At 71.0% G+C, this 57,055-nt stretch carries 48 protein-coding genes and 3 pseudogenes (1 of these 51 cut by a window edge); 32 read left to right on the top strand and 19 right to left on the bottom strand.

Annotated features, from left to right (window positions below; genetic code table 11):
* Positions 1-481 carry the 5' end (the start) of an acyl-CoA carboxylase subunit beta gene (locus ACZ7OI_RS41585; RefSeq protein WP_470269623.1) on the bottom strand. 1,049 nt of this gene lie to the left of the window's left edge, so 481 of the gene's 1,530 nt are visible here — the first part of the coding sequence; it begins with the start codon at positions 479-481; its stop codon lies beyond the left edge, outside the window.
* A gap of 19 nt (positions 482-500) precedes the next feature.
* Positions 501-2,675 carry an acetate--CoA ligase family protein gene (locus ACZ7OI_RS41580; protein ID WP_470269622.1) on the bottom strand — a complete coding sequence of 725 codons (2,175 nt, stop codon included), beginning with the start codon at positions 2,673-2,675 and terminating at the stop codon, positions 501-503.
* Positions 2,676-2,942: 267 nt separating this feature from the next.
* On the opposite strand from ACZ7OI_RS41580, the gene ACZ7OI_RS41575 reads away from it, so the two are divergent.
* Positions 2,943-4,199 (top strand): cytochrome P450, encoded by a 1,257-nt coding sequence (locus ACZ7OI_RS41575; protein ID WP_470269621.1) that lies wholly within the window; start codon positions 2,943-2,945, stop codon positions 4,197-4,199.
* A gap of 48 nt (positions 4,200-4,247) precedes the next feature.
* On the opposite strand, the gene ACZ7OI_RS41570 is transcribed toward ACZ7OI_RS41575, so the two are convergent.
* The 3 genes from ACZ7OI_RS41570 to ACZ7OI_RS41560 are packed head-to-tail and all read right to left on the bottom strand — an operon-like array spanning position 4,248 to position 6,625.
* Positions 4,248-4,934, bottom strand: a complete 687-nt coding sequence (locus ACZ7OI_RS41570) for an SDR family NAD(P)-dependent oxidoreductase (RefSeq protein ID WP_470269620.1) — start codon at positions 4,932-4,934, stop codon at positions 4,248-4,250.
* Positions 4,931-5,770, bottom strand: coding sequence for an ABC transporter permease (locus ACZ7OI_RS41565; protein WP_470269619.1), 840 nt, complete (start codon positions 5,768-5,770; stop codon positions 4,931-4,933). Before ACZ7OI_RS41565 ends, ACZ7OI_RS41570 begins: the two co-directional genes overlap by 4 nt.
* Positions 5,771-5,794: 24 nt before the next feature.
* Positions 5,795-6,625: an SDR family NAD(P)-dependent oxidoreductase gene (locus tag ACZ7OI_RS41560; protein ID WP_470269618.1), complete on the bottom strand. Its 831-nt coding sequence runs from the start codon at positions 6,623-6,625 to the stop codon at positions 5,795-5,797.
* Positions 6,626-6,791: 166 nt separating this feature from the next.
* On the opposite strand from ACZ7OI_RS41560, the gene ACZ7OI_RS41555 reads away from it, so the two are divergent.
* The 7 genes from ACZ7OI_RS41555 (at position 6,792) to ACZ7OI_RS41525 (ending at position 14,055) form a co-directional block, all read left to right on the top strand.
* Positions 6,792-7,667, top strand: coding sequence for an ABC transporter ATP-binding protein (locus tag ACZ7OI_RS41555; RefSeq protein ID WP_470269617.1), 876 nt, complete (start codon positions 6,792-6,794; stop codon positions 7,665-7,667).
* A complete protein-coding gene (locus ACZ7OI_RS41550; RefSeq protein WP_470269616.1) occupies positions 7,664-8,461 on the top strand; it encodes an alpha/beta fold hydrolase in 798 nt (265 codons plus the stop codon). Before ACZ7OI_RS41555 ends, ACZ7OI_RS41550 begins: the two co-directional genes overlap by 4 nt.
* A complete protein-coding gene (locus ACZ7OI_RS41545) occupies positions 8,454-10,352 on the top strand; it encodes a flavin-containing monooxygenase (protein WP_470269615.1) in 1,899 nt (632 codons plus the stop codon). Before ACZ7OI_RS41550 ends, ACZ7OI_RS41545 begins: the two co-directional genes overlap by 8 nt.
* Positions 10,353-10,381: 29 nt before the next feature.
* On the top strand, positions 10,382-11,209 hold the full coding sequence (locus ACZ7OI_RS41540; protein ID WP_470269614.1) for an alpha/beta fold hydrolase: 828 nt from the start codon (positions 10,382-10,384) through the stop codon (positions 11,207-11,209).
* A 4-nt stretch (positions 11,210-11,213) separates the two neighbouring features.
* Complete coding sequence (locus tag ACZ7OI_RS41535) at positions 11,214-12,026, top strand: SDR family NAD(P)-dependent oxidoreductase (RefSeq protein WP_470269613.1); 813 nt, start codon at positions 11,214-11,216, stop codon at positions 12,024-12,026.
* Between the two features lie 82 nt (positions 12,027-12,108).
* Positions 12,109-13,032 carry a LysR family transcriptional regulator gene (locus ACZ7OI_RS41530; RefSeq protein WP_470269612.1) on the top strand — a complete coding sequence of 308 codons (924 nt, stop codon included), beginning with the start codon at positions 12,109-12,111 and terminating at the stop codon, positions 13,030-13,032.
* A gap of 48 nt (positions 13,033-13,080) precedes the next feature.
* On the top strand, positions 13,081-14,055 hold the full coding sequence (locus tag ACZ7OI_RS41525; RefSeq protein ID WP_470269611.1) for an NADPH:quinone oxidoreductase family protein: 975 nt from the start codon (positions 13,081-13,083) through the stop codon (positions 14,053-14,055).
* 542 nt (positions 14,056-14,597) lie between these two features.
* Here the strand turns inward: ACZ7OI_RS41525 and ACZ7OI_RS41520 are convergent.
* The gene (locus tag ACZ7OI_RS41520) at positions 14,598-14,792 is read right to left on the bottom strand and encodes an RGCVC family protein (RefSeq protein ID WP_470269610.1); all 195 of its coding nucleotides are present in this window, start codon (positions 14,790-14,792) and stop codon (positions 14,598-14,600) included.
* 868 nt (positions 14,793-15,660) lie between these two features.
* On the opposite strand from ACZ7OI_RS41520, the gene ACZ7OI_RS41515 reads away from it, so the two are divergent.
* Positions 15,661-16,848 (top strand): CaiB/BaiF CoA transferase family protein, encoded by a 1,188-nt coding sequence (locus ACZ7OI_RS41515; RefSeq protein WP_470269609.1) that lies wholly within the window; start codon positions 15,661-15,663, stop codon positions 16,846-16,848.
* Between the two features lie 118 nt (positions 16,849-16,966).
* Here ACZ7OI_RS41515 and ACZ7OI_RS41510 read toward each other — a convergent pair whose 3' ends face one another.
* A complete protein-coding gene (locus ACZ7OI_RS41510; protein ID WP_470269608.1) occupies positions 16,967-17,641 on the bottom strand; it encodes a hypothetical protein in 675 nt (224 codons plus the stop codon).
* A 263-nt stretch (positions 17,642-17,904) separates the two neighbouring features.
* Between ACZ7OI_RS41510 and ACZ7OI_RS41505 the strand changes: the two genes are divergently transcribed.
* The 8 genes from ACZ7OI_RS41505 to ACZ7OI_RS41470 are packed head-to-tail and all read left to right on the top strand — an operon-like array spanning position 17,905 to position 27,702.
* Entirely contained in the window at positions 17,905-19,500 is a 1,596-nt protein-coding gene (locus ACZ7OI_RS41505; protein WP_470269607.1) for a long-chain-fatty-acid--CoA ligase, read from the top strand.
* A gap of 58 nt (positions 19,501-19,558) precedes the next feature.
* Positions 19,559-21,856 (top strand): CaiB/BaiF CoA-transferase family protein, encoded by a 2,298-nt coding sequence (locus ACZ7OI_RS41500; protein ID WP_470269606.1) that lies wholly within the window; start codon positions 19,559-19,561, stop codon positions 21,854-21,856.
* On the top strand, positions 21,853-23,514 hold the full coding sequence (locus ACZ7OI_RS41495) for a long-chain fatty acid--CoA ligase (protein ID WP_470269605.1): 1,662 nt from the start codon (positions 21,853-21,855) through the stop codon (positions 23,512-23,514). The genes ACZ7OI_RS41500 and ACZ7OI_RS41495 overlap by 4 nt, the downstream gene beginning before the upstream one ends.
* 55 nt (positions 23,515-23,569) lie before the next feature.
* Positions 23,570-23,890: a hypothetical protein gene (locus tag ACZ7OI_RS41490; RefSeq protein WP_470233538.1), complete on the top strand. Its 321-nt coding sequence runs from the start codon at positions 23,570-23,572 to the stop codon at positions 23,888-23,890.
* Entirely contained in the window at positions 23,877-24,947 is a 1,071-nt protein-coding gene (locus tag ACZ7OI_RS41485) for an alpha/beta fold hydrolase (RefSeq protein ID WP_470233539.1), read from the top strand. The genes ACZ7OI_RS41490 and ACZ7OI_RS41485 overlap by 14 nt, the downstream gene beginning before the upstream one ends.
* A gap of 45 nt (positions 24,948-24,992) precedes the next feature.
* The gene (locus ACZ7OI_RS41480) at positions 24,993-26,546 is read left to right on the top strand and encodes an AMP-binding protein (RefSeq protein WP_470233540.1); all 1,554 of its coding nucleotides are present in this window, start codon (positions 24,993-24,995) and stop codon (positions 26,544-26,546) included.
* A 53-nt stretch (positions 26,547-26,599) separates the two neighbouring features.
* The gene (locus tag ACZ7OI_RS41475; RefSeq protein ID WP_470233541.1) at positions 26,600-26,899 is read left to right on the top strand and encodes a hypothetical protein; all 300 of its coding nucleotides are present in this window, start codon (positions 26,600-26,602) and stop codon (positions 26,897-26,899) included.
* Positions 26,896-27,702 (top strand): alpha/beta fold hydrolase, encoded by an 807-nt coding sequence (locus ACZ7OI_RS41470; protein WP_470233542.1) that lies wholly within the window; start codon positions 26,896-26,898, stop codon positions 27,700-27,702. The genes ACZ7OI_RS41475 and ACZ7OI_RS41470 overlap by 4 nt, the downstream gene beginning before the upstream one ends.
* On the opposite strand, the gene ACZ7OI_RS41465 is transcribed toward ACZ7OI_RS41470, so the two are convergent.
* Positions 27,653-28,324, bottom strand: a complete 672-nt coding sequence (locus ACZ7OI_RS41465) for a TetR/AcrR family transcriptional regulator (RefSeq protein ID WP_470269604.1) — start codon at positions 28,322-28,324, stop codon at positions 27,653-27,655. The genes ACZ7OI_RS41470 and ACZ7OI_RS41465 overlap by 50 nt on opposite strands.
* Before the next feature lie 149 nt (positions 28,325-28,473).
* Here ACZ7OI_RS41465 and ACZ7OI_RS41460 point away from each other — a divergent pair, with 149 nt between their 5' ends.
* On the top strand, positions 28,474-29,283 hold the full coding sequence (locus tag ACZ7OI_RS41460) for an enoyl-CoA hydratase/isomerase family protein (protein ID WP_470269603.1): 810 nt from the start codon (positions 28,474-28,476) through the stop codon (positions 29,281-29,283).
* 13 nt (positions 29,284-29,296) lie between these two features.
* Here the strand turns inward: ACZ7OI_RS41460 and ACZ7OI_RS41455 are convergent, their stop codons facing one another.
* Positions 29,297-29,932 (bottom strand): TetR/AcrR family transcriptional regulator, encoded by a 636-nt coding sequence (locus ACZ7OI_RS41455; protein WP_470269602.1) that lies wholly within the window; start codon positions 29,930-29,932, stop codon positions 29,297-29,299.
* Between the two features lie 150 nt (positions 29,933-30,082).
* Here ACZ7OI_RS41455 and ACZ7OI_RS41450 point away from each other — a divergent pair, with 150 nt between their 5' ends.
* Complete coding sequence (locus ACZ7OI_RS41450; RefSeq protein WP_470233546.1) at positions 30,083-30,841, top strand: SDR family NAD(P)-dependent oxidoreductase; 759 nt, start codon at positions 30,083-30,085, stop codon at positions 30,839-30,841.
* 313 nt (positions 30,842-31,154) lie between these two features.
* Here ACZ7OI_RS41450 and ACZ7OI_RS41445 read toward each other — a convergent pair whose 3' ends face one another.
* Entirely contained in the window at positions 31,155-31,916 is a 762-nt protein-coding gene (locus ACZ7OI_RS41445) for an SDR family NAD(P)-dependent oxidoreductase (RefSeq protein WP_470269601.1), read from the bottom strand.
* Positions 31,917-32,057: 141 nt separating this feature from the next.
* Between ACZ7OI_RS41445 and ACZ7OI_RS41440 the strand changes: the two genes are divergently transcribed.
* Genes ACZ7OI_RS41440 through ACZ7OI_RS41405 form a run of 8 tightly spaced genes read left to right on the top strand, consistent with a single transcriptional unit; the run spans position 32,058 to position 40,194 of the window.
* On the top strand, positions 32,058-33,233 hold the full coding sequence (locus ACZ7OI_RS41440) for a thiolase family protein (protein WP_470269600.1): 1,176 nt from the start codon (positions 32,058-32,060) through the stop codon (positions 33,231-33,233).
* Position 33,234: 1 nt separating this feature from the next.
* Positions 33,235-34,413: an acyl-CoA dehydrogenase family protein gene (locus ACZ7OI_RS41435; protein WP_470269599.1), complete on the top strand. Its 1,179-nt coding sequence runs from the start codon at positions 33,235-33,237 to the stop codon at positions 34,411-34,413.
* Entirely contained in the window at positions 34,410-35,213 is an 804-nt protein-coding gene (locus ACZ7OI_RS41430; RefSeq protein ID WP_470233550.1) for a crotonase/enoyl-CoA hydratase family protein, read from the top strand. The genes ACZ7OI_RS41435 and ACZ7OI_RS41430 overlap by 4 nt, the downstream gene beginning before the upstream one ends.
* Positions 35,210-36,370 carry a thiolase family protein gene (locus tag ACZ7OI_RS41425; RefSeq protein WP_470269598.1) on the top strand — a complete coding sequence of 387 codons (1,161 nt, stop codon included), beginning with the start codon at positions 35,210-35,212 and terminating at the stop codon, positions 36,368-36,370. Before ACZ7OI_RS41430 ends, ACZ7OI_RS41425 begins: the two co-directional genes overlap by 4 nt.
* The gene (locus tag ACZ7OI_RS41420; RefSeq protein WP_470269597.1) at positions 36,367-36,783 is read left to right on the top strand and encodes a Zn-ribbon domain-containing OB-fold protein; all 417 of its coding nucleotides are present in this window, start codon (positions 36,367-36,369) and stop codon (positions 36,781-36,783) included. The genes ACZ7OI_RS41425 and ACZ7OI_RS41420 overlap by 4 nt, the downstream gene beginning before the upstream one ends.
* Positions 36,780-37,958, top strand: coding sequence for a CaiB/BaiF CoA transferase family protein (locus ACZ7OI_RS41415; RefSeq protein WP_470269596.1), 1,179 nt, complete (start codon positions 36,780-36,782; stop codon positions 37,956-37,958). The genes ACZ7OI_RS41420 and ACZ7OI_RS41415 overlap by 4 nt, the downstream gene beginning before the upstream one ends.
* A gap of 5 nt (positions 37,959-37,963) precedes the next feature.
* Positions 37,964-39,145, top strand: a complete 1,182-nt coding sequence (locus ACZ7OI_RS41410) for an acyl-CoA dehydrogenase family protein (RefSeq protein WP_470269595.1) — start codon at positions 37,964-37,966, stop codon at positions 39,143-39,145.
* Positions 39,142-40,194 carry a phosphotransferase family protein gene (locus tag ACZ7OI_RS41405; protein WP_470269594.1) on the top strand — a complete coding sequence of 351 codons (1,053 nt, stop codon included), beginning with the start codon at positions 39,142-39,144 and terminating at the stop codon, positions 40,192-40,194. Before ACZ7OI_RS41410 ends, ACZ7OI_RS41405 begins: the two co-directional genes overlap by 4 nt.
* On the opposite strand, the gene ACZ7OI_RS41400 is transcribed toward ACZ7OI_RS41405, so the two are convergent.
* The 3 genes from ACZ7OI_RS41400 to ACZ7OI_RS41390 form a co-directional block, all read right to left on the bottom strand.
* A complete protein-coding gene (locus ACZ7OI_RS41400) occupies positions 40,191-40,406 on the bottom strand; it encodes a hypothetical protein (RefSeq protein WP_470269593.1) in 216 nt (71 codons plus the stop codon). The genes ACZ7OI_RS41405 and ACZ7OI_RS41400 overlap by 4 nt on opposite strands.
* A 308-nt stretch (positions 40,407-40,714) precedes the next feature.
* Positions 40,715-41,437, bottom strand: a complete 723-nt coding sequence (locus ACZ7OI_RS41395) for an enoyl-CoA hydratase/isomerase family protein (protein ID WP_470269592.1) — start codon at positions 41,435-41,437, stop codon at positions 40,715-40,717.
* Positions 41,438-41,535: 98 nt separating this feature from the next.
* Positions 41,536-42,390, bottom strand: coding sequence for an SMP-30/gluconolactonase/LRE family protein (locus ACZ7OI_RS41390; RefSeq protein WP_470269591.1), 855 nt, complete (start codon positions 42,388-42,390; stop codon positions 41,536-41,538).
* Between the two features lie 1,279 nt (positions 42,391-43,669).
* On the opposite strand from ACZ7OI_RS41390, the gene ACZ7OI_RS41385 reads away from it, so the two are divergent.
* Positions 43,670-43,903, top strand: coding sequence for a hypothetical protein (locus tag ACZ7OI_RS41385; RefSeq protein WP_470269590.1), 234 nt, complete (start codon positions 43,670-43,672; stop codon positions 43,901-43,903).
* Positions 43,904-44,027: 124 nt separating this feature from the next.
* Here ACZ7OI_RS41385 and ACZ7OI_RS41380 read toward each other — a convergent pair.
* The 3 genes and pseudogenes from ACZ7OI_RS41380 to ACZ7OI_RS41370 all read right to left on the bottom strand — a co-directional run.
* A pseudogene (locus ACZ7OI_RS41380) lies at positions 44,028-45,122 on the bottom strand (APC family permease); the annotation flags it as partial.
* 199 nt (positions 45,123-45,321) lie between these two features.
* Positions 45,322-46,290, bottom strand: a complete 969-nt coding sequence (locus ACZ7OI_RS41375; RefSeq protein ID WP_470269589.1) for a cutinase family protein — start codon at positions 46,288-46,290, stop codon at positions 45,322-45,324.
* 162 nt (positions 46,291-46,452) lie between these two features.
* Positions 46,453-49,284: an AfsR/SARP family transcriptional regulator gene (locus ACZ7OI_RS41370; protein ID WP_470269588.1), complete on the bottom strand. Its 2,832-nt coding sequence runs from the start codon at positions 49,282-49,284 to the stop codon at positions 46,453-46,455.
* A 1,017-nt stretch (positions 49,285-50,301) separates the two neighbouring features.
* On the opposite strand from ACZ7OI_RS41370, the pseudogene ACZ7OI_RS41365 reads away from it, so the two are divergent.
* Positions 50,302-50,739 (top strand): annotated as a pseudogene (locus tag ACZ7OI_RS41365) (AMP-binding protein); the annotation flags it as partial.
* A 94-nt stretch (positions 50,740-50,833) separates the two neighbouring features.
* Here ACZ7OI_RS41365 and ACZ7OI_RS41360 read toward each other — a convergent pair.
* The 3 genes from ACZ7OI_RS41360 to ACZ7OI_RS41350 all read right to left on the bottom strand — a co-directional run bounded on the left by ACZ7OI_RS41360 (position 50,834) and on the right by ACZ7OI_RS41350 (position 54,309).
* Positions 50,834-51,109: a hypothetical protein gene (locus ACZ7OI_RS41360; protein WP_470269768.1), complete on the bottom strand. Its 276-nt coding sequence runs from the start codon at positions 51,107-51,109 to the stop codon at positions 50,834-50,836.
* Positions 51,110-51,649: 540 nt separating this feature from the next.
* On the bottom strand, positions 51,650-53,092 hold the full coding sequence (locus ACZ7OI_RS41355) for an MFS transporter (protein WP_470269587.1): 1,443 nt from the start codon (positions 53,090-53,092) through the stop codon (positions 51,650-51,652).
* Positions 53,093-53,103: 11 nt separating this feature from the next.
* Positions 53,104-54,309 (bottom strand): M20 metallopeptidase family protein, encoded by a 1,206-nt coding sequence (locus ACZ7OI_RS41350; RefSeq protein WP_470269586.1) that lies wholly within the window; start codon positions 54,307-54,309, stop codon positions 53,104-53,106.
* 98 nt (positions 54,310-54,407) lie between these two features.
* On the opposite strand from ACZ7OI_RS41350, the gene ACZ7OI_RS41345 reads away from it, so the two are divergent.
* From ACZ7OI_RS41345 to ACZ7OI_RS41335, 3 genes and pseudogenes are all read left to right on the top strand, one after another.
* Entirely contained in the window at positions 54,408-55,448 is a 1,041-nt protein-coding gene (locus tag ACZ7OI_RS41345; protein WP_470269585.1) for an Lrp/AsnC family transcriptional regulator, read from the top strand.
* A 581-nt stretch (positions 55,449-56,029) separates the two neighbouring features.
* A complete protein-coding gene (locus ACZ7OI_RS41340; RefSeq protein WP_470269584.1) occupies positions 56,030-56,218 on the top strand; it encodes a hypothetical protein in 189 nt (62 codons plus the stop codon).
* Positions 56,205-56,714, top strand: a pseudogene (locus tag ACZ7OI_RS41335) (superoxide dismutase). The gene ACZ7OI_RS41340 and the pseudogene ACZ7OI_RS41335 overlap by 14 nt, the downstream one beginning before the upstream one ends.
* Positions 56,715-57,055: the final 341 nt, after the last annotated feature.

Raw genomic sequence — 57,055 nt, 5'->3', positions numbered from 1 at the left:
CGGCCGACACCCAGGGGTTGGTGCGGCGGCGGAGAAACCGGGTGCGGTCGTTGGCGTTGCCGAGCCCGGTGCCGCCCATGACGTCCGGCATCCGCACGCCGGTGGACTCGGCGAGGTAGACCAGCGGGATCCCGGTCCGCGCGGTGAGATCCTTGAGGTGGCCCATTTTCTTGTTGCTGACCGCGCCGGAGGACGCGCCCTTCACGGTGAAGTCGTAGGCGATGACGCCGGCCCGGCGGCCGTCGACGCGGCCGGTCCCGGTGACCTTGCCGTCGGCGGGAGTCGAGTGCTGGTCGGCATCGACGTTCGAGGTCGCGAACAAACCCGTCTCGCGGAAGGAGTCCTCGTCGAAGAGCCGGGAGACCCGTTCGCGGGCGTTGAGTTCGCCCCGTTCGGCGCGGGCGGCAAGCTTGCGTTCCCCGCCCATCCCGAGGGCGTGCGCGCGCCGCTCTTTGTGGCGGAGTTCGTGGTCGATGGTCATGGCTGGCCCTTCCGGTCGTTCACGCGGTGGCGACAGGCGCGGCCCGTCGTTGCTGGAAGTCGAGCAGCGAGCGCGCGACCCGGCCCGCCTCGTCGACCGTGCCGAACACGGGCAGGCCGAGCCGGTGCGCCTGGCGGGTGTAGCCGGCGATCGCGTCGGCCATGTCCGCGCGGCCGTCGCCCTTGAGCACGAGGAACTGCTGGGTGCCGGCGCCGGTGCGCGCGCCGGCGATGCTGCGGATGATCGTTCCGGTGACGTCGCCGTGGCTGTGCGCGAGATTCCGCTGGATGATGCCGACGTTGAGATGCGTGATGAGAACGGCGGGCGGCGCCGATTCCAGGACCAGGGACAGCAGGTCCCCGGCGATCTCGCCGCCGCCCACCGCGAGCGTGCCCGCCGGGGTGTCGATCGGGTTGGCCAGCCCGTTGCCGGGCGGCAGGCCGAGCGCTTCGATCCGCGCGACGGTGCGGTCCGGCAAGGGCGGAACGGAGAATCCGTAGCGGGCCAGCGCGTCCGTCGCCAGCACGCTCGCCCCGCCGCCGTTGCCGAACAGGACCGCGTCGCGGGTCGCCGGCGGCGGCCCGTCCAGCCGGACGGTGTCGAAAGCCAGCAGTACGTCGAGGAATTCCTCGAGCGAGTCGGCCAGTGCGATCCCAGCCTGACGGCACAGCGCGGGCCAGAGCCGGTGGTTTCCGGTGAGCGCGCCGGTGTGGCTGGTCGCCGCGCGCGAGCCGGCTGCGGTGCGGCCTCCGGCGAGCAGCACGATCGGCTTGCCGATTCCGCGCCGCACCAGCAGATCCAGGACTTCCCGGCCCGCCGCGAGCGATTCCAAATACAGGCCGACGACGTCGACGTCCGGCTCGTCCAGCAGGTGCTCGAGCAGTTCCGCGGCGTCCACATCGGACGAATTGCCGATGCTGGTCACGCTGTGGAAGGCGAGGTCGCGCGCCGCGCCGAGACGGAGGATGTCGACGCTCAGCCCGCCGCTTTGCGACACCACCGCGATTCCGCCGGGGCACAGCGGCGGTTCCGGGATGAAGCTGATCCGCGCGGCGGAGCTGTGCATGCCGAGACAGTTCGGGCCGAGCAGCCGGGTGCCCTGCGCGGCCATCCGGGCGACGAGGTCGCGTTCGAGCTCGACGCCGTCGGGGACCTCGCCGAACCCGCTGCTGACGACCTGCGCGAACGCGAGGGCGCCGGGTTCGGCGGCGAGCGCGTCGGGGACGATCTTCGCCGGGAGCGCCACGAAGGCGTAGTCGACCGTCTGGCCGGTTTCCCGAAGCGACGGATACGCGGGCAGGCCCTCGATCTCGGCGGCGGACGGGTGGATCGGGAGCACGGTGCCGTCGAAGCCGGAACGCCGCAGGCCGGTGAGGTACCGGTTGGCGAGATTCGAGCCCGTCGCGCTCGCGCCCAGCACGGCGATCGTGCGCGGACGGAACAGCCGTCCGAAGTCGGTGCGCGCCTCGCGAGCAGAGGCGGCCGGCTCCTCGTCCACTGTGGACAGGACCAGCCGGGCATCGACGGCGACTGCTTGCTCAGCGGTCACGATGACCGGGTTGAGATCGACCTCGACGACCTCCGGCGGCAGCGAGGCGAGCAAACCGTTCTCGCCGCCGACGCGCAGGACCAGCGTGACGAGCGCGTCGATGTCGGCGGAGGTTCCGCCGCGAGCCCCACGCAACAACGCCGCGCCTTTCAGTTCGGACAGCATCGCCCGGACGTCCGCTGCGCTCAGCGGGGCGATGCCGAAAGCGACGTCGGCGAAGACCTCGACGAAAATGCCGCCGAGACCGAGCATCACCGCCCAGCCGACCCCGGGCGTCCGCACCGCGCCGACGATGACCTCGTGGCCAGGCGCGGCTTTCTCCTCGACCAGGAACCGGTCGATCCGGTGGCCGTGGGCGCCCAGCGCCGCCGTCATCGCGGCGGCGTCGGCGGCCAGGCCGCCGCGGGTGACGCCGACCCGGACCCCGCCCGCGTCGGACTTGTGCACCAGCGTCGGGGAGACCGCCTTCAGGACCAGATCGCCCTCCAGCCCCTGCGCGGCGATCAACGGGTCCGCGTGCGCGCCGCCCCGCGGCACGGCGATTCCGGCGCTGCGCAGCAGGTCCTTGGCCTCGGGCTCCGGGACGACCGGAGCGCCGGCGGCGGTCAGCCCGGCGATCGCGGTCCGGGTCGCGTTCTCGGTCAAGCGTCTTCCCTTCGTCTGTGCCCGGCGGCCGGGTCGGGAGCACGGCTCGTGGTCCGGCGAGTGTGGCCGGTCGCGGCAGGTCCCGGGAATGCCGCGAACCGTGGACCGGTGATGGCGGATCGCTATCGCGCCTGCCCGAGGTGCGATAGCCGGTCCCGATCAGTGCGCCAGCACGCGAAGCCTTTCGCGGGCGGGCACCGCGACGGATGATGGCCGGAACCGCGCGCGCCGTCGCCGAGTCCTGCACCGAAGCAGCAAGGAGATCCCGTGGAAGAGCGCACTTCCGTCGAATCCGATGCCCGTCCGGAGGAGGGCTGCCCGCACCTGCGGGAGCTGTCATTGGATCCGGCGCCGGAGCGGCCGCTGGACGATCCGCCGTACTTCGGCGACCTCCGGTCGGGCTGCCCGGTCAGCGAGGTCGACCTCGGCGGCGGGAAGACGTCCTGGCTCGCCACGAAGTTCGACGACGTGAAGGCGATCCTGTCCGACACCCGGTTCAGCGCCAACCCGCACACCCCGGGCTTCCCGGTGCGCGGACTGCCCGGGTCGGACCATCCGCTGGTGGCAGACAGCATGATCCGGCAGGACCCGCCGCTGCACACCACGCTGCGCCGGTGCGTGGTCAAGTACTTCACGCCGCGCGCGGTCGAGAGCTACCGCCCGCAGGTCGAGGGCATCGTCGACAGCCATCTCGACGCGCTCGCCGCGCGGCCCGGCCCGGCGGACCTGGTGTCCCAGTTCGCCCTGTCCATCCCGACCACGGTGATCACCCGGATGCTGGGCATCCCGATCGAGGACGCCCCGCGATTCTTCGACCTCACCGAACGGCAGACGACGCTCTCGCTGTCCAAAGAGGAGATGTACCGGACAGTAGAGGAGTTCCGCGCGCTCGGGCTCGAATACGCGGCGCTGAAGGAGGCGAACCCGGCCGACGACCTGCTCAGCCACATCATCCGCGAGCAGTACGAGGCGGGCGGGATCACCCGCGACCAGCTCGCCGCGCTGATCACGATCCTGATCATCGGCGGACACGACACGACCGCCGGGATGATCGGGCTGTCGATCTTCACCCTGCTCCGCCGCCCGGACCAGCTGGCGCTGCTGAGGTCCGGGGAACGCGAGTGGGACGTCGCGATCGAGGAGCTGCTGCGCGTGCACTCGGTGGCCAGGATGGGCCCGCGCCGCGCCGCCACCGAGGACATCACGATCGGCGAGCACACCTTCCGCAAGGGCGAGGGCGTCGTCGCGTCGATCTGGTCGGCGAACCACGACGAGAGCAAATACGCGCGCACGACGTGGGAGGACTTCGAGATCCCGGTCGAACGGCCGCAGCACCTGGCGTTCAGCTTCGGCCCGCACCAGTGCGTCGGGCAGAATCTCGCCCGGATGGAGCTGCGCGTGGTGCTGCCGCGGATCTTCGCGCGGTTCCCGGAGATGAAGCTGGTCGACCCCGAGGTCACGCATCTGTCCTATCGGGACGACCGGGCGTTCTTCAGCCTGAAGGAACTGAACGTGACGCTGTGAACACGGAAAGCCCGCTCCCTTGATCGGGGAGCGGGCTTTCTTGTGGTTTCAGTGCTTGTACGCGCCGCCGTCGACCACGATGGTCTGGCCGGTCATGAAGGCGGCCCCGTCGGACAGGAGAAACCGCACCGGCTCGACGTAATCGTCCACAGTGGACGCACGCCGGATCGCCCTGGCGGCGATAGCGGCCGGTTCGGCGGGCAGGAGGTCTTCGGACAACGCGGTGGCGACCAGTCCGGGTGCGATGACGTTCACGGTGATGCCGCGCTCGCCGAGTTCGGCGGCCATTGACCGGGCGAAGCCGATCACTCCGGCCTTGGCCGCCGCGTAAGCCGCCACGCCGGCCGGTCCCTTGAACGCGGTGCCCGAGGAGAAGAGCACGATCCGCCCGCCGTCGGCGATCGACCGGGCGCTGGCCTGCACGGCCGCGAGCGTGCCGTGCAGATTGACTTCCAGCACCCGGGCCCAGTCGCGGGCGGGCATGTCCAGGAACGGGCCGGTCCGGCAGATTCCGGCGCAGTGCACGAGACCGGCCAGCGGTGCGCCGAGATCCGCGATCGCCGCCGAAAGCCCGTCCTGGTCGGTGACGTCGGCGGCGACGTAGCGCACGCCCGGCACCGGCGCGGCGGGTTCGGCCGGGTCGAGCACGACGACCGGCCGGTCCGCCGCGAGCGACGAGACCAGCCGGGCGCCGATCCCTGCGGACCCTCCGGTGACCAGCAGCGGCGCGGTCACCGGGACCGGCTCGCGACCAGGTGTTCCAGGCCCTTGATCGCGTAGTCGAGCACCATCGACATGACTCCCATGAACAGGAGCACGGCGAACGATTCGGCGACCTTGAAGTTGCCGGTGAGCACGACCAGCCGCTGGCCGAGGCCGTAGTACGCGCCGACCATTTCGGACAGGACCGCGCCGAGCACCGCGTACACCGCGCCGAGCCGCAGCGCGCCCACGATGCTCGGCAGCGCGGACGGCAGTTCGATCTTCAGGAACCGCTGGACCGGCGACATGGACAGGGACCGGGTCAGTTGCAGCACGTCGTGGTCGATCCCGCGCAGCGCGGCGAGCGTCGACGTGAGCAGGACGAAGTACACGACGCTGCCGGCGACGAGCGCTTTCGGCCCGAAGCCGAGGCCGAACCACAGGATGAAGATCGGCGCGAGCGCGGGGCGGGGCAGGCTGTTGGCGAGCGTCAGGAACGGCGTCGCCGCGCGTTCGAGGACTTCGGAGCGCGAGAACACGACCCCGGTCACGATGCCGAGCAGCCCTCCCGCCGCGAGCCCGACCAGCGCGCCGCTGAACGTCGCGGACACGTCGGTCCAGAACGCTCCCTCGCCGAGCTGGGCTACGAGTCCCTTCGCGACCTCGTCGGGCGAGGACACGAAGAGCGGGTTGACGAGGCCCTTGTGCGCGGCGAAGTACCAGCCGCCGATCACCGCGGCCGCGACGACGATCCGGATCGTCCACACCTGCAGCCGGACTCGCGAGCGGCGTTTGCGCCGTTCGGAGAACACGGCGTGTTCCATGGCCGTGAGGTCCGCGGTTTCGTCCGCGACCATCGATCGGGTCATTGTTCCTCCCGGGTTCGGGCGGCGCTACTCCGCCGCCGGAGCGCGCACCAGGTCGATGTCGGCGGGGGTGGCGGTGTGCGGCCCGCCGTTGACGGTCACGGTCTGGCCGGTCAGATACGCCGCGCCGGCCGAGCACAGGAAAAGGCACACCGACGCGATGTCCTCGGGGCGGCCGAGCCGGTTCATCGCGACGAACCGGGCGACCCTGGCCTCGACGTCTCCGGCCGCGAACCGCGACGCGGCGGTGACCACCGCACCGGGTTCGAGACAGTTGACGCGGACGTTCGCGTCCGCCCATTCCCACGCCATCGTGCGGGTGAGCGACGCGAGACCGGCTTTCGCCGCCGCGTAGGGGCCGCGCAGCGGATGCGCGTGTCCGGCGGAGGCCGAGCCGATGTTGACCACCGCGCCGCCGCCTTGGCGCCGGAACGCCGGCAGGCACGCCTTCGCGAGGTGGAACGCTCCGCTGAGGTTCGCTTCGAGCATCGCGTTCCACGCGTTGACCGACAGTTCTTCGAGCCGGGCGCCGAAGTTGCCGCCCGCGTTGTTGACCAGAAGGTCCACCCGGCCGAAGCGTTCTTCGGCCGCGGCGGCGATCTCGGCGGCCGTGTGCGGGTCGCGGATGTTGCCGATGACGGCGACCGCGTCCCGGCCCTGCGCGCGGACCCTCGCCACGACGTCGTCGAGCACGTCGGCGCGCCGCCCGTGCACCACCAGGTTCGCGCCCGCCTCGGCGAACCGGTCGACGACCGCGCCGCCGATCCCGCCGGTCGCTCCGGTGACGACCGCGACCCGGCCGTCAAAGTCGAACTGCACGCCGCCGAACGGCGAAACCTCTTGCTGGGCCGGTGTCATCGCACTCCTCCGAAGGTCCGGTTCGGACTCAGGCTCGCCACCGGGCTCCGCTGTGGCAACGGTTCGCGGGCTATCGGCGCGATAGCCCGCGGCGGCGCTGGTTCGTATTGACACCCGCGGCCGGAAACGCGGAGCATCACGGTTCTCTCGACCAAGCGGAGTTGCAATGAGGCAGACCAGCATGGTGCGTCCGGGGCCGGAATCCACGCAGCACAAGGACGAGCGCCCGGGCCAGGCAGGCGCGCCGATCAGTTTCGGCCACGTCAGCCACAACTTCATCCACGGCAAGCGAGCGGTGCTCGTCCTGGAGGACTTCGACCTGGACATCGCGGCGTCGGAGTTCGTGAGCATCGTCGGCCCGTCCGGATGCGGCAAGACCACGGCGTTGTCCATGGCGGGCGGGCTGGAACGGCCGCGCGCCGGGAGCGTCCTGCTCGACGGCGAACCGGTCGACGGGACGTCGGACGACGTGGCGTTCATGTTCGCCCGCGACGCGCTGCTGCCGTGGCGGCGGGTGCGGCGCAATGTCGAACTGGGCATGGAAGTCCGGCGCGTCCCGGCCGCGCAACGGCGGCAGCGGGCGGACGAATGGCTGCGCCGCGTCCGGCTGGAGGAATTCGCCGAGTCGGACGTCCTGCATCTGTCGCAGGGCATGCGGCAACGGGTCGCGATCGCGCGCACCCTCGTGCAGAGCCCGCGCGCGGTGCTGATGGACGAGCCGTTCGCCGCGCTGGACGCGCAGACCCGGGCGAACCAGCAGCAGGAGTTCGTCCGGCTCTGGGAGGCCGAACGGCCCACCGTCGTGTTCGTGACGCACGACCTGGAGGAAGCGATCCTGCTCAGCGACCGGGTCGTGCTGATGGCCGCCCGGCCCGGCCGGATCGTGGCCGACCTCCGGATCGACCTGCCGCGGCCGCGCACGCAGGAGATGCGCACGTCCTCGCCGGAATTCGCGCGATACCTGGAAACCCTGTCCGCGCAGCTGCGCGACGAGGTCGCGGCCGCCGAGGAACGCCGTCAGGCGGAGGAGGATCGCGCATGACCGAACGGATCGAGGCCGCGGACGGCACCGGGCTGTCCTTCCGGAGCGCGGGCCACGGCTCGCGCCCGGTGGTTCTGGTGCATTCGCTCGCGCTCGACGGTTCGTGGTTCGCGCCGTTCGCCGCCGAACTGGGCGACACTTTCCGTTGTGTGCTCCCGGATCTTCGCGGGCACGGCGCCAGCGGCGGCGACCCGGACGCGATTTCCCTTGCCGCGCTGGCCGACGATCTCGCCCTTCTCGCCGGGTGCCTGCGCATCGACCGTTTCGCCGCGGTCGGGATCTCCCTCGGCGGGATGGTCGTGCAGGCTTTGGCGCACCGGCATCCGGATCTGGTCGACGCTGCCGTGCTCATCGCGACCACCGGCGGCTACGACGACGCTGCCCGAGCCGGTGCGCGCACCAGGGCGGAGGCGGCCCGCGCGCCGGGCGGGCTGGCCGCGCTCGCCGACGCGACCATGACCCGCTGGTTCGGCGACCAGCCGAACCCGCTGCGCGCCCAGGCCCGCGAGCAGTTCCTGAGCGGCGCCCCCGCCGTCCACGCCGCTTACCTCGAAGCCATGACCGGAGTCGGCGGCTTTTCCGTGCCGCCGTCGGTGCCGACCCTGGTTGTCGGCGGCGAGGACGACGTCAGCACGCCGCGCCCGGTGCTCGAGAACCTGCACGCGTCGATCCCGCACTCTCGGCTGCGCTTCGTGCCGGGCGGGCACCTCGCGGCGTTCACCCACCCCGTGCCCGCGGCCGCGCTGGTGAAGGAATTCCTGGCCGATACCCCGAAGGGTGCCCGAGTTGCCTGAATCCAAGCTGTCTCCGGAGGCGGTGCGCGACCGCCTGCGGGCCGCGGAGACCCCCGCGTTGCTGATGCTCGTCGCGCACCTGACCGACGACCCGGCCGTGCTGCGCCCGCGGTGGCGGCCGAACCCGGACCTGCTGCCCGCTGCCGGCCTCGACTCCGAGACCGACGCCGAGGCGCGGGAGTTCTGCTTCGCGGCGCTGGAGCCGTACGCGGCGGACGTCGCTGCCTGGCCGTCCGAGCCGTCCGCCGCGGTCCTGGAAGCGATCACCGCGTGGGCGCTCGACCGTTCTGCCGGCGAGGACGCCGATTTGGTGCGCGTCGCGTTCGTCCCGCCGGGAACCGACCCGCGCGCTCCGAAGTGGACGAAGGCCGACCTCGACCCCGCGCGGCCGATGCGGGCGGCGATCGTCGGGGCCGGGCTGTCCGGCCTGATGGCCGGGCTGCGGATGAAACAGGCCGGAGTGGACTTCACGATCTTCGAGAAGAACGCGGACGTCGGCGGGACCTGGTACGAGAACAGCTACCCCGACTGCCGGATCGACGTGCACAGCCACATCTACACGTATTCGTTCTTCCCGCACGACTGGCCGTCTTACTTCTGCCGCCAAGACGTCATTCATTCCTACCTCCGCGGATTCGCGGAGGAGAACGGGCTGCTGGAGCACATCCGCTTCGGCACCGAGGTCGCGTCGGCGGCCTGGGACGACGAACGCCAGCACTGGGCCGTCGCGACCGCCGGTCCGGAAGAGCGCGAGGGGACCGAGGAGTTCTCCGTCCTCGTGTCCGCGGTCGGCCAGCTGAACCGGCCGATGATCCCGCGCATCGACGGCCTGGACTCCTTCGACGGCCCGGTGTTCCACACCGCGCAGTGGGACCACAGCGTCGGCCTCGCCGGGAAACGCGTGGCGATCATCGGCACCGGCGCGACCGGCGTCCAGGTGGCCCCGGCGATCGCCAGGGAAGCGGAGTCGCTGACGGTCTTCCAGCGCAGCGCGCCGTATCTGCAGCCGACCCCGGAACTGCGCCGGGAAATCCCCGAAACCGAACGGGCGCTGCTGCGCGATCTTCCGTTGTACCGCGCCTATTACCGGTTCTCGATCTTCCTTCCGCGCGCCATCGGACGGCTGGCCGCGGCGACCGTCGACCCGGCCTATCCGCCCACCGAGCGGGCGGTATCCGCGGCCAACGAACAGCTGCGCCAGCTGCTCACCGGCTACCTGCTGAACCAGGTCGCGGACCGGCCGGACCTCGCCGCGAAGATCGTCCCGGACTACCCGCCGGGCGCGAAGCGGATCATCCGGGACGACGGGACCTGGATCGCCACGCTCAAACAGGACCACGTCGAACTCGTCACCGAACGCATCGCGCGCGTGGACGGCAGCGGCATCCACACCGAGGACGGCCACTACGTGCCGGTGGACGTCATCGTCTTCGGGACCGGCTTCAACGGCTCGGATTTCCTGATGCCGATGAGGGTCACCGGCAGGGGCGGGGTCGACCTGCACGAGTCGTGGGGCGTCGACGCGTGCGCGTACCTGGGATTGACCGTTCCGGATTTCCCGAACCTGTTCTGCCTCTACGGTCCCAACACGAATCTGTTGCTGCACGGCAATCTCGTGCTGTTCATGGAATGCCAGTCGGTGTATCTGCTCAGCGCCCTCGAACAGCTGCTGTCCACCGGAAAGTCCTCGCTTTCGCTGCGGCACGACGTTTTCGACAAGTACCGCGACGAGGTCACCGAGGCGAGCGCACTGCGCGTGTGGGGCTGGTCGAAGACGCACAGCTGGTACCAGAACGCGGAAGGCCGCTCGACCATCATGTGGCCGCTGTCCGCGCACCGCTACATCAGCGCCACCCAGGCCGTCGATCCCGAGCAGTACGAGTTCCGGTGACCGGCCCCGTCCCGAGGAGAGTCCACGCCGTGATCGCTGAACACACTACGGTCGTCAATGACCTCGAAACCCGTTATCTGACAGGGGGAGAGAACCACGAGTCCACTGTGGTCTTCCTCCACGACGGAGCCTGGGGCGCGTCCGCTGACGTCGCTTGGGGCGCGCTGGCCCCGCTCGCGGCCCGCACGCACCGGGTCGTCGCACCGGATCTGCTCGGTTTCGGCGGTTCGGCCAAAGCCGTCCGGCTGGACCAGTCGCCGTTCGGGTTCCGGCTGCGCCACGTCTACGCGCTGCTCGGCCGGCTCGGCATCGCTGGCCCGGTCCATCTGGTCGGCAACTCGTTCGGCGGTTCGATCGCGTTGCGCGGCTTGCTGGATCCGGGCCTGCGCGACCGGATCGCTTCGGTGACCTCGATCAGCGGTACCGGCGGCCCGTGGCGCAGCGCCGCGAGCGCCGAACTCGCCGGCTACGACGGCACGCGCGAGGACATGACCCGGCTGGTGCGGCTGCTCTGCGACGACTACCCGGGGATCGAGGACCACATCGACGCGCGGATGCGGTGGGCGGCGACGCCCGGCCACTACGCCGGGATGCTCGCGCCGCACGCGACGCCGCCGGAGCCGCTGCGCTTCGCCCGGCCCGCCGATCCGTACCCGGCCCCGTTCGCCGACGTCACGACCCCGGTCCTGCTGTTCGACTGCGCGGGCGATCCGCTGGTCGAACGGGGCTGGGCGAAGCACCTGGCGGATCTCACCGCGGCGGTGACCGTCGCGCCGGTGCCGTACCGGCACGCGCCGAACATCAGCCACCCCGAGCAGACTTGGCGTGTCATCGCCGATTTCGTGAACGGAGTCTGACACTATGTTCGACGATCCCCACGCCGCCGTCGCCGCCCCGGACGTCCCGCACGACCGGCTGTTCCGCCTCGACGGCAAGCGCTTCGCCGTCTTGGGCGGTGCGGCGGGCATCGGCGAGCACGTGGCCCGTACCCTCGGCTCGCTCGGCGCGGACCTGCTCCTGGTCGACGTGGACCGGGAAGCGCTGGAGAAGCTGGCCGCCGAACTCGGCGCGGACCGGTTCGCCGCCGATATGTCCACTGAGGACGGTGCGCGGGCGCTGGCCGGACACGCCGAGGGAAGGCCGTTGCACGGGTTCGTGGACGTCATCGGCCAGATGACGCGGAAACCGTTGCCGGACTTCACGCTCGCCGAGTGGGAAAAGGACTTCCGGGTCAACCTGACGCACGCCTTCCTCGCCGCGCAGCACCTGGTTCCGCTGCTGGCCCGGCCGGATTCGGCGATCGTGTACGTCTCCAGCATCAACGGCAGCCGTGCCGGGAGCTACGCCGCCGGGTACGGCCCGGCGAAGGCCGCGCTCGAAGGCTGGGTGCGGCAGCTGGCCGACGAGTACGGACCGGCGGGGATCCGGGTCAACGCCGTCGCGCCCGGGCTGTTCCTGTCGCCGAGGTTCCTCGCCGGCGAGCACGCCCGGACGATGACCGAGCAGTTCAGCGGCAAGACGATGCTGCGGCGGCTGGGCCAGCCCTACGAGGTCGCCGCGGCCATCGCGTTCCTGCTGACCCCGGCCTCGGGCTACGTCACCGGCGCGACGCTCGCGCTCGACGGCGGGGCACGCGCGGTCGACGCGACCGGGCTCGACGCCCTCGAGCGCTGAGCGTCGCGGAGCGCCCGGCCATACGATGGCCCGGAGGCCGGCGGCAGCGGCGCCGCGGACCCGGCGTGAGTAGGGGCCGAGCGTGAGATTCGAGCAGTTGCGCTACCTCGAGGCGGCACTGCGCACCGGATCCTTCCGGCAGGCGGCGCACGAACTGGGAGTGTCCCAGCCGACGATCACCAACCAGGTGCAGCGGCTCGAGGAAGACCTCGGCGTCGTGCTCGTCATGCGCGGCGCGCACGGCGTCCGGCCGACCGACGCGGCGGATCGGATCCTGCCGCACGTGAAGTCCGCGATCCGGTCCGAGGATCTGCTCCGGCAGGAGGCCAGCGCGATCGACGGCCTGAAGATCGGCACGGTGAGCATGGGCACCGTCGCGATCGGCAGCATGCGCGTGCTGCCGCACCTGGTGCGAGAAATGCACGAAGGACACCCGAACATCCGGTTCGAGGTGACCGAGGGCGGCACCTACTTCGTGCGCGACGGCGTGCTGGACGGGACGTTCGACCTCGGCCTGATCACTCGCGTCCCGCTGCCCGGCGAACCGCCCGACGACGAGCGGCTGCACTACGTCGACCTGATGACCGGCAGGCTGGTGCTGTGCGTGCCGGACAGCCACCCGGTGGCCCGAGCCGAGACGTTCGACGTCGAGGACCTCTCCGGCGAGCCACTGATCTTCTTCCGCGAGGGCAGCATCCTTCGTCGCGCGTTCGAGGAGCTGACCAGCGGAATCGACGCGCGCATCGTGTACACCACCGACGGCGCCGAGACCGCTCAGCGGATGGTGCGGGCCGGGGTGGGGATCGCCATCGCGAACACCCTCGCGCCGTCGACGACGAGCGGGAACGGCGTCACGCTCATCCCGATCAACAAACCGTGGGCGCAGACGACGCTGTCGGCGATCGTCCGGACCGGCGAACTGCGCGGCCGCATCGTGGAGACGCTGCTGCGGCAGATCCGTTCGTCCAAGGGCACGGCCGCGCCTGATCGGCTGCCGGGGCGATAGCCGCCGGCTTCTTCTCCGCACCGTCTTTCGCTCACTACAGTCCGCGGCATGAAAGCACTGCACATCAAGGACTTCGGCGGTCCGTCGACCGTCGCCCTCGTCGACGTCGAGCCTCCTGTCCGCGAAGGCGACGAGGTGCTCGTCGATGTCCACGCCGCCGGCGTCGCCTTCCCCGAAGTCCTGCAGACGCGCGGGCAGTACCAGGTGCGCCCGGAGCTTCCGTTCGTCCCGGGCGCCGAAGTGGCCGGGATCGTCGCGGATGCGCCCGCGGGATCCGCCGTGCGCGTCGGCGACCGGGTCGCCGCGCTCCCCTTCCTCGGCGGGTTCGCGGAGCAGGCGGCGTGTCCGCTGGACGCGACGTTCCCGATCCCGGACTCGGTGTCCTTCGAACAGGCCGCGGCGGTCCCGTTCAACTACCTGACGGCCCACTTCGCGCTGTGCCGGCGCGGCCGGATGGCTGTGGGGGAGACGGTGCTGGTGCACGGCGCCGCGGGCGGCGTGGGCACGGCGGTGATCCAGGTGGCGAAGGCGTTCGGCGCGGGCATGGTGCTCGGCGTGGTGTCGACGCCGGAGAAGGGCGACATCGCGGTCGCCGCCGGAGCGGACGCCTATGTCCTGGCGGCCGGCTTCAAGGAGGCGGTGAAGGAAGCGACGGCCGGCCGCGGCGTCGATCTCGTCGCGGACGTGGTCGGCGGCGGCCGGTTCACCGACTCGCTGCGCTGCCTCGCCGCGGACGGCCGGATGCTGGTCATCGGCTTCACGGCCGGTTCCATCCCCGAGGTGAAGGTCAACCGGCTGCTGCTGAACAACTTGGACGTGGTGGGCGTCGGATGGGGCGCGTACGCGAAAGCTCGTCCGGGCTATCTCCGCGGCCAATGGGCGGAACTGCTGCCGAAGCTGGAGGCAGGCGCGATCGTGCCTCAGATCGGCGGGACGTACGCGTTGAGCGATGTCCGGACCGCGCTGGCGGCCATCGACAACAGGAGCGCCGTGGGCAAGCTGGTTGTGCGGCTGCGGGACTGATCCGCCGGCTACTGGACAGTCCGGCGTCGGCCGCGTTGTCCGGCAACGCATTCAGCATGTTCGCGCGCGACGGCCGGACGTGTGCCGGAGGCTGCCTCCCGGATTGCGCGTTCGCTCAATCGGTCCTGGCTCGGTTGTGGCGGCTGGGCCGGTGATCAGGGCGCTGAACTCCGCGACGGGTTCTCGCTCCGCGGCCACCAGCCGCCGTCGGAGCATCGTTTTCCGCGCCCGGCGGCTTCACCCGGAGCCCGCGGTCCACGGCCGGGGAGGCCAGCACGGTGCCCGCGGTGCCGACAGCGCGGCAGCCGGGGCGAATTTCACGGCCAGGGTTCCTTTCCTGCCAGCGTTTTCGGGAATCTGCGGGTGGAGCCGGGCGCGGTGCCGGGCGGCGGGCCGACAGCGCGGCCCGGGGCGGCGGAAAAGCATCGCGGGTGAAGCGGTGGCGTGCCGGGGTTTTCGCCGCGCCGTTCCGGGAATGGGGTCCATGGTGCGCGGCGACTCGACCCGCAAGTCATATCCGGCCGCGAAAGCGCATCCGGGGGTCAGGATTCCTCCTTCGCCGGTTCGCCGGGCCCGCCGACGCAGACGCATCCGCGGGTGAATCCGCCCGCCACGGTGGCCGTGCAGTACCGGCGTGCGATCACGTCGTGCGAATCCGGCGAATGCGGGCACGCCCCGCACGAAACTCCCGCCGTGCCGCCGCTCTCCAAGCCGACGTCACCCGATTGTGTGCCCATTGCTGTCATCTCGGCTTCTTCCGTTGTCGATCGCGGACCAAGCGCGCGGCACACCCGGCGGAGCGGTAAATCCCGGAAATCGCCCCTATTTCCGGCGTCGCGTTTCGCATTCGCCACCAAGGCCGAAGTCCCGATATCCGGCTCGGCTGCGCGCCGCCGCGGCCTTGGGTGCTTTTCGTATCGCCGCGGTCCGGAGCGATGTCTCTACCGTACGCCGCCCGGCGCCGCACCGCCGCAGGTGCGGATAGCCTGCGGACGCGAGCGAAGTTCCTTTGCTGGGCCGGGAAAACCTGATGGACGCTGGACGTGCGGCGTATCTTCCCGAGGCGGCCGGCGCCCGCCGTCCGCATCGGGTTATCCGCTTTTCGGCCCCGGTGCGAACGAATCGCCGGATCTGGACCCGGGGACGTTGCTCGGCGAGGCCTCCGAGCGCGACACATCGTGACTGCGGCACGAGAGCTTCCCGAGGACCGCGACGCAGCTGTCGGGCAGCACCAAGCCGTCGCTGACAGCGCGACTCGCTCCGACGGTTGCGCGTGGCGAGGCAGGGCGCGCCTGGGGCAGGCCCGAGGATGACTGGGCTCATCGTATGTGTTGCGGCGGGGCGGCGAACGACACCGCTTGCGGGAACCGAAAGAACGACGGCGTCAGCAACGAGCGCCGATACGTCCGCGCGGGCCGCAGCGAGGACTTTGCGAGCCCCGCCGGCTCGGACCGCCGGATGCGACGTTCGCGACCTGGAGCCGCGATCCGCCGCCGGGCGTCAAGCCGGAGAGGGAGGCGAGCCTGTCCGGGAGCGCAAGCGCCGACGGTGCGCTCGCCGTCGGTTATCATTATAGCGAACGCTACATCAATGAAGGGTTCAGTGATGAAGACGGGATCTCCTTCCAAGCCGCTCGACGGGATTCGCGTGCTCGACCTGACCGCGAATGTCGCCGGCCCGTCCGCGTGCCAGGTTCTCGGGGACCTGGGAGCCGAGGTCGTCAAAATCGAGCCCGAGAGCGGGGAGGCAGCTCGGCGGATCACCGCGACCGCCCCCGGTGCGGAGCACCTCACGCCGTACTTCACCCCGCACAACCGCGGCAAGAAGTCGGTCAGGCTGAACCCGGGCACGCCGGACGGGGCGGCCCGGCTGCGGGAATTGATCGGGTCCGCCGACGTGCTCGTGCAGGCGATGCGGCCGGGAACCTTGGCGCGCAAGGGTTTCGGTGTCGCGGACGTCGCGCGGATCAACCCTTCCTGCGTCTACGCGTCGATTTCGGCGTACGGGGGCGGCAGCGAACTCGAAGATCGGCCGGGAGTCGACATGCTGGTGCAGGCCGAAGCGGGTTGCCTCACCGGCCAGCCGGAGGGCGAGCTGCCCCGCGTCATTCCCTTCCAGCTGGTCGACGGGGCCACCGGCCACGTCGTAGCGCAGGCCGTGCTCGCGGCTCTGCTGCACCGCGAGAGGTTCGGTGTGGTCGGCGCGGTCGACGTTTCGATGTACGACGTCGCCTGCCATCTGCAGGCCAACTACCTCGGCCTCCAGCTGAACACCCCGCCCGCGCCGCCGTCCGCCGGCCGAGGAAAACGGCGGCGCGCGGTGGCCGTCGAGCCGTCCGGCGTGTACCCGACGGCGGATCGCCCGATCGTGCTCGCGGCCTACGTGCCGGCCCACTGGAAGCGGTTCACCGAGGTGCTCGGCCGGCCCGAGCTCGCCGCCGACCCGCGGTTCGCCGACCAGGGGGCCCGGTCCGTCCACGCGTCCGAGTTGCGCGAGGTCATCACGAAGGTGCTGACGAGCGCCTCGGCGGCGACCTGGATCGACCGCTGTCAGCAGGCCGGTCTCATGGCATCGCGGATCGCCTCCTGGCGGGAGGTCGCGGAATCCGATCTCTTCGCGCGGCGCGGCCTCCGGATCACCGCACAGCAGGACGGCCGTGCGGTCGACGTGCTGCGGACTCCCGCTCGCTACGCCGCTTTCGACACCTCCGAGGATCGAGTGGTCCCTGCGCTCGGCGAACACGACGACCTGGTCGCCGCTGTCCGCGACGAAGAGCGCAACGAGCTGGATTGACGCCGTGCGGACGTCTCTCGGCGCATGGTGACGTGCCGCGCTTCCGCACTTGGGCGCCGAAGCGCGGCACGTCATCGGGGCTCTGCCGGGGCGAGAGCCGCTCCCGGCGTCGAGGCGGTCAGCTGATGTGCTCGGTGGGACGGGCGAGCCCGGTTGCCTCGAAGATGCCGCGCGCCGTGAGCCAGAACAGGCAGACGGCCGCGACGGCTGCTGCCCACGCGGAGGCGCGGAGGAGAGTGACCGCGGTGGAGAGGTCGGGAACCGACTTGGCGGCCGCGGCGTCGGTCAGCTTCACGTGCATGAGATGGAACGCGACGCTGTCGACGAGGAGCATGACGAGGATCGCGCCGAACGCGATGATGAACGCCCAGCGGCGGTGCACGACGGCGGGGATCATCAGCAGCACGAGCGGAATGGCGAGTGCCGCGATGTAGTAGGCGAAGGAGTCGGGGTCCGTCTTGTGGCCGGTGGCGAGCAGGTAGAAGCCCATGAGCCACAGCCCGAACGTCGTGGCGACATAGCCCACGTACGCATTGCCGCGGATCAGGCTGAGCACGCCCGCGCCGATCTGGCTGATGCCCGCGATCAGCAGCGCGTAATTGTTCGCCGCGGTCAGCGCGCTCTCGGCGAGGGAGTGCGGAGTCACCGAGATCCAGCGGGCGACGTAGATCACCAGCTGGAGGCCCAGGAGGCCGGTGGCGATCGGCAGGGGATCGGCGATCGTCGGAGGCTTCGCCGGGGATGCGACCGGGGCCGCGGGCTCTTCCGTGATCGGGGCGGCGATGGCGTTCATGGGGGACTGCCTCTCCTCGGAGTGATGCGTGGCCGGTCCGATCGGTCTGCCGGACCGGTGCGGCATCTACTGTGCTAGCGCTCGCTATATGAATATGCTGTGATGGCGGGCACAGTCAAGGGTTGGATTATAGCGAGCGCTATGTAAGATGAAAGCCTGGAGCGAGACCTGGATCACAAGGGCTTCCGGCTGATCCGTGGCCCCGGCGACTGCCGCACAGTCCGGGCGCGAACGCGCCCACCACCGCCGTTCTGGAGGCGTCCATGAGCACCTTGCCCTCGCCGGCCGATCCGGCCGCCTCGCTTGCGGCCGCGCGGCGCAGCCACTGGAACACTCACCTCGACCGGCACGCGTTCGCGCAGCCGGAGCGGGTCGCGTTCCGGTTCGAGGACCGGACCGTTGCCTGGGGGGAGTTCCGCGAGCGGGTCGTCGCGCTCGCCGCGGCGCTCTCCCGTCGCGGTGTCGAGCCGGGGGACCGGGTGGCGGTGCTGATGGGGAACCGCCCGGAGTTCGTCGAGTCGGTCCTGGCCGTCAACCGGCTGGGGGCCATCGCGGTTCCGGTGAACTTCCGGATGACGGGGCCGGAGGCGGCGTACGTCCTCGAGGACTCGGGAGCCAAGCTCCTGCTCACCGACGAGTTCGCCGAACACGTCGCTCGATCCGCGGTCGCGGGGACGGAGAACCCGGTTCCGGCGGTCGTGGCCGGCGCGACCGAGTGGGAGGCTGCCGATTCCTATGCCGGCCTGCTGGCCGAGTGCGGGCCGGAAGCCCCCGTCGTCGACGTCCCCGAGACCGGCACCGCGCTCATCATGTACACCTCCGGGACGACCGGGCGGCCCAAGGGCGCCATGCTCTCGCACCAGAATCTGCTGTCTCAGACCCTGACCTACATCGCCGTGTGCCGCTTGGGGACCGGCCACGAGATCAATCTCGTGGCGTCGCCGATGTTCCACATCGGGGCGATCGGCTCCCTCGCGCCGATGATCTATCTCGGCGGCACGATCGTCGTCCTGCCGACAGGTGCTTTCGACGCGGAGCGGGTGCTGGGGCTGCTCGAGGAGGAGCGGGTCACCAACGTCTTCCTCGTGCCCACCCAGTGGCAGGCGGTGTGCGAGCACCCGGCTGTGGCCGCACGGGACCTCTCGAGCCTGCGTTCGCTCTGCTGGGGCGCCGCTCCGGCGACCGACCGGCTGCTGAGGCAGATGGCCGAGACATTCCCGGCCGCGCGGAACGTGTCGCTCTTCGGGCAGACCGAGACGTCTCCGGTGACGTGCGCGCTCGAAGGGGAGGACGCCGTCCGCAAGCTCGGGTCCATCGGCAAGCCGGTGCCGGCCGTTTCCGCCCGGATCGTCGACCAGGACCTGCGCGACGTGCCCGACGGCGAGGTCGGCGAAATCGTCTACCGGGGCACCGGCGTCATGTCCGGCTACTGGAACAACCCGGCGGCCACGGCCGAAGCCTTCGCGGGCGGGTGGTTCCACTCCGGCGACCTGGTCCGGCGCGACCGGGACGGCTTCCTCTACGTGGTCGACCGCGCCAAGGACATGATCATCTCCGGGGGCGAGAACATCTACTGCGCCGAGGTGGAGAACGCGCTGGCCGGGCACGCCGCGATCCGTGAGGTGAGCGTGATCGGGAGGCGCCATCCGAAGTGGGGCGAGACCCCGGTCGCCGTAGTGGCCTGGCACGACGCGCGGAGTGCGCTCGATCTCGAGGAACTGCGGACCTGGGCGTCGGCGCACCTCGCCCGGTACAAGCTGCCCACGATGCTCGAGTCAGTGGAGGCCTTGCCGCGCAACCCGTCCGGGAAGGTGCTCAAGACCGAGCTCCGCGCCCGGTTCGGCTCTGCCAGCGCGTGAAACCGCCCCGGTCGAACGAACACCCGTTGAAGCACAAGCCGTTGTGGAAGGTGCGACAGTGAACGAACGCGCACACATCGTCGGAGTCCCGCTTCGGGGCCTGCGCCTGGTCAGTCTCGCGGACGAGGTCCTTCCGTCGCTGACCAAGTCCTTCGCGGACCTTGGAGCGGACGTGGAGGTGCTGCGCCTCGCGGCCGCCGCGGAGAAATCGCCGCTGCGCGATTTCCTGCGAACACGCGGAAAGCGCGTCACCGACGTCACCGTCGATCCGGGCGCCGCCCGCCGCTTGGTGTCCGAGAGTCTCGCGGAGGCCGACGCCGTGGTGGTCACGCCGCGGGCCGCGGCGGCCGCGGGATTCGCCGACCCGTCGGAGATCGCCGACGAGCATCCGCACCTGGTCGTCGCGGTCCTGACCGATTTCGGCTCGACCGGGGAGCGGTCGTCCTGGACGGGCAGCGAGGCGGTGTTCCAGGCGCTCGGCGGGGTACTGTCCCGATCCGGCGAACCGGGGCGCGCGCCGCTGGTTCCGGCCGGGGGGCTGTTCCTGCACAGCGCCGCGCAGGAGATCGCGCTGGCGGTTCTCGCGGCGGTCTGCCGGTCGACGACCCGGGCCGGACGACGCGGCGCCGTGCTGGACTGCTCGCTGTTCGAGGCGGGGGCGGCCTGTCTCGATCCGGCGCACGGGATGACCGGGTCCGGAACTCCCGACATCCTCGAAGCGTACGGCCGGCCCGACACCGCGAACGTCTACCCGATCTACCGGGTCCGCGACGGCTACGTCCGCATTTGCCTGCTGGCCAAAGGACAATGGCTCGCGATGCGGTCGTGGATGGGCGACCCCGAGCCGCTGCTGGGCGACGATCTGCTCACGAACCCGGGCCGGTACGCCAAGGCGGATCTCATCGCGAAGACGATCTCGGGCTTCGTCGCTCCGATGGCCAGCGAGGAGGTCGTGCGCCAGTGCCGGGAGCGGCGGATCCCCGCGGCGCGGGTGCTTTCGGTCGCCGAGGTGCTCCAGGAGGAGCACTATCGCGTCACCGGCGCGATCGCCGAAGTCGGACGGCTCGACGGGAAGCCGGTCGTGACCGCGGAGGGCATGGTGCGCGTCGACGGCCGCCGGTCCGTGCCGCTCGCCCCGGCTCCCGCGACGGCGCGACCCCGGGCCGGCTGGGCGCCGTCGGACGACCCGGACGGTCCGTACCCGTTGAGCGGGATGACCGTGCTGGACGTGGGCGTGATTGTCGCCGGTGCGACCGTCGGCCAGCTCTTCGCGCAATTCGGCGCCAGGGTGATCCGGGTCGAGAACAGGAATTTCCCCGACGGCATGCGCCGATCGTTCGACTGGAGCACGCCGTCGCAGGCCCGCGGCCATCGCGGCAAGGAGTCCGTCGGGCTCGATCTGCGCACCGAGGAAGGGCGCCGGATCTTCCACGACCTGGCCCGCCGCGCCGACGTGGTGACGTCCAACTTCAAGCCCGGCACGGTCGAACGGCTCGGGATCTCCTATTCGGACCTTGCGGCCGTCAACGCGCGGCTGGTGTGCGTCGAGAGCAGCGCCTTCGGCGACACCGGGCCCTGGCGCACCGCGATGGGCTACGGCCCGCTGGTGCGAGCGGCATCAGGCCTGACCTGGTTGTGGCGGGAAGGCCCGGGAGCGGGGTACTTCGCCGACGGCATCACGCTCTATCCCGACCACCTGGTCGGCCGGGTCTGCGCGTTCGCCGCGCTCGCCTGCGCGCTGGACGCGCGACGCACCGGGCGCGGTGCTCACGTCTCGGTCGCGCAGTCCGACGTGGGCCTGGTCCAACTGGCCGAGCACCTGGCAGCGGAGTCCGTCGAACCGGGATCGGTGCCGCCGCCGGGCGATCTCTCCGAGCACCTGCTCGCCGAGGTCGTTTTCCCCGCCGCGGGCGACGACCAGTGGTGCGTCGTGGACCCGCGGACGCCGGAGCAGCTGGCGGCTCTGCGCCGGGTGCTCGGCGCCCCGGAAGGCGGGGAAACGGCGGCGGTGGCGGCGTACGTCCGCGACCGGGAGCCTGATGCGGCGGCCCTCGAACTGCAGGCGGCGGGCGTGCCGGCCGCGCGGATGCTGCGGGTCGCCGAGCTGCCTCAGGACCCGGGGATCCAGAGCCGGGACTGGTACGCGACCACCCAGGTCGCCGGCACGGATCAGGAGGTGCTCGTCGAGCGCTGTCCCGTGCGCTCGCCCGGCCTCGCCGTCGCGAAGCTGGCGCCGATGCCGATGTTCGGCGCCCACACCCGCTCGGTGCTGGCCGAACTCGGCCGCTCGGCCGACGAGATCGAGGCGCTGGTGGCGTCGGGGATCGCTCAGGAATCCGAGGCGGGCCGGCGATGAAGAGCACCATGATGGACGCCCCGCTGACGGTGGCGAGCCTGCTCCGCCACGGTCAGCGCTGGCACGCCGATCGTCAGGTGATCACCTGGTCGGAGTCCGGGGAGCACCGGCGCACCGCGTTCTCCGAGGTGGCGGCCCGCGCCGCGCGGCTGGCCCACGGCCTTGCCGGACTGGGGATCACCGGCGACCAGCGAGTCGGCACCTACCAATGGAACAACCAGGAGCACCTCGAGGCCTACCTCGCGGTGCCGGCGATGGGCGCGGTGCTGCACACCGCGAACATCCGCCTGTTCCCCGACCAGCTGGCGTACACGATCAACGGCGCCAAGGACCGGGTCATGATCGTGGACGCGTCGCTCGCCGCCCAGTTCGCGCCGCTGCTGCCGGAACTGCCGACAGTTCACACCGTCGTGGTCAACGGCGCCGTCGACCATGCTCTCTTCGAAGGCTCCGGCCGGCGAGTGGTCGCCTACGGCGATCTCATCGCGGACCGCCCGGATGCCTACGAGTGGGCGGATGTCGACGAGCGTGACGCCGCGACTATCTGCTACACGACGGGAACCACGGGCAACCCCAAGGGGGTCGCCTACAGCCACCGTTCGATCCTCATCCACTCGCTGTCTTCGTGCACGCAGAACGCGCTGCGGATCGGGTTCGAGGACCGGATGCTGATCTGCGTCCCGATGTTCCACGCCAATGCCTGGGGCTACCCGTTCACGGCCTGGTGGCACGGAGCCGACATGGTGCTGCTCGACCGATTCCTGAAGCCCGACACCATCGCGAGCGCTGTCGAGCAGGAGCGCGTCTCCTTCGCCAACGGTGTGCCGACGGTGTGGAACGACGTGCTCCAGCTGGTGCGACGCGAACCCCATCGTGATCTCTCCTCGCTGCGCATGGTGGTCGTCGGGGGAGCGGCGGTCACCCCGTCGCTGCTGGAGTCCTTCGACCGCGAGGTCGGCGCGCCCATCGTGCAGGGCTACGGCATGACTGAGACCTCGCCGCTGGTGAGCGTCGCCCTGTCTCCCCGCGGTGCGGCGAAGCACGAAGAGCTCTTGGCCCGGCTCTCCCAAGGCCGGGTCGTGGCCGGTGTCGACGTGCGGCTCGTCGAGCCGGACACGCTCGAGCAGCTGCCGGCCGACGGCGAGACCGTCGGGGAGATCTTGCTGCGCGGGCCTTGGATTTCCGGCAGCTACCTCGGCGACGAGGGACCGGACAAGTTCCACGAGGGCTGGTTGCGCACCGGCGATCTGGGCACGCTGGACCCGCACGGCTGCCTCCGGCTGACCGACCGGGCAAAGGACGTCATCAAGTCGGGCGGCGAGTGGATCTCCTCGGTCGAGCTGGAGGGCGTGCTGCTCGGCCACCCGGAGATCGCCGCGGTCACCGTGATCGGGATCCCCGACTCGCGGTGGGACGAACGACCGTGCGCGGTCGTCGTACCCGCCGAGGGCGCGGACCCGGATCCGGAGGCGTTGCGCGCCTGGCTGGTCGGGAAGGTCGCTCGCTGGTGGATCCCGGAGTACTGGGCGTTCCTCGACGCGCTTCCGCTCACCAGCGTCGGGAAGATCGACAAGAAGACGCTGCGCGTCCGCCGCCGGCACGGCGACCTCGCCGTCGCCCGTCAGACCTCGGCTCTCCCGGCCTCGGCCGGCGCGTGACCGCCGAGGCAGGCGATCAGTCAGTGAATGCGGCGAACCCACCAGGAGGCGTGCGATGGCAAGGAAACAGCAGCCGCTGCTCGTGAAGGGCGTCGGTCTCGTCGACGCCGTCATCAGGCCGAAGCTCACCAGCATCGCGCAGAGCGAGGTCGTGGGCCTCAGCATCGCGGTCGGGGTGCGCGTGCGGCGCGGCCTGATGGCCCGCGCCGAGCGGCTGTCCCGGCACGCGCTGCACGCGGTCAACCTGCCGGCGGGCAGCGACGTGCGGCGTCTGCTGGCGCAAGTCGCACTGGTGGAACGCGAGGTTCGCGAACTCGGGAAGACCGTCGACGAGGTCAAGGCGCTCTCCGAGGGCGAGCGCGATGAGCGGGAGTGAACCGCGGGGGCTCCGACGGCTGGCCCTCGACGGTTCCCGTGCCCTGAGGAGGCGCGCGATCAACACGTTGCGCCACCTCAGCGACGCCCCGGTCGACGACGTGGCGTGCACGCCGCGGGAAGCGGTGTGGGCCCGCGACACCGTCACGCTGTACCGCTACCAGGGCGGCGGCCTCGAACGGCGTCCTCCCGTCGTTCTCGTGATGTCGCTGGTCACCCGGGCGCACGTCTTCGACCTGCGCCCGGGCAGCAGCCTGGTCGAGGACCTGCTGGCGGCCGGTTTCGACGTCTTCCTCCTGGACTGGGGCGTGCCGTCGGCCGCCGAAGCCGGCAACGGACTGTCCGCCTACTGCGACGAGTACCTCCCGCTGGCGGCCCGCGCGGCCCTCGGAATCTCGGGCGAGGACCGAACGCACCTGCTCGGGTACTGCCTCGGCGGCGTGCTCGCGATGCTCGCCGTCGCCGGCCGCCCGGACCTGCCGATCCGCAGCCTCGTCCTCCTCGCCACTCCTCTCGACTTCACCCGGATGCCTCCGTTGCCGACGATGTTCGGTCCCGGCCGCCTGGAACCCGAGATGGTGTTCGACGACACCGGCAACGTTCCCGCCTCGGCGGTCAAGGACATCTTCTCCCTGGTCCAGCCGACCGCGAAGCTCACCACCGCGGCCAGCAGGTGGGCCAGCACCGGCGACGACGAGGCCACCCGTGCGCACCAGGCGCTGATCGGCTGGTCGAACGAGCACATCCCGTTCCCCGGCGCGGCGTTCGCCGACATGGTGCACCTGCTGCTGCGGGAGTCACGGCTGGTCTCGGGGCGCGTCCCGGTCGGCGGCCGGGAGGTGGACCTGCGCGGGATTCGGTGCCCGGTGCTGAACGTGGTGGGGGACCAGGACGCGCTCGTGCCTCCCGAAGCGAATGCCGTCATCGAGGAAGCGCTGGCCGGCGTCGCCCTCGACAGCATCCACCTCCCGGCCGGGCACGCCGGCCTGTTCGTGGGCCGGTCGGCGCGCAAGAACTGCGTCCCCTCGATCGTCTCCTGGCTGGCGGCGCGGGACTGAACCCGCCGCGTCCGGCGAGTACAGCGGAAAGTGAGGAATGAGACCGTGAACGTCCTTCACCAGGCGCGGGACTGGAGCGTCGTCCTGCGCGCCAGCACCGTCCCGTTCGAGCGTCCGGACCGGCTGGCCCGAGCGATGCTCGCCTCCCGGTCCTACGGTTCGTCGGCGCTGGGCGCCGTCGCCGCGGCATCGGCCCGCTACCCGGAGGCAACGGCCCTGATCGCGGGAGAGGAGCGGCTCACTTACCGGGAGCTGTGGCGGTCGGCGACGGCACTCGCGCACCTGCTGCGGGACGAAGGCCTCAGCGAGGCAAGCCGCGTGGGAGTGCTCTGCCGCAACGGTCCGCCGTTCGTCCGGGCGATGCTCGCCGTGTCGATGATCGGCGCCGACCTGGTTCTGCTGAACACCGGGATGGCAGGTCCTCAGCTCGCGGACGTCATCAGGGCCGAAGATCTCGCCCTCGTCGTCCACGACGACGAGTTCGCCGGCGGCGTCGCGCTGGCGGGTGTACCCGGTCTCGGCTCCGGAAGCGCTCGCCACCGCGCGGGATCCGTCGAGGAGCTTCCGCCGCCGCCTCGCAACAGCAGGTTCGTCGTCCTGACCTCCGGCACGACCGGCCGTCCCAAGGGCGCGATCCGGTCTGCCGAGGGAAACGTGTCCGGCGTCGCCGCGCTGCTCGCCCGCATCCCGCTGCGGGCGCGGGACACCGTCGTGCTGCCCGCGCCGTTTTTCCACGCCTGGGGCCTGGGCACGCTGCTGATCAGCCTGTCCCTGTCGGGCACGATCGTCACGCGGGCGGAGTTCGACGCGGAGAAGACGCTGATCGACATCGCCGCCTGCCGCGCCGACGCGCTCGTGGTCGTGCCGGCGATGCTGCAGCGGATCTGCGACCTCGAGCCGTCCCTTCCTGGCGGGCACGACGCGCGATCGCTGCGGATCATCGCCTCCGGCGGCTCCGCACTGCCGGCCCGCGTCGTCGGGCAGGCTCTCGAACGGTTCGGCCCGGTCCTTTACAACACCTACGGGTCCACCGAGGTCTCGACAGCCACTGTCGCGGTGCCGGCCGATCTGCGGGTCGCGCCCTCGACGGCGGGCCGGCCCGCTCCCGGCGTGCGCGTCGAGGTGGTCGACTCGCTCGGAGACCCGGTGCCCGCGGGGGAGACCGGCCGCATCGTCGTCGGGAACAAGGACCGTTTCGTCTCCTACACCAACGGCGCCGCCAAGGAGGTCGTCCGCGGCCTCGTCGTCACCGGCGACCTGGGCCATTTCGACCGCAAAGGCCGGTTGTTCGTCGACGGCCGGGAGGACGACATGATCGTCTCCGGCGGCGAGAACGTCTATCCGATCGAGGTGGAGGACCTCCTCGGCGCCCACCCCGACGTGGCCGAGGCAGTCGTGGTCGGCGTTCCCGACGAGCGCTTCGGCCAGGCGCTCAAGGCCTTCGTCGTGCTCAAGCCGCAGCGGTCGGCCGAACCCGAATCGCTTCGCGCTTTCGTGCGGGAGCGTCTCGCGAACTACAAGGTCCCGCGCACGGTCGAGCTCGTCGACGAGTTGCCGCGCACCGCCACCGGCAAGGTCCTGCGGCGGGAACTGCGATGAGACCGGACCTCGCGGTTCGAACCGCCAGTCAGCGAGACGAGGAGCAGCACCCCGTGAACTTCCCTGATCCGCGTGCCGGCGGGGCCGCCCGGGCATTCGCGGCCGGCGCCCGCGTCGTCGCGAGGCAGGCCGGCCGTACTCCCTTCGCCGCCGCGGTCGCGGCGGGAATCTCGGCCGAGGCGTTCGTCCGAAAGGCTGTCGCCCAGCACCAGGCCCGCGTGGCGCGTTGGTGCGGTGTCGCGTCCCGGCAGGAGGTTCTCCGGCTTCGCGAACTCGTCCGTGCGCTGGAGCACCGCCTGGAGCAGCTCGACGCGCAAGGGGCCGGGTCCGAGCCCGAAGAGGGAGCCAGATGAACACTACGCACATCCACTGGCATGCCGGCGGTCGCGGTGACGAGGTCGTGCTGCTGATCAACGGGTGGAGCGCCAGCGGGCTGGTCTGGCCGAGAGCCTGGCTGGACCGGCTGGAGGCGCGGTTCCGCGTGATCCGTCCGGACAACCGCGGCAGCGGCTGGTCGCGCACCGCGCCGCGACCGTTCTCGGTCGGGACGATGGCCGACGACGCCTACGCGGTGCTGCGCTCGGCCGGAGCCGCCCGAGCCCGGGTGCTCGGGCTCTCGATGGGCGGGATGATCGCGCAGGAGTTCGCCGTGCGCTACCCGGACGCTGTCGACGCTCTGGTGCTGGCCGGCACCCGCCCGCCTGCTCCGCGGGCCCGGATCGGCGATCTCGCCTTGGTCACGAGCGCCCTGCGCGGCCCGGTCGGGGAAGAGACGGCCGCCGGCTATTTCCGGCGTGTCTGGGGCAGCTTCACCGCACCCGGCTTCGCCGCGGCCCGCCCCGGCGTGCTGGAGGAGATCGTCGCTCAGATCATGCGCAGGCCCACCCCTCGTCGTGGCGTGCTCGACCAGGTCCGCGCGATGTCTTCCTGGCACGGAGCCGGACGGCTGGCGCACATCAGCGCCCCGACCACCGTGCTGCACGGCGAACTGGACCCGTTGATCCCGGTGGCCAACGGGCGGGCACTGAGCGCCCTGGTCCCCGGATCTCGTTACGTTGAGTTGCCGGGGGTGGGGCACCTCGTGCCGCACGAGGCCGGGCAAGCCCTCATCGACGCGCTCGGGCGCGCCGGCGCGGCGCGGCCGGCTTCCGGGTGACAGCGGCGGCGCCGACGAGGTTCAGCGCGGTGTCGACGTACGCCTCCGCGATCTCCTCCGGAGCGGACGGCCCGCCCGGGCGGTACCAGTCGGTGATCGCGAGCAGCATGCCGAGCAGGGCACGCGCGGTGAAGCGGCTGTCCTGGTGGGCGAAGACGCCCTCCTCGGCGCCGCGGTCGAGCACGGCCACGAGGCGGTCGTAGACGCGGTCCCGCTTGGCGATGTAGGACTTGCGGCCCTCCGCGCCGAGGAACCGGTACTCGGGGTGGAGGGACGCGAGATCGCGCCGATAGGTCGTGTGGAGCGCCACGACGGTCACGAAATTGACGAACTGCTGCCGGACGTCGTCCCCGGCCTCGGCGAGTCCCGCCTCGACATGCGCCGTGACGTCGTTCATCGCGATGTCGAGAAGGGCGATCAGGATGCCCTCTTTGTTGCCGTGGTGGTAGTAGAGCGCGGGCATGGTCAGGTTCGCGCGCTTGGCGATGTCGCGCACCACCGTGCCGTGGTAACCCTTGTCCTGGAACGCGTCGAGCGCGGCCTCGAGGATCGGAGTGAGAGACAGGTCGTCGTACCGGCCCCACCACTCCGTCGGCGGTGCTTCGGTCTCCTGCACGGACATAGGTCTCCCCGGGGAACTGAGCGAACGCTCCATCAGACTAGCGCAGTCTACCCGCGTCGGCACACGCTTCGTCGGCTCGTCCTTGCGGGACGCCGCGGAACCGTTAGGCTATATCTAACGATCGCTATACTCACTGCGCGGAGGATTTCATGACTGATCGCTCAGCCGAGGCCGGGTCGCCCGCGGCCGGTCCGGTGCTCGTCGGCCGGGACGGCCACGTCTTGACCGTGACCATCAACCGCCCGCACCGCAAGAACGCGCTCGACGCCGAGACGTTCGCCGGGCTGCACGAGGCGTTCGGCAACGCGGCGCGCGACGAGTCAGTGCGCGTCGTCGTCCTCGCCGGGGCAGGCGGCGACTTCTGCGCCGGCGCCGACCTCGCCGGTCCTCCGGCGACGGTTCACCCGCTGCATCGGATGCGCTGGTACGCGGAGATCGCCGAGGCGCTGAGCCATTTGCCGCAGCCGACCATCGCCAAGGTCGAGGGCGTCGCCGTCGGGGCCGGGTGCAACCTCGCGCTCGGGTGCGACTTCGTGGTGGCCTCCACGACCGCGCGGTTTTCGCAGATCTTCGCGCGGCGCGGCCTCTCGCTCGACTTCGGCGGCTCCTGGCTGCTGCCGCGCACTGTCGGTCTCCTGCAAGCGAAGCGGCTCGCACTGCTGGGCGAGATCGTCGACGCCGGGGAGGCGTTGCGCATCGGCCTGGCGACCTGGGTGAAGCCGCCGGAGGAGATCGACGAGTTCGTCGCCGGACTGGCCGGCCGCCTCGCGTCCGGTCCGCCGGTCGCGCTGGCGCAGTCCAAGGCCCTCCTGAACGAGGCGAGCAGCCAGACGCTGCGCGAGGCGCTGGAGAGCGAGGCGCGGGCGCAGCTGGTCAACCTCGCGACCGACGCGCCCGCGGCGAAGCGGGCCTTCCTCGACAAAGCCGAACCCGCCTTCGAGGGGACTTGGCAGCTCTGACCGCGGCCGTCCGCTAGCGTCCGGGCGTCGTCCGGGCACCGGCGAGGAGCAGGGCCGCGGCGACGTACTCTTCCGCGATCCCCTCCGGAGCGTGCGGTCCGTCCGGCCGGTGCCAGTCGGCGATCGCCTGCAGCATGCCGAGCATGGCCCGGGCCGTGAACCGGACGTCCTGTTCGCGGAAGACGCCGGCGCCGACGCCGGTCGCGAGGACGTCGACCAGCGAGACGGTCAGCTCGGCGCGCTTGGTCAGATAGCGCCGGCGCCGCTCGGCGCCCAGGAAGCGATGCTCGGGGTGCAGTTTCGCCAGCCGCTGGCGGTGCGTCATGTGCATGACGACCGCGGTGGTCAGGTTGGCGAGCTTCGCGTGCGCGGACCGCCCGGCGGCGTCGAGCCCGCCGCGGACGTGCGACAGGACGTCGTCCATCGCGATGTCGAGGAGAGCCATCAGGATGCCCTCCTTGTTGCCGTGGTGGTAATAGAGCGCGGGCATGGACAGGCCGGCCCGGTTGGCGATGTCGCGCACGGCGGTGCCGTGGTAGCCCTGCTCCTGGATGGAGTCCAGGGCGGCTTCGAGGATCGGCGTGAGAGCGAGGTCCTCGTACCGGTCCCAGCGATCCGCCGGCAGCACGTTCGTTGGTCGCGTGGACACGGGGGCCTCCCGGGGCTGCGGAGCACGCGTCCCGGCGCCTGGCGGGACGGCGACGCGGAATCCTTCCCTCCGCGGTCGCGAGGACATAGTCTATAGCGAACGTTAAATCAGCCGACTCGGCGAGTCGTCAACAGGAGACAGGGAACGGCCATGAACATCGAAGGCAAGAGCGCACTGGTGACCGGCGGCGCGTCCGGACTCGGCCTCGCGACCGTGGGACGGCTGGCCGCGGCGGGCGCGCGGGTCGTGGCGATCGACCTGCCCGGTGCGGACACCGCCGCGCTCGACGCGCTCGGGGACCGGGTCGAGTTCGCCGCCGCCGACGTGACGAGCGAGGAGGCGGTGGAGGCCGCGGCGGAACTCGCCAACGAGCGCGGCGACCTGGCGGTCGCGGTGAACTGCGCCGGCATCGGCAACGCCGTCAAGACGGTCGGCAAGGCGGGCCCGTTCCCGCTGGCCGACTTCGGCCGGATCGTGCAGGTGAACCTCATCGGCACGTTCAACGTCATCCGGTTGGCCGCCGCCGCGATGGCGGCGAACGAGCCCGCCGGCGCGGAGCGCGGCGTCATCGTCAACACGGCATCGGTCGCCGCCTTCGACGGCCAGGTCGGGCAGGCCGCCTATTCGGCGTCGAAGGGCGGGGTGGTCGGGCTGACCCTGCCGGTCGCGCGCGACCTCGCGCAGTTCAAGATCCGCGTGATGACCATCGCGCCCGGGTTGTTCGAGACTCCGCTGCTCGGCTCGCTGCCCGAGGACGTGCGCGCCTCCCTCGGCGCCCAGGTGCCGCACCCGAGCCGGCTCGGCTCGCCGGACGAGTACGCGAGGCTGGCGATGGCGATCATCGACAACCCGATGCTCAACGGCGAGACGATCCGCCTCGACGGGGCGATCCGGATGGCCCCGCGATGACCCCCGGAGCGGCTGGTCCGCCGCGCCGGCCGCGGGCCTCCGCCGGTTCCTGAGCGGTCTTGCCGGGCGGGTGCCGCGTCAGCCTCGGCCGGACGCCAGGAACTTAAGCCGCGTCGAGTCAGCCCGCTGACTGTCCACAAGAGACGCCGCTGCCGCCGAAATGCCCGATTGCTCACCATCTGGCCGCATCTTCACGTCCGTGAGGGGAACCCTGAGGGCATCAGATTCCCTCAGGGTTCCCCTCACGGACGACAACCTTGCTCCCGTCGCCCGCTGGACCCCCAGCGCCGCCTCAAGTTCCTGGCATTGGCCCTCAGAGGGCCGCCATGCCCCCGTCGACGAGCAGGCTGGTGCCGGTGACGTAGGACGACGCGGGCGAGGCGAGGAACAGGAGGGCGGCGTCGAGTTCGGGCTGCTCGCCGAACCTGCCGAGCATGCTTTCGGTCGCGACCATGTCCCGCAGCACCTGGTCGTCGCCCTCCGTCATCTCGCTGGCGAAGTAGCCGGGGCACAGGGCGTTCACGCGGATGCCCTTGCGGCCCGACCACTGCTGCGCCAGGTCGCGGGTGAGGCCGAGCACGCCGGCCTTGCTCGCGGCGTAGGAGGCCTGGGGGAAGCGCGGCGCGATGTGGCCGAGGACGCTCGCGACGTTCACGATCGACGAACCGGCGGGCATGCGGCCCGCGCAGGCTCGGGCCATCCAGAAGCAGCCGCCGAGGTTCACGTCGATCACCGCGGCGAACGACTCGGGCGTCTCCCGGGAAGCCGGGACGGCGCCGCCGATCCCGGCGTTGTTGACCAGCACGTCGACCCGGCCGAACTCCGCGACCGCGGCGCGCACGGCCTCCTCGCACTGGCGCGGATCGCTCACGTCGGTGGCATGCGTGACCACGCGGCGGCCCGAGTCCCGAAGCTCAGCCGCGAGCGCGTCGAGGCGGTCGGCGCGCCGGGCGAGCAGGACCAGATCCGCTCCCGCTGCCGCGAGTGCCCGGGCGAAGCCGGCGCCGAGGCCGGAGCTGGCTCCCGTGACGACAACGACCTTGCCGTCGAGGCGAAAGCGGCTCAAGGGATCCACGGGAACTCCTTCGGGTCGGGCGGGGATTGCTTGACGTGACGGCGGGTGCGCTGCTAAATCTACTTAGCGAGCGTTAGGTAAGCAAGGTGCGGAAGCAGAGCATTCGACCCTGCTCGCTCACTTCCAGGAAGGAACCCCGGCATGACCACCGCCGTGATCGTCGACCTCGTCCGCACCGCGTCCGGCAAGGGAAAGCCCGGCGGGGCGCTGTCCGGCGTCCACCCGGCCGACCTGCTCGCCGGCGTGCTCGACGCGCTCATCGCGCGGACCGGCGTCGACCCCGCGCTCGTCGACGACGTGATCGCGGGCTGTGTCGGCCAGGCGGGCGACCAGGCGCTCAACATCGGCCGCACCGCGCTGCTCAAGGCCGGCTTCCCGGTTTCGGTCCCCGCTGCCACCATCGACCGGCAGTGCGGCTCCAGCCAGCAGGCGGTTCATTTCGCGGCGCAAGGCGTCATCGCCGGCGCCTACGACATCGCCATCGCCTGCGGCGTCGAGTCGATGAGCCGGGTGCCGATGGGCACCGCGGCCGCCGGCGGCGACCCGCACGGCCCGCTGGCAGCGCGGTTCGCCAGCCTTCCGCACCAGGGAATCGGCGCCGAGGTGATCGCGGCGCGCTGGAAGATCGGCCGCGACGAGCTCGACGAGTACGCCGCCCGGTCGCACCAGCGGGCTGCCGCGGCAGCGGCCGAAGGGCTCTTCGACAGCGAGATCGTCCCGGTCGTCCTTCCCGACGGGAGCCTGCACACCGTCGACGAGACCGTGCGCGCCACGACCTCCGCCGAGGGGCTCGCCGCCCTGCCCGCGGCCTTCCGCACAGAGGAGTTCTCGGCGCGCTACCCCGAGATCGGCTGGGTGATCACCCCTGGCAACTCCTCGCCGCTCACCGACGGCGCCTCGGCGGCGCTCATCATGAGCGAGGAGAAAGCAGCCCGGCTCGGCCTCGCCCCGCGCGCCCGCCTGCACAGCTTCGCGGTCGTCGGTTCAGACCCCGAGATCATGCTCACCGGCCCGATCCCGGCGACCCGCAAGATCCTCGAGCGATCCGGACTCTCCCTCGACGACATCGACGCGTTCGAGGTCAACGAGGCCTTCGCGCCGGTCCCGATGGCCTGGGCGGCCGAGTTCGGCGCCGACCCGGCCAAGCTGAACCCGCGCGGCGGCGCCATCGCGCTGGGGCACCCGCTCGGCGGTTCCGGCACCCGCTTGCTGACGACGCTGGTCAACCATCTGGAGGCCACCGGAGGCCGCTACGGCCTGCAGACCATGTGCGAGGGCGCGGGCATGGCCAACGCGACCGTCATCGAAAGGCTCTGACATGGCCGATCTGTACGCCCGTCGCGCGCTCTTCGACGGGGAGCACGAGTCGTTCCGGGCCGCCGTGCGCGAGTTCCTCGCCCGCGAGGTGATCCCGTACGTCGAGGAGTGGGAGGAGGCCGGCGGCATTCCGCGCTCCGTCTGGGCGCGCGCGGGGGAGAAGGACCTGCTCGCGTTCCCCGTGCCGGAGGAGCACGGCGGATCCGGCGTCGACGACTTCCGGTTCCGGACGGCGATGATCGAGGAGTTCGCCCGCGCCGGTGCGGCGTCGCTCGCGGCGGGCTTCTCCGTCCACACGGACGTCCTCCTCCCGTACTTCGTCGATCTCGCCACGCCCGAGCAGGCCAAACGCTGGCTGCCGAAGCTGGCGTCCGGGGAGCACATCAGCGCCATCGCGATGACCGAGCCGGGCACCGGGTCCGACCTTCAGGGAATCCGCACCACCGCGCGCCGGGCAGGCGACGGCTGGGTTCTCAACGGCTCGAAGACGTTTATCAGCAACGGCATCAACGCCGACGTCGTGATCGTCGTCGCCCGGACCAGCGCGGACTCCTCCGCCGGGAGCCGAGCGTTCAGTCTTTTCGTCGTCGAGGACGGAATGCCCGGGTTCACTCGCGGCCGGCGGCTCAAGAAGGTCGGGCTGAAAGCCCAGGACACCGCCGAGCTCAGCTTCGACGACGTGCGGCTCGGGCCGGATTCGTTGCTGGGCAAGGAGGGCGAGGGGCTCTACGCGCTCATGTCCCACCTGCCGCTCGAGCGGCTCAGCATCGCCGTCACCGCCTGCGCCGGCACTCGCGCCGCCTTGGCCTGGACGCTCGGCTACGTCCGCCAGCGCAGGGCGTTCGGGAAGGAGATCGCCGAGTTCCAGAACACCCAGTTCGCCGTGGCCGAGATGGTCACCGAACTGGAGATCACCCAGGCCTACGTGGACGACGCGGTCCTGAGGCTCAACCGGGGCGAGCTGTCGGCGGTCGACGCGGCCAAGGCGAAGTGGTGGGCCACCGAGATGCACAAACGGACCGTCGACCGGTGCGTTCAGCTGCACGGCGGCTACGGGTACATGCTCGAATACCCGATCGCCCGCGCCTACGCCGACACCCGGGTCACCACCATTTTCGGAGGGACTACCGAAATCATGAAAACCATCATCGCCCGCGACGTCCTGGGGCGGCGCCGATGAGCGCCGAACCCGCCGCGCGGTACGAGGTGCGCGAGGGCGTCGGCGTCATCACGTTCAATCGTCCGCATGCGCTCAACGCGGTGAACGCGGCTCTCTCGACCGCGGTCGGCGACGCGCTCGAGGCCGCCGCCGCCGATCCGGAGGTGCGTGCCGTCGTCGTGACCGGCACCGGCCGGGCCTTCTGCGCCGGGGCCGACCTCAAGGAGATCGCCCGGAATCGCCCGATCCACGCCGCCGGAAATCCCGAGTGGGGCTTCGCGGGCCTCGTCCGGCACTGGATCGACAAGCCGGTCATCGCCGCGGTGAACGGTTTCGCGATGGGAGGCGGCGCCGAGATCGCGCTCGCCTGCGATCTGGTCGTCGCCGCCGATACGGCCGCGTTCGGCCTGCCCGAGGTCAAACGCGGACTGCTCGCCGCCGCGGGCGGTGTCGTCCGTCTCCAGCGGCAACTGCCGATCAAGCGCGCTCTCGAGCTCGCCCTGACCGGCGACGGCGTCGACGCGCGGACCGCGGAAGCCTGGGGGCTGGTGAACAAGGTCGTCCCGGCCGGGGCGGTTCTCGACGAGTCGCTCGCCTTGGCGCGGCGGATCGCCGCGAACGCGCCGTTGTCGGTCCAGCACACCAAGCGGATGATCCACCGCACCGCCACCGGCCCCTCGGACTGGAACCCCGAGTGGGCGGGCGAGGATCCGTGGCAGGTCAACGCGGCGGCCGCGCGGGCGGTCTTCGACAGCGAGGACGCGCTGGAGGGTCCGCGCGCCTTCGCCGAAAAGCGCGATCCGAAGTGGGCCGGAAAGTGACCGCGTCCGCCATCGTCGGGCTGGGGATGTCCGAACTCGGCAAGGTCTACGGCCAGAGCACCGAGGAACTGGCGGTCACCGCGATCCACCGGGCCGCGGCCGACGCCGGCCTCGACCTCGGGCAGGTCGACGGGCTCCTGGTGAGTTCGGGCGTCAAACAGGAGCTGAATCCTCAGCTGGCAGGCGCTCTCGGCATGTCCGAGCTGTCGTTGCTGGCCTCGGTCAACACCTACGGGGCCAGCGCGGGCGTGATGGTTGGCGCCGCCGCGCGGGCGATCGCCGACGGCGTAGCGAGCGTCGTGGTGTGCGTTTTCGCCGATACGCCGCTGCGCCAGGACCGCCGTGCCGGCACCGCGTGGACTGCCTCCGCCCAGGAGCTCACCGGCTTCCGCGGCGCGCAGACCGCGAGCGGCGCGGTCACGCCGAACATTCTCTACGCGATGGCGGCGCGCCGGCACATGGAGGCCTACGGCACCACCTCGCGGCAACTCGGCGAGATCGCCGTCGGCCAGCGTGCCTGGGCGACGGAGAACCCGCTGGCCCAGATGCGGGAACCGATGACCCTCGCGGACCACCAGTCCTCGCCGTGGATCGCCGACCCGCTGCGGCGGCTCGACTGCTGTCTGGTCAGCAACGGCGCCGTCGCCGTGGTGGTGACTTCGCGCGAGCGAGCGGCGGACCTGCCGCGGCCGCCGGTGCATGTGTGGGGCTACGGGCAGGCGCACCGCCCGCGCCGCCTGGCCGCCGGGTCAGGCTGGGGCATCGAGACGCCCGCGGTCGTTTCGGGCCGGCAGGCGCTTAAAGCCGCCGGCGTCACCGTCGGCGACATCGACTTCCTCGAACTCTACGACTGCTACACCTACACCGTGCTGGTCACGCTCGAGGACTACGGCTTCTGCGCCAAGGGGGAAGGCGGGGCGTTCGTCGAGGGCGGACGGCTCGGCCCGGGAGGCGATTTGCCCTGCAACACCGGGGGCGGCCAGCTGTCGTCGTACTACATGTGGGGATTCACCCCGCTGAGCGAGGCGGTCATCCAGCTCCGGGGAGCCGGCGGCTCCCGCCAGGTCGCTCGCAACGACCTGGCGATGGTCAGCGGCAACGGCGGGATCCTCGAATACCACTCCACGCTCGTCCTCGGTCGGGAGGCCCGCTCGTGAACCCGTTTCCCGTCCCGGTGCGGCGCGGCGCGGACAGCGCCGAATTCTTCGACTTCGCTGCCCGGGGCGTGCTGCTTCTGCGCCGCTGCGCCGTCTGCTCCGGCGTTCGAGGGCCCCAGGAGCGGTTCTGCCCGGCATGCCACGCTGCCGAGCACGTCGCCGTCGCCGCCCGCGGCACCGGTCGCTTGATCAGCTGGTGCGTCGTCCACCGCTCACCCGTTCCAGGCCTTGAACCGCCGTACACGGCGGCGGTTGTCGAGTGCGACGAAGGTCCCTGGGTTTTCGTCCGCCTGCTCGGCGCCGAAGGGGCGGCCCTGCGCGCCGGAACGCCGGTCGAACTGGTCACCGCGCGCACCGGGGACGACGGGGAAACGATCGTGGCCGCGCGCCCCACGCGGGCGGTGGCACAGTGAGCGGTCCGCTGCACGGAGTGCGGGTTCTCGAGGTGGGCGGGATCGGTCCGGGGCCGTTCGCGGGCATGCTGCTGGCCGATCTCGGCGCGGAGGTGATCCGGATCGACCGCCCCGGCGGCATCGACTCCGGGTCGCACCGCGTCCTGCTGCGCGGGCGGCGCTCGCTCGTCCTCGACCTGAAGCACGAGACGGCGCGCGACCTCGTGCTGCGGCTCGCCGCGACCAGCGACGCCCTCGTCGAAGGTTTCCGCCCTGGTGTCATGGAGCGCCTCGGACTCGGGCCGGACGACGTGCTGCCGCACAATCCGCGGCTGGTCTACGGCCGGATGACCGGCTGGGGACAGGACGGCCCGCTGTCCGCCGCCGCCGGGCACGACATCAACTACATCGCCGTGGCCGGCGCCCTTGAACCGCTCGCCGGGGCGGACCTGGCCCCCAGCCCGCCCCACAACATGCTGGGCGACTTCGGCGGCGGCGGGATGCTGCTCGCCTGCGGAGTGCTCGCAGCACTCCTGCACGCCCGCGAGAGCGGCGCCGGGCAGGTAGTCGACGCGGCCATCGTCGACGGCACCGCACTCCTGACCGCGATGCTGCACTCGATGCGGGCCATGGGCGACTGGCCCGGGCCGCGCAGAGAGAACCTCCTGGACGGCGGTGCGCCGTTCTACGGCGTCTACGAGACTGCCGACGGCGCCTGGATCGCGGTCGGCGCCATCGAGCCCCAGTTCTACGCGCAGCTCCTCGACGGACTCGGTCTGGCCGACGAGTTCGGCGCCGTCGAACAAGGGGACCGGTCGCGCTGGCCCGAGCTCCGGCAGCGGTTCGCCGAACGCGTCCGGCAGCGCACCCGTACGGACTGGATGGCGGTGTTCGAGGGCACCGATGCCTGCGTCAGCCCGGTGATCGCGCCTGACGACGTCCTGGCGCACCCGCACCTCGCGGCGCGCGGCACCTATGTCGACGAGGACGGACTGGTGCAGCCGGCGCCGGCTCCCCGCTTCGGCGCGACGCCGCTCGGTCCGCCGGCCCCCGCACCCGCCCCCGGGGACGACAGCAGGGCCGTCCTCGCCGAGCTCGGCTTGGCAGCCGAGGAGATCGACCGGCTCCTCGCCGACGGAGTCTTCGGCGTCCCGGCTCCCGATCGAGCCGTAACTCCCGCGTACAAGGAGCAGTGAACACGATGGCCGACCACGACACCGACCTGGCCGCCCGCGTCCGGGCGTTCATCCGGGAATCCGTGCTGGGCGCGGACGACGAGTTCGACGGAGACATCGAGGCCGCCGGGGGAGAGGCGACGCGGCTGCGGCTCCAGGGGCTGGCCCGCGAGGCCGGGCTGCTCACGCCGCACGGGCCGCGCGAGTACGGCGGTCTCGGACTGTCGATGGCCGAGCGCGCCCCGGTCTTCGAGGAAGCCGGCTATTCCCTCTTCGGCCCGATGGCGCTCAACGTCAACGCCCCCGACGAGGGCAATGTCCACCTGCTCGAGCGCATCGCCTCGGCGGACCAGCGCGAGCGCTACCTCAAGCCGCTCACGCGGGCGGAAGTGCGTTCCGCGTTCGCGATGACCGAGCCGGCGCCGGGCGCCGGGGCGGACCCGTCGGCGCTGCGCACGACGGCGAGCCGGGCGGACGGCGGCTGGGTGATCAACGGCCGCAAGCACTTCATCACCGGAGCGGACGGCGCGGGGTTCTTCATCGTCTTCGCCCGCACCAGCGGCGAGCCCGGCGACAACGGCGGCGCCACGATGTTCCTCGCCCCCGCGCGGCGCGAGGGCATCACCCTGGTCCGGCACCTGCGCACGACCGACCGCTCCATGCTCGGCGGCCACTGCGAACTGCTCTTCGAGGACCTCTTCGTTCCCGACGAGGATGTCCTGGGCGAGGTCGACGAGGGCTTCCGGTACGTGCAGGTCAGGCTCGGCCCCGCCCGGATGACGCACGTCATGCGCTGGACCGGCGCCGCCCGCCGGGCCCACGAGGCCGCGGTCCGGTACGCGGCGGAGCGCAGTGCGTTCGGCGGCAGGATCGCCGGCCTCGGCATGGCACAGCAACTGATCGCCGACAACGAGATCGACCTCGCCGCGACCCGCGCCCTGCTCCGGGAAGCGTGTGCCGAACTCGACGCCGGAGGCAAGGCCGCCAAGATCACCTCCATCACCAAGACCTTCGCGGCAGAGGCGCTCAACAGGGTCGCGGACCGGGCCACTCAGCTCTGCGGCGGCATGGGACTCTCCGCCGATCTCCCGGTCGCCCGGATCGCGCGCGAACTCCGGGCGTTCCGGATCTACGACGGGCCGTCGGAGGTGCACCGCTGGTCGCTGGCCAAACGCGCGGTGCGCGACCTCGAGAGGACGGTCCGGTGAACGCTCCGCCAGCCGCACCAGCGCAGCTGACCGAGATCGAACTGGCGCGCGTCGCGTCCGTCCTCGCCGGTGCGGGCGAGGCGCCGCGCGGCGACCTGGAGTCGCGCCTCATCGCCGGCGGGCGCTCGAACCTGACCTTCCGCATCAGCGACGGCGACGCGTCCTGGGTGCTGCGGACGCCGCCCCGGGCCGGCCGCACGCCGTCGGCGCACGACGTGGCCCGGGAGCACCGGGTGACCGCCGCCCTCGCGGGCACCGGGGTGCCGGTGGCCCGCGCAGTGGCGCTGTGCGAGGACGATTCGCTGATCGGCGGCCCGTTCGCGATCGCCGAGTACGTCGAAGGGCGCGCGATCCAGACCCGGCACGAGCTGGCCGCCCTGGACGACGACGCCGTGCGGGGGACCGTCGACGACCTGCTGCGCACGCTCGCCGCGCTGCACCGCGTCGACCACGCCGCGATCGGGCTGGAGCGGTTCGGACGGCCGGACGGCTATGCCCGGCGCCAGGTCGACCGCTGGTCACGGCAGTGGGAGCTGATCGGCGACCCCGCGCTCGGTCCGCTGGCGAACGAGGTGGCCGCCGGCCTTCGCGCTCGCCTGCCCCGCCAGACGGCCTCCGGAATCGTGCACGGAGACTTCCGCATCGACAACACCCTGCTCAGGGTCGAGGCCGGCGTCCCGCGGGTGGCGGCAGTCGTCGACTGGGAACTCTCCACGATCGGCGATCCGGTCGCGGACGTCGCGATGATGTGCGGCTACCGCGCCCCCGCGTTCGACCTGATCGTCGGTTCCGCGAGCGCGTGGACCAGCGACCGGATCCCCGGCGTCGACCGGCTCGCCGCGCGCTACGAGGAACTGGGCGGCGTCGCGCTGGCGGAGTGGAATCGCCACCTCGCGATCGCGTATTTCAAGATCGCGGTCATCGCGGCCGGCATCGCGGCGCGGACCCGGGCCGGGGCCGCCTCCGGACCTGGCTTCGACACCGCAGGGGAGGCGGTGGAGCCCTATCTCGAACTCGCCCGCGCCGCGAGCGATGGCGAGCGCGGTTAGCGACTGGCCCGGCGGGGCCCGCGCGTGTCAGGCGAACCGCGCGGCGCCAGTTTCGGCTTGCCGCGCACCTGTTGTTCGGTGCGTCGCGACAGGAACAGGGCCGTGGACGCGTTCATGACGCTGACCGAGACGGCCAGTCCGCCGCCGAGGACGAAGACCGCGCACGGCGCGATCGCGTGCGCGATCCCCGCGCGGGCAAGAAGGACCCGCACCGCGGATCGACAACGAAGCTCAGGTCGGGGGAGCCCGGTCCGAGCGGAAGAACCCGCGTGGGGCAGGCAATACCTGCCGTCGGCAACGGCAAGAGCGGAGGCCATCGGACCCGCGGGACGGCCTCCGGCGGCAGCGCGGCGGACGTGATCGCCAGTGCCGCGACAGCGGAGCGATCCGCGGCGGCTGCTCGGGCGGGAGAACGGAGACAGTCGCGCCCCTTCGCCGGGTCAGCTCGCGGCACCGCAAGGGAGAAGCCGGCGGCGATCTCCCGAGCTTCCAGCGTCTTTCGCCTTCGGACCGTACGGGATCAGCGCGCCGAGCGGCGTTCGTGCGCGTCCTCGGGCACGCCGTACGGCATGGACCGTTCGTGGTCGAGTGCGTCCTGCCGGTGCCTGTCGTGCCGATCGCGCATGAGCGCTTTGACGATGCGGTTGCTGTCACGGGAGTTCGTGCTGATTTCCGCGGCGAGAGCGGTGACCGCGTCGTCGAACCGGTCTTCGGGGACGACCTGGTCGACGAGCCCGATCCGGAGCGCCTCCGCGGCGGTGACCCGCCTGGCGGTGAAGGAAAGCAACTTGGCTTGGGCGGTGCCGATCCGTTCCGGCAGCCGCACTGACATCCCCCACACCGGGACCAGCCCCCGCTCGCCGTGCGTGTCCGCCAGTTGAGCGCCCTCGCCGGCGACGATCAGATCGCAGCCGAGGGCGAGCTCGAGTCCGCCGGTCAGGCAGTAGCCGCGGATCGCGGCGACGACCGGCTGCGGCAGCCGCTCGAGCGCGTCGACGGTCTCGGCCTCGAACGACGGATCGTACGGAACGGTGTTCAGCGCGGCGAGGTCGTGGCCGGCGCAGAAAACCCGGCCGGCCCCGGTGAGCACCACGCAGCCGACTGACGGGTCCCGCGCGATGTCGTCGACGTGCCGGCGCAACGCGCGGAAAACGTCGGGATTGAGCGCGTTGAGCTTGTCCGGACGGTTCAGCGTCAGCGTGGCGACGCCGTCGGAGTCCGAACGGAGGACGAGGTCTGTCATGGAGAGGCACCTCAATCAACTTGTGGAGACTGATCGATCGATAGATACGGCCGCTGGTGCAGGGGCCTGGCCGGCCCTGGCGAGAGCAGGAGGCTCGTTCACGGCCGCCCGCGGCGACCGACGTCTGCTTTCGCCAGCACCGAAGAGGAGATGCCGTCGTGGAACTGCTCCGCGGTCGTGGTGGTGCAGGCCAGGTACAGCGTGTCGAGTCCCGCGCCGCCGAACGCGCAGGTCACCGCCCAAGCTCCGGTCACGGGCACGACGTCCGTGATCTCGCCGCCTTCGACGACCCGGTAGAACCCGCTGTCGGCTTCAAGCGAGAGCGCGTTGCCGAACCACAGCCCGCCGTCCGCGTCGAGCGCGACCCCGTCGGGGTGCAGCGACTCGTCGAGTCGTGCCCAGATCCGGTGATTCGAGACGGAGCCGTCGGGCGCCAGGTCGAAGGCGCTGATTCGATGGCCCCACGTCTCCGCTACCAGCAGCACCGACTCCGGGGTGATGGCCATTCCGTTGGGGAACAACAGTTCGCCCTCGACCGGATCGACTCCGCCGTCCGGCCGTACGTGCGCGATCCGCGTCGGCTTGGGGTCCTCGCCCAGCGCGAAGCCGAAGTTGCCGACGTAAGCGTGTCCTGTCGGCGAGACCACCATGTCGTTGCCCAGGCCGCCGGCGACCGCGCTGAAATCCGCGTGCAGCGTGACGGCGCCCTCGCTGTCGATCCGGCGCACCGTCGTATCGGCCTGCGAGACGACGAGGATCGAATCGTCGCCGAGGAACCCCAGCCCGGAGGGCGCTCCCGCGATCTGAGCCACCGCCCGCCAGGACCCGTCGGCGGAGAACCTCTTGACTTCCTTGGTGAAGAAGTCGCTGGCCCACACGCTGCCGTCGTGCCAGCGCAGACCTTCCAGGAAACAGTGTCCTTCGGAGAACGTTTCGAGCTGATGCCGTTTCATCGTTCGCTCCAATCCGCGACGACGTCCGCCGTCGCGCCGGTCATCCGTGGTGCGCGGGAGCGGCGGCGGCCCGGCACGATGGTGCCGGGCGCTGTCCCGCTGAGGCACCGGGGGCATGCTTCCTGGGGCACCCGTCGCCGGGCTGCCGTCCTGTGCCCGGTCGCCTAGCTCCCGCACGCGAGGTACCGGAAGCGGCAGGTCCGGCGCCGCCTTCGGGATCCGGTGCCGCTGCGATGCCGATCCCTTCGTCTCCTGGCTGCCAAAGCCGCTTGGCGGTCGGCACCCGCGCACGGCTCCTTGTCGGTATCCTGAGCCTGACGGTATATAGCTATCGCTAGATAATCAACCGTCGGCCGATCGCGCTCGGGTTCGCGGATCACTCTGCTGGCCGGTTGTGCCCGGGAAGCAGCCATGCCTTCGGGTTCCTGCTCAGGGCCTCGTGCACGCCGGGCGGCACGACGAGGTGATCTGGCCGGATTCGCGGTCCGGGTCCGCCGGCCTCAAGGTGCGTCGCGGCGCTGACACTGGATCGCAATGCCTCTTCAGCGGTCAGCACAAGGGTGCGGGGCAGGGGCCAGGCCTCCTGAACCATCGAGGGCCGCCAGCAGGAAAGCCATCCCCGCTCCGCCCGCACACCCCGATCATTCCGGACAGCCAGGGGCACGCCTGGAAGGCAGTTCGGCATGACAGTCCGTAACGAGGTCCGCGCCTGGCCGGCCGGGCTTTGGTCGCCCGCGGCCGATCTGAGCGCGTTCCGGGAGACCGCCGTCGAGGCGGGCTGCTGGAGCCGCCAGTGGTTCAGTCGTGAGCTGTCAGTGGCCGACGCGCAGGTCGTGGGGAGGAGTTCGACCGAGTCGGCGCACCGGCCGCGCCGAACGGACGAACCTGCGCGCCGGGGTCGTCCGCGAACTCGGGACGGACCGTCTGCGCCAAGCCTGTTTGCGGAGGCCTGTTCCCCGGGCAACGGTCAAAGGGGCGGACCTCCGGTGCGCGGACAGCGACTTACGGCCTGGTCTCGGCACGCACGGGCACCTCGGCCCCGAACATTTCGGCAGCACGTTCTTCGCCCGTCCCTCGGACCAGTCGGGCGCGGAGGCGCGGCCGATCGCGCAGATTACCGGGAAGCCCGCTTCAGCGAGGTGCTCCTGGGCGAACTGCGGTGTCGCGAGGCGATCCGAGTACGGCAGCGCGGGCAAGGCGTTGGGGCTGCGGCGCACCGAGCCAAGGCACCGACTACGCAGCCGCCCAGGCGCTCGAGGCATGCGCCGTGGAACTGACCGTGAACCCCCGGGACGCGAAGGCCGTGGCCGACGCAAAGACGAAGGCGGAAAGTTTCCCGGCCAACCGCAACAAACACACCCGCGACTCGCGCTGTGTGTCGTCCGCGTGGGTGGCCGTGTGCGACCTGGCCGCCGGGGCTGGGGCGGTCCGGCTGGACGACATCGATTCCTTCACCGACTGGCACGACTCCACGACCGAGGACCCGGAAGGCGAATCCGGGTTCGTGGAGTAGACGTCAATCTGGGAGCCCTTTCACTCACCCTCCGGGGCCCGGCACGGACGCGCGCTCTGAGCACCGGCGGGAAGACCGGCGCGAAATCAGCCGTCCTCGCGCGGTTTTTCCGCGGAGGGGGAGCGATCAGGGAATTGCGGCGTCCGTAGGCGAAATAGATCGCCAGTCCGACCGCGAGCCAGATCCCGAACCGCAACCACGTGTGCGGGTCGAGGAAGGTGACCAGCCACAGCGAGAAAACGATCCCGACGATCGGCACGAACGGCATCCCGGGACACTGGAAACCGCGGGGCAGGTCCGGGCGCCGGTAGCGCAGGACGATCACCGAAACGCGGACGACGACGAACGCGAGCAGGATGCCGATGTTGGTCAGCTCGGCCGCTTCGCCGATCGGCAGCAGGCCCGCGATGACCGCGGAAGCGGCGCCGAGCAGCCAGGTCATCCGGGTCGGGACCTGCTTGCTCCGGTGCGTCTTGCCGAACCACTTCGGCAAGAGCCCGTCCCGGCTCATGGAGTAGCCCACTCGCGAGGCACCCATCATGAAGGTGAACAACACCGTGAGGATGCCCAGGATCGCGCCGATCGCGATCACCGCGCCGAGGACGGGAAGCCCGACCGAGCCGAACGCGCTGGAGAAGGCGCTTTCGGAGTTGATGTCGGTGTACTTGACCATGCCGGTCAGCACCAGGCAGGCCAGGATGTACAGCACCATCGAGATCGCGAGAGACTACAGGATCGCCTTGGGCATGTGCTTTTGCGAGTCCTTCGACTCCTCCGCGGCCGTGCTCATCGCGTCGTAGCCGAACACCGCGAAGAACACGGTGGCCGCGCCCGCGAACGCGCCGGAGATCCCGAAGGGGAAGAACGGGTTGTAGTTCCCGGTCTTGATGTGGAACGCGCCGACCACGATGACGACGACGACCACGGCGACCTTGAGGTAGACCAGCGCGGTCTCGAACCGGGCCGCCTTCTGCGTGCCAAGGTTCAGGATCCAGGCGATGAGCAGGCAGAGGAGCACTGCGAACAGGTTGATCTTGTACGTTCCCGCGGCGACGCTGGCCGGTTCGGTTCCCGGCGCGCCCATCATCCACTGCGGCAGGCCGATGTGCAGAAAACCGATCAGATCGTTGAAGTAGCCCGAAATGCCGATCGCCACCACGGCGACGATGGCGGTGTACTCCAGCAGGAGATCCCAGCCGATCGCCCAGCCGACGATCTCGCTGCGGAGGTCGATCGGGTCGCGTGGCCGTTCAGTTACGGGCGGCGGGTCCTTTGGCCGTGGAACGGGCAGGTCGGCTCGAACCGGGTTGGGGCGGACGCGCCGGGTGGATGCGGCCGGTCGAGGGCGTGCGGACGCGCGCGGCACCCGGGGAGCAGGCCCTGGCCGCCGCGCGCGGGTCAGCTGTGCCGCTAGGGGGTCACCAGTACTTTCCGGCGGCTTCGAGCGCGGCGATCATCTCGTGGGTGGCCTGGTCGCCGGGAAGGCCGAAGGAGTTGAGCACGTTCGCCCAGTCGAGAGTGTCCCCGGACTGGCTGAGGCCGTTGATCACGCCCTGGTAGACCGGGTTGGGGTTCAGCACGTCGCGCGGCATGGGGGCGGGGAAAGCGGGGCCGCCCCAGGTGATCGGGGCGGACGGGGCGAGCATGAGGTCGCCGGAGTTTTCGAAGGCGGCCGGGTTGTGCCACGGGCTGCGGTCGGGGTTCTGGTCGCCGTAGGCGGTGTGCGCGGTGTTGAAGCGCTGCATTTCGCCGATGAAGCCCTGCGCGTTGGAGACCGGGTTGACCGCGTTGCAGATGATGTCGTCGTGCCGGCAGATGTTCGCGACCTTGATGTCGCCGAAGTTCCGCGGCCCGGTGGTGTGCATGCCGGGGCCGTCCGGGGCGACCGACATGATGCCGCCGGCCGGGCCCTCGACGCCGGTCGTGTGCACGGCGTGCCGCGGGTCCGCGATCAGCACGGCGTTGAGCAGATTGTGCGGTACGGCGTTCTTGCTCGCGAGGCTCGCGACGACGTTGCCGGAGATCAGCGCGCCGAACGAGTAGCCGACGAGCGTGATCGGGGCGCCGGGGCAGGACTGGTGGAAGTCGGTGACCTTCTTCTCCAGCGCGGGGCCCGCGTATTTCTGCGTGGTGTCGAGGTCGTGCGGTTCGACGACCGGGATGATGCCGTCGTCGTAAAGGAATTTCTCCAGGTGCGCCCCGGGCGGCGGGACAGTGCCGTTCCTGTCCCAGGTGCCGCCGGTGGTGCCGTTGGTGTGGCCGTCGGTGAGGAAGTACACGTGGCTGCAGTCGGCCGCCGACGCCGGTGCGCCCGCGCCGAGGACGGTCACGCCGGCCGCGGTCACCGCTCCGGCGAGGAGCAGGCAGGTTTTTTTGAGAAGTCGCAAGATCTGGTCCCTCCAGTGGTCCCGGGCGCGGCTGCCCGGGGCGTGCCAGCAGTTTCCGGGCGCGGTGATCGTCTGGTCAAGAGTGTGCGGAGGGGGAAAATCACTGGCGGCGGCCGATTTCATCCAGATTCCATCTCGCGAGACTGGGCCGGCGGGACGAGCTCACGGGCAGCGGGACAATCCGGCGAGTGCGCGCGTGCGGGCCACCGGGTTCGGCGCCCGGTCGGTCAATGCCAGCACCGCCGTGAACTGGTCCGCCGCCTGCTTTTCGCGCCGAGCGGCCAGGTAAGCCTCGCCAAGGTGGGTGCGAAGCATGATCATTGTCTCGAGCGCGTCCGTGTCCACCATCTCCAGCGCGGCGAGCTGGTGGCGGATCGCGGTGTCCGGGTCGCCCCGCAGCGACGACACCGCGCCCAATTCGGTCAGCGCCTGCGCGTGCACCCGGACGTTGCCGGTGCGGTGCGCGAGCTCGACGGTGTCGGTGAGGACCCGCGCCGCTTCGGCGAGCTCGCCCGAGTCGCGCAGCAGCTGGCCGAGCAGTCCGAGCATGGAGCAGAGCCGGCGGTTGTCGCCGATGTCCGCGGCCAGCTCCACGGCGGCGCGGGCCTGCTCCAGCGCCTGGTCGTAGCGGCCGTTGTGCTCATGGACCATCGCGAGGTTCGGCAGCAGGGTGAACTTCGGGATCGCGTATCCGAGCCGGTCGGCTTCGGCGAGTGCGCGTTCGAGGTATCCGGCGGCTTCGCGGTATCGGCCCAGTGCCCGCGCCGCGGCGCCGAGGCCGGCCAGCGCGCGGGTCGCGCCCTCGTCGTCGCCGCTGCGGGCGAATCCTTCCTCCGCACGGACGAAACAGTCCCACGCCTGCCGGTACGCGCCGCGCATGCCGTGCACGTGCGCCAGTTCCATCCACAATGGAGCGTCGTCGGAAGGCCGGGCGGCGAGGACGGATTCGTGGATCCGGCGGGCGTCGCTGAACCAGGCGTGCATGGTGAACGGCTCGGAGAGGATCGTCGCGATCCGGGCCGCCGCGGCGAGCCGGTCATTCGCCGCGGCGTACTCGACCAGTTCCACGAGCGCGACCCGGTTGCCGGTCAGCCACGCGTTCGCGTCGGCGACGTCTCCGTCGCCGGTCAGGCACCCGCGGACGTCGCGGGCGGCGGCTTCGTAGTGGGCGAGAACTCGGTCCAGCGCATGCGGATCCGGGATTTCGCGGGCAAGGCGCCGGGCGTAGTCGGCGGCCAGGTCGTGCAGGCGGTACCGGTCGAGCGAGACGAGGTCGAGCAGACTCGCGTCGACGATGTTCTCCAGCAGTTCTTCGGCCTCGGCCGGGGAGACGGCGGCGAGGGCGGCCACGCAATTCTTGTCCAGAGTCGTGCCGGGGATCTCGCCCAGCAACCGGAACACTCGTTGCTCTGCTTCCGGAAGTCGTTGATAAGAAAGGGAAAACGCGGCCTCGATGCTGCGCGGCCCGTCGGCCAGTTCGGTGAGCCGCCGCTCGGCCAGCCGGGCGGCGAGGTGTGCGAATGTCCATTGAGGACGGCTGCGCATCCGGGCCGCGACGATTCGCAGCGCGAGCGGCAGGCCGCCGCACAGCCGGGCGGCGGCGCGCACCTGCTCGGGTTCGGCGGCGGCGCGGGAGTCGTCGACCAACGCGGTCATCAGCTGCGCCGCGACCTCTTCGGACAAGGCGTCGAGGGTGAGCTGGCGGTCGGCGTCGAGACCGGCCAGCCGGCCGCGGCTGCTCACCAGGACCGCGTTGCCGCTCCCGCCGGGCAGCAGCAGCCGGACCTGATCGGCCGACGCGGCGTTGTCGAGGACGAGCAGAAACCGGGCGCCGGCGGTCCGCGCGCGCCATAGAGCGGCGCGTTCGTCGAGGTCGTCGGGCACTTCGCGGTCGGCGATGCCGACGGTCCGCAGGAGCCGGCCGAGCGCGTCCGGCGCGGTCAGCGGCGCGCGGCCCGCGGTGTAGCCGTGCAGGTCGAGGAAGAGCGCGCCGTCCGGGTACGCCGGGCGCAGCCGGTGCGCGATGTGCACGACGGCCGCCGTTTTTCCGACTCCGGCGATGCCGTCGACCGCGGCGAGCCGGGGTGTGTCGCCGGGGTGCCCGACCAGCGAGTCGGCGATCTCCTCGACCGCGGCCTCCCGCCCGGCGAGCAAGACGTCAGGCGGCAGTTCGTCGCGGCCCGCGCCGCGTGGGGTTTCGACGGCCGCGGCGTCGTCCCGCAGGATCGCTTCGTGCAGAGCGCGCAGCGTGTGACCCGGCTCGACGCCCAGTCCGGCGACCATCCGACGGCGCAGGCCGCGATAGTCGGCCAAGGCGTCGGACGCCCAGCCGCCGCGGTAGCGGGCCCGCATGAGGAGCGCGACGAGCGGCTCGTCGTGCGGATGCGCGGCGACCAGTTTGGTCAGCGCGTCGATGGCGGTCGTCAGCCGGTTCTGGCGGAGCCACAGCTCGGCCAGCTGCCGCCACGCGGCGAGACCGCGGCCGGCGAGCCGTTCGCGTTCCGCGGCGGCGTGGTCGCCCGGCAACCCGGCCAGGGGTTCACCGCCGAGCAGTCCGGTCGCCTGGGCGAGAGCGGCCTCCTCGTCGGTGACGCGGCGGGCGGCACGCGCTGTTTCGAGCAGCTCGTCGAGATGCGCGGCGTCGAGGTAGGCGTCCGCGGCGAACCGGTACCCGGCGGGGCCGCTGCTGATCACCTCGCCCGGCACGCCGGCCGCGCGGAAGGCGGCGCGCAGCCGGTAGAGGTACACCGAAACCAGGTTGGATTTGCTCGACGGCGGCCTGCCGCCCCAGACCATGCGCAGGAGGTCGTCCGCGGTGCGCGCGCGGCCGCGGACGAGCAGGAGGACGGCCAGCACCGCTTGCTGCCGAGCCGGGCCGAGCGCGATCGGCCGGTCGCGGTAGCGGGCGCGGACCGGCCCGAGCACGGTGAACCGCAACACCGGACCGGACTCGTCGCTGCCGATGACTGCCCCCACGTGCCGGATCACCCGCATGGGTGACGCTGCTGGTACGGGTGATCATTCTAAGTCACCACGGCAAGGAAATCAGGCCAGCTCCGCTTCGGGCATGCCGGGCGGGCTCGCGCAAAGACGACAGTGAGATTTCGGGGCATCGGGTTTCCCGCCTCCGCTGCTCGTCGGATCAGGACAGCGTGTGGGCAGGCCCCATCACGCGGCCCGCTTTGGCTGGCACACGTCCTCAGCCGGGTGAGGCCGGCGCGGGGGTGCTCGGTGCGTCCGTCGCGCGCGAGCGATCATCGGCCGGCTCGCTCGCGCGAAGCTCAGGGCTGTCAGCTCTCATCTCCGCGATGATCGCATCGAAAATGGGGGTGCCGGGCAGGTCGGCTGACTTCCGTGTCATGGCGCTCCGGTTGTTAAGCCGAAAGTTTCTCATTCGGCGAAGAGGTCGTAGCGGGACGTTCTCGTCGATGCACTCGAATGAGGTCGCCCGTGAGGGGGAGATCGGCACTGTGCGTTTGTCGCGGCGTAACGCCCCGTGGTCGCGGATCGCGGTCTCATTGTCCCGCGCGAAAGCCCAAAAGGGGAAAGGCCATGGGTTTCCTGCGCTCGACGGGTTTCCGCGAATTCTAACCGAGCGCGGCGCCCGCACCCGGCCGCGCGGTCTTTCGGAGGTTCAGATTCCGCTTCCAGGTTCGCGGTGTGGAAACGCCCTGGAAATGCTTTTCCGGGAACGACACCATTCCGGTCGTCGCGCGCCGAGGAGAGGCGAGGTCCGGGGGGTGCTGCAGGAGATCATCTTTTTCGCAACCGGGGTGATGCGTCATCTTGATTTCCGGCGACCGCTCCACTGTCGCCTTGGCGGGAGCTTCCGCTTGGGAGGCGGCCGAGTCCCACGATCGGCTCCTCGCCGAGCCGGGAGGCGCCGCGGTCGCCGACGTGAGAGAGCGCAGTCATGCGCTGATCACGTACCCGTCGGGGCCACCGGGCACCCGACGGGCGCGATGCTGACCCATCAGAACCTGCTTCCCCGAGCTTGACCTGCATCTCGGTGTGCCATCTGGAAACGGCCACGAGGTCAACCTCGTCGCCGCGCCGACGTTCCACATCGGCGGCACTATCGTCGTCCAGCGGTCGGGCGTGTTCGACTCCGGGCAGGTGCGGAGGTTTCTTGAACGGGAGCTGGTCAACAGTGTCTTCCTCGTGCCGGTCCAGTGGCAGGCGCTGTGCGACGAACCCTCAGCTGGCGTGCGCGATCTGTCTGCGCTGCGCTGGCTGAGCCGGGGCGCGGCTCCGGCGACGGATGCGTTGCTCCGGCGGATGGCCGCGACTTTCCCCGCCGCGCAGAACGTGTCGCTGTTCGGCTAGACCGAGATGTCGTCGGTGGCGTGCGCTCTCGACGGCAATGACGCGCTGCGCAAGCTGGGGTCGATCGGGAAGCCGGTGTCCTCGGTCGCGATCGGGATCGTCGACCCGGACATGAACGACGTCCCTGACGGAGCGGTCGGCGAGATCGGTTACCGCGGCGCCGGCCTGATGAGCGGCTACTGGAACAAGCCGGAGGCGGTGCTCGACCCGGGGGAGTTCACTTCCCGGCGGGAAAGGGAAGGCGCACGAGTGACGGCTGCCGCAATGCAGGACGAGGGATTCCACGTCCGGGTTCTCGCTGCGGCGGGCCGAGAACCTGACTGCCGCCGAGGCGGCTGGTCATGGCGAGCTGGGGTTCTCGGCTCAGACCCGCATCGCCGAGCGGCGCGCGGCCGGCCAGCGAATGACCAGCCTGTGTCGCGCGTCCACCGGCGCCCCGCAGGATCCAGAATTCGACGAATCCATGCGCCGCGACGTATTCGATGAGGACCACGAGTCCTTCCGCACGGCCCTTCGGCGTTCATCCAGTCGGGGTCGCGTCGTATCACGACAAGCGGTTCACCGCCCGGCATCGCGCCGCGCGAGCGGTACCGCAAGCTCGGAGAACTGTGCATCTTCGGCATCAGCGTGCGAGTGAGACCTCTCCGCGCACGCATGGGATCCCCGCACTCGACTCGGCACGTTGTACCGCATGGAGCGACGCCGGCGGCGGGCGGCGAAGAGGTGCCGCGGACATCGCGAGATTCGGCGGCACGGTCGTCCTGACCACCGGCGGAAGGTGCGGTCGGGTGCTGGCTTCGGCGACGATGCCATCTCCAGGGCGCGGGCCAGGCTCGTGGCTTCCCCGCATCGTCTCGGCGAGCGGGCTGGTGCCGTGCGGCTCCAGCCGTCGCGGTTGCACCGGTGCAGGCTGATTGTGTCAACGTCAAGCCAGTGCGGCGCCGGTGCGTTCATCGGCTGCGACGAACTCACCGGCTCCGGCGTCTGCGACCGCCGTCGGATGGTCGTCGGGCCGAGTTGACGGTGTGGGCTCCTACACCCGTGCCCGGCCGTCTCGGACGGCGTGCACGACGGCTGCGACTGCGGCGACCATGCCGAGCCCGGCCATCGTCGTCCAGACGAGCACGAACGCGTGCTCGGAGGGCACCCGTGCGAGGGTGTGGGCCGACAGGATGCCGCCTAGTACGGCGGCGCCGAGTGCCGAGCCGAGGACGGTGGACAGCTCGTAGATCCCCTGGCCCATCGACACCTCGCCGTCGCGCAGTTCGCCGACGACGACGGCGCGCGTCGACCCCTCGACGAAGCCGAGGCCAGCACCGGCGAGAGTGACGAGCGGAAGGTACTGACCGACCGAGCCGTGGAACAGGATCAGCCCGACTGCGCTCAAGCATGCGCATGCGGCCCCGAGCGCCATCACCCACGAGTACCCGATACGACGTCCGAGCGGCGCCGTCAGCGTCGCCATCGCCGCGGCGACCCCGAGGATCGGCAGGAACATCAGCGCGATGTGCGAGGCGTCCAAGCCCAGACCGTAGCCGAGCTTGCCGCGCGGCAGTGCCATGAACGTGGCGCTGGCGACCTGGCCGCCGACGATGCCGAAGTAGACGCCGACTCCGACCAGGTAGACGGGCACCAGCGTCGGCCGGAACAGGAACCGCAGGTCGGCCAGCGGCTGCGCGACGCGCAGTTCGACCACAACCCACACGGCGAGGACGGCGACCCCGCCGACCACGGCGGCGACGCTGCGGGCCGACGTCCAGCCCCAGGTCGGGCCCTCGTCGAGCCCGAGCAGCAGCGCGGCCAGCCCGACCCCGAGCAGCGCGATGCCCAGCCAGTCGATCCGTACGTCGAGGTTGCGCACGAACCCGGTCTCCCGCCCGGCCCACAAGGCAGCGAACCCGGCGATCAGGCCGGCCGCCGGCAGCCAGGTCACCAGCTGCGGCCCGTCCGAGAGCTTCACCAGGAGACTTGTGCTGACCGCGCCGACGGCCGTGCCGAAGAGCAGCACCGACGACAGGTACGCGACCGCCCGTCGGGTCGTGTCCGCGCTGTGGCGGGTGCGGACGATGCCGAACATGAGCGGCAGGAACGCCGGGAAAGTGCCCTGCAGGAAGCGCCCGGCGAGCAGAACCGGGAAGCTCGGCGCCGCGGCGATCAAGATCGTGCCGACGAGGACCACGCCGACCTCGACCTTGAGCACCTTCCGGTGGCCGTATACGTCGCCGAGCGCCGCGAACACCGGGGTGGCGATCGCACCGGCGAGCGTGAAGACGATCAGCGCCCACGACAGCGTCGCGATGTCGATGTGGTACTTGGCCGCGAAGGTTGGATAGAGCGGACTGAAGTACAGCTGCAGCACGCCGCTGAACAGCTCGACGAGCATCAGCGGGACGAGCAGCGTGCCCAGTCCGGCGATGCGCGCGGCGGCGTGCGGCTGTGCGGTGGGGACCGCGTCGCCGGGGGTGTTGGTGGTCATCACGGTCTCCTTCAGGCCGGGTCGACGTGGCCGGCCAGCCGACGGAGCGCGAGTTCGCTGTAGACGGCCGCGCCGTCCGCGAGCACGCCGTCGTCGAACTCGGCGAGCGGGGAGTGGTTGTACGGCGCCGTCGCCGGGTCGCGCTCGCCCGGGCATGCGCCGAGGAAGACGAACGACCCGGGAACCTCGTCGAGCACCCGGGAGAAGTCCTCCGAACCCATCGCCGGGTCCGGCCGCCACTTGAACCGCTCCTCGCCGTGCACCTCCGCGATGACGTTCGCGGCGAACTCGGCCTCGGCGACGTCGTTGACGGTCACCGGGTACTGCTCCTGGTACTCGACGTCGACCTCGAGGCCGTGCGCGGCCCCGACTCCCTGGCAGACACGGGCGAACCCGTCGCGCACCCGGGCCTGGTTCTCCTTGGAGAACGAGCGGACCGTGGCCGAGAACGCCGCCTCGGCGGGGATCACGTTGGTCGTCGTACCCGACGCGAACCGGCAGACCGACAGCACGACCGGGTCGAACGGGTCGAAGGTGCGCGTCACGAATGCCTGCAGCGCGGTCACCATCTCGCACGCGCCCGGGATCGGGTCGCGCGCCGTGTGGGGCGCCGAACCGTGGCCGCCCGCCCCGCGCACGGTGACGTGCACGGCGTCGCAAGCGGCCAGCGCCGGGCCCCGCCGGGTGGCGAACAGCCCGGCGGGGAGGCCGGCTGAGCTGACGTGCATCCCGTACGCCGCGACCGCGCGGGAGCCGGAGGCGTCCAGGACGCCCTCCTCGACCATCAGCCGCGCACCGTCGCAGCCTTCCTCGCCGGGCTGGAACATGAAGACGACGTCACCGGCGAGCCGGTCGCGCCGGCCGGCGAGCAGGTGCGCGGCGCCGACCAGCATCGAAGTGTGCAGGTCGTGCCCACACGCGTGCATCGTCCCGGTGGCGGCAGCGAAATCGACGCCGGTGCGCTCCGCCACCGGCAGCGCGTCCATGTCGGCGCGGAGCAGCACGGCCGGGCCAGGCCTGGCCCCGCGCAGGACACCGGTGATCGAGGTCAGGCCGGTGCCCAGCTTCAGCTCCAGCGGAAGACCGTCGAGCGCCGCGAGCACTCGCTCCTGGGTGCGAGGCAGGTTCAGGCCCACCTCCGGGTGTGCGTGCAGCTCGCGGCGGAGCCGCACGAGGTCTCCGCGGAGCTCGCGCGCGTCATCGAGTACGACAGACAAAGCAGCTTCTCCCTCTTCGGCCGCCTGACATCCAGCGGGTGGGGGAGTATGGGCATGTCATCTACTCGGGTACTCCGGAATCGCAGGATTCGTCCATCATGAAAGCCGCAAATCACGATTTTGCCGAGCTCGACGAAGTCGACCTCGCGCTGATCAACACCCTCCAGCTCGACGCCCGGGCGTCGTGGGCCACGGTCGGCCGGGCCCTCGGCCTTGACCCGGTGACCGTCGCCCGGCGATGGTCCCGCCTGACCGAGTCCGGCCTCGCCTGGGTCACCGTGCAACCGACCTTCGGCGGCTGCGCCGCGTTCATCGAGCTCGACTGCGCGTCGGAGCTGGTCCGTGAGACGGCCGCCCGCCTCGCGAGCTGGCCGCACGTGCTCACCGTGGAGTTCACCAGCGGCGGCCGCGACCTTCTGCTGACAGTCGACGTGGCGGACCTGACCGCGATGTCCCGCTACGTGCTCGGCCCGATCAGCGGCTTGGACGGTGTCCGCTCGACCCGCACCCATCTGGTCACCCGCGTGTATTCCTACGGCAGTGACTGGAAGCTGCGCGCGCTCGACCCGCAGCAGCGCGCCGGGATCGGCGAGGTGCCGCGGTCCCCCGGCGCCGCGGCACGACCGGTCACCGCGATGGAGCGCCACCTGCTACGGCTCTTGTCGGAGGACGGCCGTGCGCCGCTGACACGTCTGGCCGCCAGGCTCGGCTGCAGCGTCAACACGGTCCGCCGAAGGATCAAGGAGATGGTCGGGCATCGGCTGATCACCTTCCGGTGCGACGTCGCCCAGCCGTTGTCGGGCTGGCCTGTGTCGTTCTGGCTGTGGGCGAGCATCCCGCCGGCCAGCGCCGAGGACGCCGCCCGGCTGCTGGCGACCTTGCCCGAGACCCGGGCGTGCGTAGGCCTCACCGGCGGCACCAGCAACTTCTTGTACTGCGCGTGGTTGCGTTCTCTCGAGGATGCCCAGCGGCTGGAGGCGGTACTGGTCGAGCGGATGCCCGGCCTGGCGGTGACCGACCGCGCCGTGTCCCTTGGCTTCGCCAAGCGGATGGGGCGGCTGCTGGACGACTGGGGGCGCAGCACCGGCTGCGTGCCGATGGACTTCTGGGCCGACCCCGTCGAGGCCACCCGGCGCTGACGCGACGAACGCGCTGGCAAGGGCGCCGCCGACCGCTTCCGGCCACAATGGACAGTCGCGGCCGGGTCCGCGACGGACCGCGCGCCACCGCTGGCGAACTCGCCGCGCCCGAGCGGCCGCACGAAAACCGCACCGGCCGTCGTGATCCCGGCAAACACGCCCAGCGACGCGGCGACGGCCTGGGTGGTCGCCAGTCCTGCCGCAATGCCCATGACAGCTGTGCTGACAAGCCGATACGTCGTCGAGGTGAGAATCCTGGACGGCGTCGTGCGACGGTATCCGGGATCATCGCGTCGCAGTCGCGCGACGTTACCGAACCAAGGTTTGGCGGGGAAAACAAGATTTACGGTGCCGCGGAACAATGCCGCGGGAATGGATGACGCGCCTGGGTTCCCGGTGTCCGGCCGCGATGCCGGGAAACTATTCGCGAGCGCGAGGTCGCGTGCCGGTGCTGCCGTGCGACATGGGCGTTTCGGCTAACGTAGAAGTGTTCTGGTGTCGATTACCGCGCCGAGTTCGCGAGCGTCCGGCTGGTCTCCTGTAGCGGCCCGCCCGCGGATCGCGTGAAAGGGGACTGTGTTTTGTCTGTTTACGGCTTGCCTGAGCTGCCGTACGACTACGCGGCACTGGAGCCGCACATCTCAGCCAAAATCATGCAGCTGCATCACGACAAGCACCACGCGGCCCACGTGGCGGGGGCGAACGCGGCGCTGGACAAGCTTGACGAGGCCCGGGGCGCACGAGGACTTCGCCGCCGTGAACCTGCATGAGAAGAACCTGGCATTCAATCTGGGCGGGCACACGAACCACAGCGTGTTCTGGCAGAACCTTTCACCGGACGGAGGCGGTGAGCCCGAGGGCGAAGTGGCGGATGCCATCGCCGAGCAGTTCGGATCCTTCGCTGCCTTTCAAGGGCAGTTCGCCGCCGCCGCGACCGGTATCCAAGGCTCCGGCTGGGCGGTGCTGGGATAGGACTCGATCGGGCAGCGGATGTCGGTGTTCCAGCTGTTCGACCAGCAAAGCAACGTTCCGGTCGGGATCACGCCGCTGTTCATGCTCGACATGTGGGAGCACGCCTTCTACCTCGACTACCTCAACGTCAAGACAGACTACGTCAGCGCAGTCTGGAACATCGCCGACTGGCGCGATGTCGCGCGCCGTCTGGACCGTGCCCGCTCGGCTGCCTACGGGCTGATCGAATGCTTGGGCTGCATTTATCTGATGTGGCTGCGTGAAAAGTTTGTCAAGATCACCAAATCCTGTTGACGGTTTACCTGCGCCGATCGCCCGCTCGTGAAAGCTGGTCCACTGCCTAAGTGCGGGCCCGAAGCTTTCCGCTGCAGAAAGACCACCCGGTTTGCGTTCGGTGGTCGAAAAGGGTTCGGGTCCCGCTCGTTCCGGAGACGTTGACGGCGGCTCGATCGGTGGGGCAGACGGTGCATTTGTGTATCTGGCTCGGCTTTGGCGAGGCACGACCAATATCTGGTTCGACGGCTCTGAGGATCTGTCTGCGCAGTCGCGGGTCCCGAGGGCGTGGTCGTGACCGGTGCCGCCCCCGTCTCACCGCGGCACTGCTGACTGTTGAGGACGCGACTGCTCAGCCCCTC

The sequence above is a fragment of the Amycolatopsis sp. NPDC114503 genome (genome assembly GCF_055633655.1).
Note: the sequence above shows the minus strand (reverse complement) of the source record. Positions and strands in the feature narration are given on the sequence as shown.

Bases quoted from the DNA above. Each gene is read 5' to 3' on its own strand.
- ACZ7OI_RS41565 (WP_470269619.1), bottom strand. From the start codon at position 5,770: ATGACCCGATCGATGGTCGCGGACGAAACCGCGGACCTCACGGCCATG.
- ACZ7OI_RS41560 (WP_470269618.1), bottom strand. From the start codon at position 6,625: ATGACACCGGCCCAGCAAGAGGTTTCGCCGTTCGGCGGCGTGCAGTTC.
- ACZ7OI_RS41555 (WP_470269617.1), top strand. From the start codon at position 6,792: ATGAGGCAGACCAGCATGGTGCGTCCGGGGCCGGAATCCACGCAGCAC.
- ACZ7OI_RS41550 (WP_470269616.1), top strand. From the start codon at position 7,664: ATGACCGAACGGATCGAGGCCGCGGACGGCACCGGGCTGTCCTTCCGG.
- ACZ7OI_RS41535 (WP_470269613.1), top strand. From the start codon at position 11,214: ATGTTCGACGATCCCCACGCCGCCGTCGCCGCCCCGGACGTCCCGCAC.
- ACZ7OI_RS41525 (WP_470269611.1), top strand. From the start codon at position 13,081: ATGAAAGCACTGCACATCAAGGACTTCGGCGGTCCGTCGACCGTCGCC.
- ACZ7OI_RS41520 (WP_470269610.1), bottom strand. From the start codon at position 14,792: ATGGGCACACAATCGGGTGACGTCGGCTTGGAGAGCGGCGGCACGGCG.
- ACZ7OI_RS41515 (WP_470269609.1), top strand. From the start codon at position 15,661: ATGAAGACGGGATCTCCTTCCAAGCCGCTCGACGGGATTCGCGTGCTC.
- ACZ7OI_RS41510 (WP_470269608.1), bottom strand. From the start codon at position 17,641: ATGAACGCCATCGCCGCCCCGATCACGGAAGAGCCCGCGGCCCCGGTC.
- ACZ7OI_RS41505 (WP_470269607.1), top strand. From the start codon at position 17,905: ATGAGCACCTTGCCCTCGCCGGCCGATCCGGCCGCCTCGCTTGCGGCC.
- ACZ7OI_RS41495 (WP_470269605.1), top strand. From the start codon at position 21,853: ATGAAGAGCACCATGATGGACGCCCCGCTGACGGTGGCGAGCCTGCTC.
- ACZ7OI_RS41490 (WP_470233538.1), top strand. From the start codon at position 23,570: ATGGCAAGGAAACAGCAGCCGCTGCTCGTGAAGGGCGTCGGTCTCGTC.
- ACZ7OI_RS41485 (WP_470233539.1), top strand. From the start codon at position 23,877: ATGAGCGGGAGTGAACCGCGGGGGCTCCGACGGCTGGCCCTCGACGGT.
- ACZ7OI_RS41470 (WP_470233542.1), top strand. From the start codon at position 26,896: ATGAACACTACGCACATCCACTGGCATGCCGGCGGTCGCGGTGACGAG.
- ACZ7OI_RS41465 (WP_470269604.1), bottom strand. From the start codon at position 28,324: ATGTCCGTGCAGGAGACCGAAGCACCGCCGACGGAGTGGTGGGGCCGG.
- ACZ7OI_RS41460 (WP_470269603.1), top strand. From the start codon at position 28,474: ATGACTGATCGCTCAGCCGAGGCCGGGTCGCCCGCGGCCGGTCCGGTG.
- ACZ7OI_RS41450 (WP_470233546.1), top strand. From the start codon at position 30,083: ATGAACATCGAAGGCAAGAGCGCACTGGTGACCGGCGGCGCGTCCGGA.
- ACZ7OI_RS41440 (WP_470269600.1), top strand. From the start codon at position 32,058: ATGACCACCGCCGTGATCGTCGACCTCGTCCGCACCGCGTCCGGCAAG.
- ACZ7OI_RS41435 (WP_470269599.1), top strand. From the start codon at position 33,235: ATGGCCGATCTGTACGCCCGTCGCGCGCTCTTCGACGGGGAGCACGAG.
- ACZ7OI_RS41430 (WP_470233550.1), top strand. From the start codon at position 34,410: ATGAGCGCCGAACCCGCCGCGCGGTACGAGGTGCGCGAGGGCGTCGGC.
- ACZ7OI_RS41410 (WP_470269595.1), top strand. From the start codon at position 37,964: ATGGCCGACCACGACACCGACCTGGCCGCCCGCGTCCGGGCGTTCATC.
- ACZ7OI_RS41395 (WP_470269592.1), bottom strand. From the start codon at position 41,437: ATGACAGACCTCGTCCTCCGTTCGGACTCCGACGGCGTCGCCACGCTG.
- ACZ7OI_RS41390 (WP_470269591.1), bottom strand. From the start codon at position 42,390: ATGAAACGGCATCAGCTCGAAACGTTCTCCGAAGGACACTGTTTCCTG.
- ACZ7OI_RS41370 (WP_470269588.1), bottom strand. From the start codon at position 49,284: ATGCGGGTGATCCGGCACGTGGGGGCAGTCATCGGCAGCGACGAGTCC.
- ACZ7OI_RS41355 (WP_470269587.1), bottom strand. From the start codon at position 53,092: ATGACCACCAACACCCCCGGCGACGCGGTCCCCACCGCACAGCCGCAC.
- ACZ7OI_RS41345 (WP_470269585.1), top strand. From the start codon at position 54,408: ATGAAAGCCGCAAATCACGATTTTGCCGAGCTCGACGAAGTCGACCTC.